49 protein-coding genes and 2 pseudogenes (1 of these 51 only partly in view) are annotated in these 57,671 nt (G+C 59.4%); 37 read left to right on the forward strand and 14 right to left on the reverse strand.

The window, feature by feature from the left end:
- Positions 1-77: 77 nt before the first annotated feature.
- The gene (locus VDP61_RS05390; RefSeq protein ID WP_323005915.1) at positions 78-602 is read right to left on the reverse strand and encodes an invasion associated locus B family protein; all 525 of its coding nucleotides are present in this window, start codon (positions 600-602) and stop codon (positions 78-80) included.
- Positions 603-791: 189 nt separating this feature from the next.
- On the opposite strand from VDP61_RS05390, the gene VDP61_RS05395 reads away from it, so the two are divergent.
- From VDP61_RS05395 to carB, 8 genes are all read left to right on the forward strand, one after another.
- Positions 792-1,781 (forward strand): asparaginase, encoded by a 990-nt coding sequence (locus tag VDP61_RS05395; RefSeq protein ID WP_323005916.1) that lies wholly within the window; start codon positions 792-794, stop codon positions 1,779-1,781.
- A gap of 691 nt (positions 1,782-2,472) precedes the next feature.
- The gene (locus VDP61_RS05400; RefSeq protein ID WP_323005917.1) at positions 2,473-3,399 is read left to right on the forward strand and encodes an AEC family transporter; all 927 of its coding nucleotides are present in this window, start codon (positions 2,473-2,475) and stop codon (positions 3,397-3,399) included.
- An 11-nt stretch (positions 3,400-3,410) separates the two neighbouring features.
- The gene (fghA, locus tag VDP61_RS05405) at positions 3,411-4,241 is read left to right on the forward strand and encodes an S-formylglutathione hydrolase (protein ID WP_323005918.1); all 831 of its coding nucleotides are present in this window, start codon (positions 3,411-3,413) and stop codon (positions 4,239-4,241) included.
- Between the two features lie 6 nt (positions 4,242-4,247).
- Positions 4,248-4,700, forward strand: coding sequence for a YaiI/YqxD family protein (locus VDP61_RS05410; protein ID WP_323005919.1), 453 nt, complete (start codon positions 4,248-4,250; stop codon positions 4,698-4,700).
- A 31-nt stretch (positions 4,701-4,731) separates the two neighbouring features.
- Positions 4,732-5,781 carry a DMT family transporter gene (locus VDP61_RS05415; protein WP_323005920.1) on the forward strand — a complete coding sequence of 350 codons (1,050 nt, stop codon included), beginning with the start codon at positions 4,732-4,734 and terminating at the stop codon, positions 5,779-5,781.
- A 1-nt stretch (position 5,782) separates the two neighbouring features.
- Entirely contained in the window at positions 5,783-6,409 is a 627-nt protein-coding gene (locus VDP61_RS05420) for an HAD family phosphatase (RefSeq protein WP_323005921.1), read from the forward strand.
- Positions 6,406-7,320, forward strand: coding sequence for an ornithine cyclodeaminase (locus VDP61_RS05425; protein ID WP_323005922.1), 915 nt, complete (start codon positions 6,406-6,408; stop codon positions 7,318-7,320). Before VDP61_RS05420 ends, VDP61_RS05425 begins: the two co-directional genes overlap by 4 nt.
- Before the next feature lie 202 nt (positions 7,321-7,522).
- Positions 7,523-10,852 carry a carbamoyl-phosphate synthase large subunit gene (carB, locus tag VDP61_RS05430; protein WP_323005923.1) on the forward strand — a complete coding sequence of 1,110 codons (3,330 nt, stop codon included), beginning with the start codon at positions 7,523-7,525 and terminating at the stop codon, positions 10,850-10,852.
- 98 nt (positions 10,853-10,950) lie between these two features.
- Here the strand turns inward: carB and VDP61_RS05435 are convergent, their stop codons facing one another.
- Positions 10,951-11,727 (reverse strand): IclR family transcriptional regulator, encoded by a 777-nt coding sequence (locus VDP61_RS05435; protein WP_323005924.1) that lies wholly within the window; start codon positions 11,725-11,727, stop codon positions 10,951-10,953.
- Positions 11,728-11,950: 223 nt separating this feature from the next.
- Here VDP61_RS05435 and VDP61_RS05440 point away from each other — a divergent pair, with 223 nt between their 5' ends.
- The 9 genes from VDP61_RS05440 to VDP61_RS05480 all read left to right on the forward strand — a co-directional run bounded on the left by VDP61_RS05440 (position 11,951) and on the right by VDP61_RS05480 (position 21,986).
- Complete coding sequence (locus tag VDP61_RS05440) at positions 11,951-13,435, forward strand: ABC transporter substrate-binding protein (RefSeq protein ID WP_323006040.1); 1,485 nt, start codon at positions 11,951-11,953, stop codon at positions 13,433-13,435.
- Positions 13,436-13,544: 109 nt separating this feature from the next.
- Positions 13,545-14,462 (forward strand): ABC transporter permease, encoded by a 918-nt coding sequence (locus VDP61_RS05445; protein ID WP_323005925.1) that lies wholly within the window; start codon positions 13,545-13,547, stop codon positions 14,460-14,462.
- 1 nt (position 14,463) lies between these two features.
- Complete coding sequence (locus VDP61_RS05450) at positions 14,464-15,366, forward strand: ABC transporter permease (protein ID WP_415234366.1); 903 nt, start codon at positions 14,464-14,466, stop codon at positions 15,364-15,366.
- A 3-nt stretch (positions 15,367-15,369) separates the two neighbouring features.
- Positions 15,370-16,377 (forward strand): ABC transporter ATP-binding protein, encoded by a 1,008-nt coding sequence (locus tag VDP61_RS05455; RefSeq protein ID WP_323005926.1) that lies wholly within the window; start codon positions 15,370-15,372, stop codon positions 16,375-16,377.
- Positions 16,374-17,363, forward strand: coding sequence for an oligopeptide/dipeptide ABC transporter ATP-binding protein (locus VDP61_RS05460; protein ID WP_323005927.1), 990 nt, complete (start codon positions 16,374-16,376; stop codon positions 17,361-17,363). The genes VDP61_RS05455 and VDP61_RS05460 overlap by 4 nt, the downstream gene beginning before the upstream one ends.
- Before the next feature lie 18 nt (positions 17,364-17,381).
- Positions 17,382-18,950: a gamma-glutamyltransferase gene (locus tag VDP61_RS05465; protein ID WP_323005928.1), complete on the forward strand. Its 1,569-nt coding sequence runs from the start codon at positions 17,382-17,384 to the stop codon at positions 18,948-18,950.
- 3 nt (positions 18,951-18,953) lie between these two features.
- On the forward strand, positions 18,954-20,357 hold the full coding sequence (locus VDP61_RS05470; protein ID WP_323005929.1) for a M20 family metallopeptidase: 1,404 nt from the start codon (positions 18,954-18,956) through the stop codon (positions 20,355-20,357).
- 367 nt (positions 20,358-20,724) lie between these two features.
- On the forward strand, positions 20,725-21,426 hold the full coding sequence (locus VDP61_RS05475) for a Crp/Fnr family transcriptional regulator (RefSeq protein ID WP_323005930.1): 702 nt from the start codon (positions 20,725-20,727) through the stop codon (positions 21,424-21,426).
- Positions 21,423-21,986: a DUF4202 domain-containing protein gene (locus tag VDP61_RS05480; RefSeq protein WP_415234369.1), complete on the forward strand. Its 564-nt coding sequence runs from the start codon at positions 21,423-21,425 to the stop codon at positions 21,984-21,986. Before VDP61_RS05475 ends, VDP61_RS05480 begins: the two co-directional genes overlap by 4 nt.
- A 111-nt stretch (positions 21,987-22,097) precedes the next feature.
- Here the strand turns inward: VDP61_RS05480 and VDP61_RS05485 are convergent, their stop codons facing one another.
- The 9 genes from VDP61_RS05485 to VDP61_RS05525 form a co-directional block, all read right to left on the reverse strand.
- Positions 22,098-22,361 (reverse strand): cytochrome C oxidase subunit IV family protein, encoded by a 264-nt coding sequence (locus tag VDP61_RS05485; RefSeq protein ID WP_323005931.1) that lies wholly within the window; start codon positions 22,359-22,361, stop codon positions 22,098-22,100.
- Between the two features lie 9 nt (positions 22,362-22,370).
- Entirely contained in the window at positions 22,371-22,928 is a 558-nt protein-coding gene (locus tag VDP61_RS05490) for a cytochrome c oxidase subunit 3 (RefSeq protein WP_323005932.1), read from the reverse strand.
- Complete coding sequence (locus VDP61_RS05495) at positions 22,925-24,841, reverse strand: nitric oxide reductase activation protein NorD (protein WP_323005933.1); 1,917 nt, start codon at positions 24,839-24,841, stop codon at positions 22,925-22,927. Before VDP61_RS05495 ends, VDP61_RS05490 begins: the two co-directional genes overlap by 4 nt.
- 7 nt (positions 24,842-24,848) lie before the next feature.
- Positions 24,849-25,655 (reverse strand): CbbQ/NirQ/NorQ/GpvN family protein, encoded by an 807-nt coding sequence (locus VDP61_RS05500; protein ID WP_323005934.1) that lies wholly within the window; start codon positions 25,653-25,655, stop codon positions 24,849-24,851.
- 5 nt (positions 25,656-25,660) lie between these two features.
- Positions 25,661-27,058, reverse strand: a complete 1,398-nt coding sequence (locus tag VDP61_RS05505; protein WP_323005935.1) for a cbb3-type cytochrome c oxidase subunit I — start codon at positions 27,056-27,058, stop codon at positions 25,661-25,663.
- 11 nt (positions 27,059-27,069) lie between these two features.
- The gene (locus VDP61_RS05510) at positions 27,070-27,522 is read right to left on the reverse strand and encodes a cytochrome c (RefSeq protein WP_323005936.1); all 453 of its coding nucleotides are present in this window, start codon (positions 27,520-27,522) and stop codon (positions 27,070-27,072) included.
- A gap of 119 nt (positions 27,523-27,641) precedes the next feature.
- Positions 27,642-28,508 (reverse strand): FAD:protein FMN transferase, encoded by an 867-nt coding sequence (locus tag VDP61_RS05515; protein ID WP_323005937.1) that lies wholly within the window; start codon positions 28,506-28,508, stop codon positions 27,642-27,644.
- On the reverse strand, positions 28,505-29,698 hold the full coding sequence (locus VDP61_RS05520; RefSeq protein ID WP_323005938.1) for an NnrS family protein: 1,194 nt from the start codon (positions 29,696-29,698) through the stop codon (positions 28,505-28,507). Before VDP61_RS05520 ends, VDP61_RS05515 begins: the two co-directional genes overlap by 4 nt.
- Positions 29,695-31,722 (reverse strand): 4Fe-4S binding protein, encoded by a 2,028-nt coding sequence (locus VDP61_RS05525; protein WP_323005939.1) that lies wholly within the window; start codon positions 31,720-31,722, stop codon positions 29,695-29,697. The genes VDP61_RS05520 and VDP61_RS05525 overlap by 4 nt, the downstream gene beginning before the upstream one ends.
- A 135-nt stretch (positions 31,723-31,857) precedes the next feature.
- Here VDP61_RS05525 and VDP61_RS05530 point away from each other — a divergent pair, with 135 nt between their 5' ends.
- From VDP61_RS05530 to VDP61_RS05605, 16 genes are all read left to right on the forward strand, one after another.
- Complete coding sequence (locus tag VDP61_RS05530; RefSeq protein ID WP_323005940.1) at positions 31,858-33,618, forward strand: cytochrome D1 domain-containing protein; 1,761 nt, start codon at positions 31,858-31,860, stop codon at positions 33,616-33,618.
- Between the two features lie 66 nt (positions 33,619-33,684).
- The gene (gene cobA, locus VDP61_RS05535) at positions 33,685-34,488 is read left to right on the forward strand and encodes a uroporphyrinogen-III C-methyltransferase (protein WP_323005941.1); all 804 of its coding nucleotides are present in this window, start codon (positions 33,685-33,687) and stop codon (positions 34,486-34,488) included.
- Positions 34,481-34,825 carry a c-type cytochrome gene (locus VDP61_RS05540; RefSeq protein WP_415234385.1) on the forward strand — a complete coding sequence of 115 codons (345 nt, stop codon included), beginning with the start codon at positions 34,481-34,483 and terminating at the stop codon, positions 34,823-34,825. Before cobA ends, VDP61_RS05540 begins: the two co-directional genes overlap by 8 nt.
- Positions 34,822-35,967 carry a cytochrome D1 domain-containing protein gene (locus VDP61_RS05545; protein WP_323005942.1) on the forward strand — a complete coding sequence of 382 codons (1,146 nt, stop codon included), beginning with the start codon at positions 34,822-34,824 and terminating at the stop codon, positions 35,965-35,967. The genes VDP61_RS05540 and VDP61_RS05545 overlap by 4 nt, the downstream gene beginning before the upstream one ends.
- Positions 35,967-36,953 (forward strand): Lrp/AsnC family transcriptional regulator, encoded by a 987-nt coding sequence (locus VDP61_RS05550; RefSeq protein WP_323005943.1) that lies wholly within the window; start codon positions 35,967-35,969, stop codon positions 36,951-36,953. Before VDP61_RS05545 ends, VDP61_RS05550 begins: the two co-directional genes overlap by 1 nt.
- Positions 36,953-37,426, forward strand: a complete 474-nt coding sequence (locus tag VDP61_RS05555) for an Lrp/AsnC family transcriptional regulator (RefSeq protein WP_323005944.1) — start codon at positions 36,953-36,955, stop codon at positions 37,424-37,426. The genes VDP61_RS05550 and VDP61_RS05555 overlap by 1 nt, the downstream gene beginning before the upstream one ends.
- Positions 37,423-37,905 (forward strand): Lrp/AsnC family transcriptional regulator, encoded by a 483-nt coding sequence (locus VDP61_RS05560; protein WP_323005945.1) that lies wholly within the window; start codon positions 37,423-37,425, stop codon positions 37,903-37,905. The genes VDP61_RS05555 and VDP61_RS05560 overlap by 4 nt, the downstream gene beginning before the upstream one ends.
- Before the next feature lie 3 nt (positions 37,906-37,908).
- Positions 37,909-39,123, forward strand: a complete 1,215-nt coding sequence (nirJ, locus tag VDP61_RS05565; protein ID WP_323005946.1) for a heme d1 biosynthesis radical SAM protein NirJ — start codon at positions 37,909-37,911, stop codon at positions 39,121-39,123.
- Positions 39,098-40,648 (forward strand): cytochrome D1 domain-containing protein, encoded by a 1,551-nt coding sequence (locus tag VDP61_RS05570; RefSeq protein WP_323005947.1) that lies wholly within the window; start codon positions 39,098-39,100, stop codon positions 40,646-40,648. The genes nirJ and VDP61_RS05570 overlap by 26 nt, the downstream gene beginning before the upstream one ends.
- Before the next feature lie 264 nt (positions 40,649-40,912).
- Positions 40,913-41,119 (forward strand): hypothetical protein, encoded by a 207-nt coding sequence (locus VDP61_RS05575; protein WP_323005948.1) that lies wholly within the window; start codon positions 40,913-40,915, stop codon positions 41,117-41,119.
- Positions 41,120-41,505: 386 nt separating this feature from the next.
- Positions 41,506-42,582: a Hint domain-containing protein gene (locus tag VDP61_RS05580; RefSeq protein ID WP_323005949.1), complete on the forward strand. Its 1,077-nt coding sequence runs from the start codon at positions 41,506-41,508 to the stop codon at positions 42,580-42,582.
- A gap of 287 nt (positions 42,583-42,869) precedes the next feature.
- Positions 42,870-43,490 carry a 30S ribosomal protein S4 gene (gene rpsD / locus VDP61_RS05585; RefSeq protein WP_323005950.1) on the forward strand — a complete coding sequence of 207 codons (621 nt, stop codon included), beginning with the start codon at positions 42,870-42,872 and terminating at the stop codon, positions 43,488-43,490.
- 130 nt (positions 43,491-43,620) lie between these two features.
- Positions 43,621-45,273: a peptidoglycan-binding domain-containing protein gene (locus VDP61_RS05590; RefSeq protein WP_323005951.1), complete on the forward strand. Its 1,653-nt coding sequence runs from the start codon at positions 43,621-43,623 to the stop codon at positions 45,271-45,273.
- 120 nt (positions 45,274-45,393) lie between these two features.
- The gene (gene hisC / locus VDP61_RS05595; RefSeq protein ID WP_323005952.1) at positions 45,394-46,479 is read left to right on the forward strand and encodes a histidinol-phosphate transaminase; all 1,086 of its coding nucleotides are present in this window, start codon (positions 45,394-45,396) and stop codon (positions 46,477-46,479) included.
- Entirely contained in the window at positions 46,479-47,426 is a 948-nt protein-coding gene (locus VDP61_RS05600; protein ID WP_323005953.1) for a prephenate/arogenate dehydrogenase family protein, read from the forward strand. Before hisC ends, VDP61_RS05600 begins: the two co-directional genes overlap by 1 nt.
- A complete protein-coding gene (locus VDP61_RS05605) occupies positions 47,423-48,241 on the forward strand; it encodes an extensin family protein (protein WP_323005954.1) in 819 nt (272 codons plus the stop codon). The genes VDP61_RS05600 and VDP61_RS05605 overlap by 4 nt, the downstream gene beginning before the upstream one ends.
- A gap of 227 nt (positions 48,242-48,468) precedes the next feature.
- Here the strand turns inward: VDP61_RS05605 and VDP61_RS05610 are convergent, their stop codons facing one another.
- Positions 48,469-49,455 carry a DUF2125 domain-containing protein gene (locus VDP61_RS05610; RefSeq protein WP_323005955.1) on the reverse strand — a complete coding sequence of 329 codons (987 nt, stop codon included), beginning with the start codon at positions 49,453-49,455 and terminating at the stop codon, positions 48,469-48,471.
- Between the two features lie 66 nt (positions 49,456-49,521).
- Between VDP61_RS05610 and VDP61_RS05615 the strand changes: the two genes are divergently transcribed.
- The 3 genes and pseudogenes from VDP61_RS05615 to VDP61_RS17825 all read left to right on the forward strand — a co-directional run bounded on the left by VDP61_RS05615 (position 49,522) and on the right by VDP61_RS17825 (position 53,352).
- On the forward strand, positions 49,522-50,067 hold the full coding sequence (locus VDP61_RS05615; RefSeq protein WP_323005956.1) for a gamma-glutamylcyclotransferase: 546 nt from the start codon (positions 49,522-49,524) through the stop codon (positions 50,065-50,067).
- Positions 50,068-50,134: 67 nt separating this feature from the next.
- A pseudogene (locus VDP61_RS05620) lies at positions 50,135-51,338 on the forward strand (biopolymer transporter ExbB).
- 3 nt (positions 51,339-51,341) lie between these two features.
- Positions 51,342-53,352 (forward strand): annotated as a pseudogene (locus VDP61_RS17825) (peptidoglycan -binding protein).
- Between the two features lie 226 nt (positions 53,353-53,578).
- On the opposite strand, the gene clpA reads toward VDP61_RS17825, so the two are convergent.
- Both clpA and gloB read right to left on the reverse strand, forming a co-directional pair.
- Entirely contained in the window at positions 53,579-55,897 is a 2,319-nt protein-coding gene (clpA, locus tag VDP61_RS05635; RefSeq protein ID WP_323005959.1) for an ATP-dependent Clp protease ATP-binding subunit ClpA, read from the reverse strand.
- 169 nt (positions 55,898-56,066) lie between these two features.
- Positions 56,067-56,840, reverse strand: coding sequence for a hydroxyacylglutathione hydrolase (gloB, locus tag VDP61_RS05640; RefSeq protein WP_323005960.1), 774 nt, complete (start codon positions 56,838-56,840; stop codon positions 56,067-56,069).
- Between the two features lie 61 nt (positions 56,841-56,901).
- Between gloB and VDP61_RS05645 the strand changes: the two genes are divergently transcribed.
- Positions 56,902-57,671, forward strand: partial view of a methyltransferase domain-containing protein gene (locus VDP61_RS05645; protein WP_323005961.1) — the 5' portion only. The gene runs 4 nt beyond the window's last position; 770 of the gene's 774 nt are visible here — the first part of the coding sequence; the start codon lies at positions 56,902-56,904; its stop codon lies off the right edge, out of view.

Raw genomic sequence — 57,671 nt, forward strand, 5'->3', positions numbered from 1 at the left:
GTTATAGCGCAGTTTCAAACAAAAGAAAACGCCCCGGCGCAGGGGCGCGGGGGCGTTTGTCGTCAGGGCAAGGCGGCTTATTTGCAGCGCTGCTCGGCCTCGGCCATCGCGGCGGTAAAGCCGCTGAGCGAGAATGTATCTTTGGTTTGCGTACCACGGCCCGAGCGGGCGCTGACAATCGCAGAGCTGCCGGCCTTCATCGCTGACAAAAGCCCGGCATCATCCGAGGCACTTGCCGGCCAGGCCCATTCGCCATCAGAGAACAGTTCAAATTCCTTGCCGTCAATATTGACATTGACCGTAGAGCCTTTGGCAAACGGGTAGCCGCCGGTAAAGGACACTTCGCCCTTGGCACCCGAACCGGGGCGGAACGTGACGAACATCAAGATGTCGCCGCGCCGCGCCGAGACGACCTTGCCATCGCGGCTGTTGACGGTTTCTTTGGGCTTGGAAACCCCCCAGCACTCTTTGGGTTGTTGCCAAACACAAACGCTCCAATCCGTTTTTGCGGAAACACATTCGGTTTCTGATTGCGCAAAGGCAGCGGAGGCCCCTATTCCAAGCAAGGCGCCGAAGAGCGCCCCAATGATGCGTGATGTCATGTCGTTCACAGCCTCCAGCTGTTTAATGCCTCTGTGCCTGGCCACATTGCCCTTTGAGCAAGCTTTTCCTGTGGCGCGGGTCGTTTCAACTCGATATTTCATGCATAACGCAAAAAGGGCAGTCCGTAAAAGCCCTATGCGCAGAAAATCGCGCATGTTTGAACTGTAACCGTGAAAAGGATGAGGAAAATGGCTGAACCAGTGGCAATGGCAGAGCTTTGGCGGGGCGGGCAGTTGGAAAGCACACATCTGGGCCATGCGGTGATATGCGGCGCGGATGGGTCGATCGAACAGGCATGGGGCGACCCGGCTGCGGTGATTTTTCCAAGGTCCAGTTGCAAGATGGTGCAGGCTTTGCCCTTGATGGAAAGCGGGGCGGGACGAAATTTGACGGCAAAGCAGTTGGGGCTGGTCTGTGCAAGCCATAACGGCGCAGCCATTCACACGCAGGCCGTGGCGGCGTGGCTGGCCGATCTGGGGCTGGCTGAGGCGGATTTGCGCTGCGGCAGCCATGAGCCGAAGGACAGGGCCGAGCGGGACCGTCTGATCAAGACTGATGAAAGCCCGTGTCAGTTGCACAATAACTGTTCGGGCAAACATGCCGGATTCTTGATGCTGAACTCGCATCTGGGCGGGCATGCGGATTATATTGAGGTGGATCATCCCGTGCAGTTGGCGATCAAGGCGGCGCATGAAGAGGTGACGGGCGAGCAAAGTGCGGGCTACGGCATTGATGGCTGTTCTGCGCCGAATTATTCGACAAGCGTGCATGGGCTGGCGCGGGCGATGGCATTTTTTGCGACGGCAAAGGAAGGTGCGGGCGCGCGGCAGGATGCGGCGTATCGTTTGTCTCGCGGGATGATGACGCACCCGGAAATGGTTGCGGGTGAAGGGCGCGCCTGTACCGTATTGATGCGGGCAATGGGTGGCAAGGTTGCAATCAAGACCGGGGCCGAGGCGGTGTTTGTGGGCATTATCCCCGAGTTGCAAAAGGGCATCGCGCTGAAAATAACGGATGGCAGCACGCGGGGCGCGGAACTGGCGATTTGTGCCTTGCTGGTAAAGCTGGGCGTGTTGGACGCAGAGTCCGCCGCCGCACGGCAGTATCTGAACACGACGGAGCGCAACTGGCGTGGATTTGAAACCGGAACGCTGCGGGTTGCCCCCGGTTTTGCCTGAGGCAGCGCGCTGAACGCGCACAAGACGGCTTTTCCCCGGCTGGGATGCAGGCACCGGATGGAGGCGGGGCGTTACCGCCCCGGATGCAGAGTGCCTTGGGCCACCGCCCCGCTGAAATATCACGCGGGGCGGTGGCTCTTTGCGCATGAAAAACGCCGTCAGCCCCTTGTCCGGCGCTGACGGCGAAAGTTCAGGTGTAGCGGATTGGCCCGATGAGCCAGTCTGAGTGGGGGCTTTAAGTCCGAACCACCGGGCTAATCTTGATCGCTACATGTATCTTTGTGACGGGGATTCGCGGCGGTATGGCGGCAAGATAAGGGCAAGACCGGGGCATCAAGCGGCTTTACGGCAGTATTTCCGCTTTCGCACGATGGGCATCGGCCTTGCAGGGCCACGAAGACGTTGCCGCAACGCCAGTCAGCACAAAGGGCCGAAGCGGCGAAACGCGGCCGGCACCGCCTGCGAACCGCGCCATGAGGCCGGGGGCGTGCGGAGCTGTTCGGGGGCTGCGCCACTGTCAAAAGGACATGCCAGCCTTCAAATCCCTGACCGTTTCCGCGTTTGTCGACGAAGGCTGGATATTTGTGCCGAAAAGAAAGCCTGGGCTGCGCGAGGAAAGGGGCTGGCTGGCTTGCATCCGGGGCGGGGGCGTGGAACCTAAGGGCGAGCCCAAGCAGGAAGCCCATGTTCGATGTTGCCGATCCTTTTCAAGACGCTGCCTTTCTTTGCGCTGATTGGCCTTGGCTATTGGGCCGGGCGCGTACGGTTCTTTACGCCTGACGCGACCGCATGGCTGACGAAATTCGTGTTTTACTTTGCCTTGTCGGCGATGCTGTTCCGCTTTGCCTCTAACCTGTCGTTGGCCGAGATCTGGGATAACCGTTTTGTCGCGGCCTATCTGTGCGGCAGTGGCATGGTATATGCGATCGCCATGGCATTCGCGTTCTGGCGCGGGGTTTCGACCGAGGAAGCCGCGATAGAAGCGCAATGCGCGGTGATCGGCAATACAGGGTTTTTGGGCGTGCCGATGCTTGTGGTCTTGATGGGGCCGCAGGCGGCGGGGCCGGTGTTGATGGTGTTGGCGATTGATCTGATTGTGTTTTCTACGCTAGTCACGCTGATCATAACCGGGGTGCGGCAAGGGCGCATGAGCCTTGGGGTTGTCAAGGCGCTTGGCATTGGCCTGCTGAAAAACCCGATGATTGTTTCCATGGCGCTGGGGCTTTTATGGTCTTCAACCGGGGTTGCGGTGCCGCTGCCCATCAATGAATTCATGGCGCTGTTGGGGGGCGCGGCGACGCCGGGCGCGCTGTTTGCCATCGGTGCCTCGCTTGCCGGCAAATCAGCCGAGCGGGTGGCCGTGGCAGGCTGGCTTTCGTTTTGCAAACTGGTCTTGCACCCCGCTGCGGTCGCGTTTGCGGCGATTTATCTGTTCAAGGTTGCGCCCGGCCCGGCAGGGGTAATGATTGCCGCTGCCGCCTTGCCAGTGGCGGGGAATGTGTACATTCTGGCGCAGCATTTCGGGGTGGCACCGCAACGGGTGTCGGCCTCGATCCTGATCTCGACCACGGCAAGCATCCTTACCGTGACACTTGTTATGGCCCTGGTGATGGGCTGAAGGGAAACGACATGAAAACGATATCTGAGAACCGGGCGTTTGGTGGGGTACAGGGCGTTTATAGCCACGCGTCCGAGGTTTGCGGTTGCGATATGACCTTTGGCCTGTTTTTGCCCGAGGAGGCCGAGCATGAGGCGGTGCCGGTGATCTGGTTTCTGTCGGGCCTGACCTGCACGCATGAAAACGCGATGGTCAAAGCGGGCGCACAGGCCTGGGCCGCCGAGCAAGGTGTTGCGCTGGTTTTCCCCGATACCAGCCCGCGCGGGGCTGGTGTGGCCGATGATGACGCCTTTGATCTGGGGCAGGGCGCGGGGTTTTATGTGAACGCGACAGAGGCGCCCTGGGCCAGGCATTTCCAGATGTGGGAGTATCTGACCGAGGAATTGCCGCATCTTTTGTTCAGCGCCTATCCGCTTGATGAGGGGCGGCAGGCGATTACCGGGCATTCCATGGGCGGGCATGGCGCGCTGACGATTGCGATGTCATTTCCCGGTCGTTTTCGTTCCGTTTCGGCCTTTGCACCGATTGCCAACCCGACGGCAAGCGAGTGGGGCCGCAAGCAGTTCACCGCCTATCTTGGCGCGGATGAAAGCAAATGGGCGCCGCATGACGCCACTTTGTTGATGAAGAAACGCGGTTTTGACGGGCCGGTTTTGATTGATCAGGGCGGGTCTGACCAATTCCTGGACAAGCTTATGCCCGAGGCGCTGGCCGAAGCCGCGATGGCGGGGCGGCAGAATGTGATTTTCCGGATGCAAAAGGGCTATGACCACAGCTATTTCTTTGTGTCCAGCTTTATGGAAGATCATATAAGCTTTCACGCCGAGGCGCTTTATGCGTAAGCGCGCATGACGGTGATCTATATTGATGCGGATGCCTGCCCGGTAAAGGCCGAGGCGGAAAAAGTGGCAACCCGGCATGGGGTTCGGATGGTGCTGGTTTCAAACGGCGGCATCCGGCCCTCGGCCAATCCGTTGGTTGAAAGCGTCTTTGTGTCGGATGGGCCGGATGTGGCGGATATGTGGATAGCCGAACGGGCCACTGTGGGGGATGTGGTGATTACAGGCGATATTCCGCTGGCCGCGAAATGTGTAGAGGCGGGCGCCTTGGTGCTAAAGCACAATGGCGAGGAATTGCATCTGCGCAATATCGGCCAGGTTCTTGCGACCCGCGACTTGATGCAAGATTTGCGCAGCGCCGATCCGTTTCGGCAAGGCGGAGGCAAGCCGTTTTCCAAAGCGGATCGTTCGCGATTTCTGGACAGCCTGGAGCGCGTCTTGCAGGCGGCAAAGCGGTTGTGATGCTGCCTGTGATGTCGCGTGTGGAACAGACATGGCGGGTTTGGCGGGGGCAACTGGCGTCATGACGCAAACCCTTGCCCCCGATCGCCGCATTCTTTTGCTTGGCATTGCCAGTGCCATGGGGGCGTCATGCTTCTTTTCGATCAATGACAGCTCGATCAAATTTCTGAGCGGCGGCTATGCATTGCATCAGATCGTTTTGATCCGGTCGCTGATCGGGATGGCGGTGATGCTGGCGATTGTGCTGCCCTCACGCGGTGGGCTGGGGGCATTTCGCACCCGACGCTTTGGCATGCATATGGTGCGGGGGGGCTTTGTTGTCACTTCCAATTTTTGCTTCTTTCTGGGCCTTGCTGCGATGCCGATGGCCGATGCGGTTGCGCTGTTTTTCGTGGCCCCCTTGCTGATCACCGCCCTGTCGGTGCCGATGCTGGGCGAAACGGTGGGGCCACGGCGCTGGGCGGCGGTCGGCGTGGGCCTGATTGGGGTGATTGTGATGCTGCGGCCCGGCGCGGGCCTTTTTGACCCTGCGATGCTGTTGCCGCTGTTCGCGGCGTTTTGCTATGCGATGCTGCATATGCTGACCCGGCGCATGGGCGCCACCGAAAGCGCCATGACCCTGACGCTTTATGTGCAGATGACGTTTATTGCCGTGTGCCTTCTTAGCGGTTTGGTGCTGGGGCATGGCGGTTTTGCCAATGAGGCCAACGCCTCGCTTGCCTTTCTGACGCGGGCGTGGGAATGGCCTGCGCTGGGTGATTGGCCTATTCTTGCGCTGGTCGGTTGCGCCTCGGCTTTGGGGGCATTGCTGATTACCCACGCTTACCGGTCGTGTGAGGCGGCGTTGGTCGCGCCGTTCGAATATGTCTCGATGCCGCTGGCGATTTTCTTTGGCTTGGCGATTTTTGGCGAATGGCCGGACCCGACAGCCTGGGTGGGGATTGCGCTTATTTGTGGGGCGGGGCTCTATACCGTGTGGCGCGAAACCCGTGCCAACCCGGCAGAACCGCCGCTTGCATCGGTGCCGGGAAACCTGCGATCCTCGGCGCTGGGCGGCTTGGATGGCGGGACGGAGGATTGATATGCAAACACCGGAAGCGGTGATCTTTGACATCGGAAATGTGCTGATCGAATGGCAACCCGAACGCTATTATGACAGCCGGATCGGTGCCGCGCGGCGCCGCGACCTGTTTGCAGCCGTGGATCTGCACGCAATGAATGAGCGCATAGATGCGGGCGGTCTGTTTCGCGACACGGTTTATGATGCGGCGGCGGAAAACCCAGACTGGGCGACAGAAATTCGCTGGTGGTATGATCATTGGATCGGCCTTGCCTCGCCCCGGATCGAACATTCCATCACCCTGTTGCGGCGCTTGCGGGGCAAGGGTATCCCGGTGTTTGCGCTGACGAATTTCGGCGATGACGCCTTTGCCTATGCGCAAACGCAGTATGAATTTCTGAATGAATTTGACCGCGCCTATGTTTCGGGTCGCATGAAGCTGACCAAACCCGCCCCGGCGATCTATGCGGAGGTTGAGGCCGATTGCGGCATCTTGCCGGCGGCGTTGCTGTTTACCGATGACCGCGCCGATAACATCGAAACAGCAGCCACGCGCGGCTGGCAAACCCATCTTTTTACCGGCCCGCAGGGCTGGGCCACCCGGCTGGTTGCAGCCGGATTACTGACGCCACAGGAGGCCATGCCATGACCATCGAAACCGTCCCGTTCGAGGCCGAAACCGTATTGAACTGGCAGACGCTGACCGAAGCGTTGGAGGCCGGGCACCGCCTGCCGCGTGCCGAGGTGGCCGACAGCTTTTTGTATCGGGGCGCTGACACGCTGCTGAACCGGGCCGCGTGGATTGATGGGCTGGGGCAATTGGTCAAATCTGCGAACATCTTTCCGGGCAATGGTGCGCATGGCCTGCCCTCTATCAACGGGGCGGTGACGCTTTACGCCGATCAGACCGGGGTGCTGGAAGCGCTGGTTGATTTCCATCTGGTGACCAAGTGGAAAACCGCCGGGGACAGCCTGCTATCCGCCAAAAAGCTGGCCCGCAAAGATAGCCGCAAGATTTTGCTGGTGGGGGCCGGGACGGTGGCGGGCACGATGATTGGCGCCTATTCCAGCATCTTTGCCGGTGCCGAATTTTCCGTCTGGGGGCGCAATCCGGTATCGACACGGGCTTTTGCGCAATCGCATGGTATTACCGCCGTGACGGATCTTGAGGCGGCGGTGCAGGGGGCCGATATCATCTGCACTGCCACGATGTCAAAAGAGCCGCTGATCAAGGGCAAGTGGTTGCAACCGGGCCAACATCTTGACCTGATCGGCGCGTATCGCCCCGATATGCGCGAGGTGGATGATGCGGCGATGGCCCGCGCCCGGTTGTTTGTCGATTCTCGGGCGACCACTGTGCACCATATCGGTGAGTTGATGATGCCCATCGCCAGCGGTGCCATCACCGAAGGCCATATTGCCGCCGATTTTTATGATCTGTCGAAGGGCATTTTCACCCGGCGTTCCGATGATGAGATTACAATCGCCAAGAATGGCGGCGGCGCGCATCTGGATTTGATGACCGCCAGCTATATTTTGCAGGCGTGGCGGGCGCGTTAAGGAATTCCGGCCCAAGGGGGGGCGTTTGACCTGACTGGCAAAGGGTTGGTCGTCGTGTGGCGCGGGTAGTGTGGCATTGCCTTCTGCCGATTCAGGGCCTGGCCTGCGGCTAACCCCATTTCCGCCCTTGCACCCCGGCACATGCTGGCTATAACCCCGGAAGTTTTGCGCAGTTGCGGGTGCGAATAGCAGGAGAATGGCCATGCCTAAAAGAACCGACATCCAATCTATCATGATTATCGGTGCGGGGCCCATCGTCATAGGACAGGCCTGCGAGTTTGACTATTCCGGTGCACAGGCCTGCAAGGCGCTGCGCGAGGAAGGCTACCGCGTCATTCTCGTCAACTCCAACCCGGCGACGATCATGACCGATCCGGGGCTGGCGGATGCAACCTATATTGAGCCGATCACCCCCGAAGTTGTCGCCAAGATCATTGAAAAAGAGCGTCCCGACGCGCTGCTGCCGACGATGGGCGGGCAGACGGGTTTGAACACCGCCTTGGCGCTGGCCGATATGGGTGTGTTGGAAAAGTACAATGTTGAACTGATCGGCGCCAAGCGCGAGGCCATTGAAATGGCAGAAGACCGCAAATTGTTCCGCGAGGCGATGGAGCGTATCGGGTTGGAAAACCCCAAAGCGACGATCATCGCCGCCCCCAGACTGCCCAGCGGCAAGTATGACATCAAGGCCGGTGTGGCCGAGGCGATGGGCGCGATTGAATATGTGGGCCTGCCTGCCATTATCCGCCCCGCCTTTACCCTTGGCGGCACCGGCGGCGGCGTGGCCTATAACCGCGACGACTATGAAGCGATTTGCCGCAGCGGGCTTGAAGCCAGCCCCATGGCGCAGATTTTGATCGACGAGTTGCTGCTGGGTTGGAAAGAGTTTGAAATGGAGGTGGTGCGCGATACCGCCGACAACGCCATCATCATCTGCGCCATTGAAAACGTCGATCCGATGGGCGTGCATACCGGCGATTCGATTACTGTCGCCCCGGCCCTGACCCTGACCGATAAAGAATACCAGATGATGCGTTCGGCCTCGATTGCCGTGCTGCGCGAGATCGGGGTGGAAACCGGCGGGTCCAACGTGCAATGGGCAGTGAACCCAGCCGATGGCCGCATGGTGGTGATTGAAATGAACCCCCGCGTCAGCCGGTCCTCGGCGTTGGCCTCAAAGGCCACCGGTTTTCCGATTGCCAAGGTCGCGGCGAAATTGGCTGTCGGCTATACGCTGGACGAATTGGACAACGATATCACAAAAGTGACACCCGCGTCGTTCGAGCCGTCAATAGATTATGTGGTTACCAAGATCCCAAGGTTCGCTTTTGAAAAGTTTCCGGGGTCTGAACCCAACCTGACCACCGCGATGAAATCGGTGGGTGAGGTGATGGCGATCGGTCGCACCATCCACGAGTTGATGCAAAAAGCGCTGGCCAGTCTGGAAACCGGGCTGTCGGGGTTTGACGAAATCAGCATTCCCGGCGCACCTGATCGCGCTGCGGTTTTCAAGGCCCTGGGCCAGCAAACCCCCGACCGTCTGCGCGTGATTGCCCAGGCAATGCGGCTGGGCCTGACCAATGAGGATATTCAGGGCGCGACCTCTTTCGACCCGTGGTTCCTGTCGCGGATCCGCGAAATCATTGATATTGAGGCTGAAATTCGCAAGGATGGCCTGCCTGCCACCCCCGAGGCAATGCGCCGCCTGAAAATGTACGGCTTTACCGATGCCCGGCTGGCCATGCTGACAGGGCGTGAAGAAACCGAGATTCGCCGCAGCCGCCGTATCCTTGGGGTCAACGCGGTCTTCAAGCGTATTGACACCTGTGCCGCTGAATTTGAGGCGCAAACCCCCTATATGTATTCGACTTACGAAACCCCCGTTATGGGCGATGCGGAATGTGAGGCCCGCCCCTCGAACGCCAAGAAAGTCGTCATCCTTGGCGGTGGCCCAAACCGAATTGGCCAGGGGATCGAGTTTGATTATTGCTGCTGCCATGCCTGCTATGCCCTGACGGCGGCGGGGTATGAAACGATCATGATCAACTGCAACCCGGAAACCGTGTCGACCGATTATGACACCTCGGACCGGCTGTATTTTGAGCCGCTGACACTGGAACATGTGCTGGAAATTCTGCGGGTTGAACAGGAAAACGGCACCTTGCACGGCGTCATCGTGCAATTTGGCGGCCAGACACCGTTGAAGCTGGCGAATGCCCTGTATGAGGAAGGCATCCCGATTTTGGGCACCACGCCCGATGCGATCGACCTGGCCGAAGACCGTGAACGTTTCCAGCAGCTTCTTCACAAGCTGAACCTGAAACAGCCCCATAACGGCACCGCCCGTTCCCGCGATGAGGCCTTTGCCGTCGCCGCCGATGTTGGCTATCCGCTGGTGATCCGCCCCTCTTTTGTTCTGGGCGGGCGTGCGATGGAAATCATCCGTGATGACGCACAGCTTGAACGCTATATCCGTGAGGCGGTGCAGGTTTCGGGCAAAAACCCCGTGCTGCTTGACAGCTATTTGTCTGGCGCGATCGAGGTGGATGTTGACGCGCTGTCGGACGGCCAGAACGTCCATGTGGCAGGCATCATGGAGCATATCGAGGAGGCTGGCGTTCACTCTGGCGATAGCGCCTGTTCGCTGCCGCCCCATTCCCTGTCACCCGCGATGATTGAGGAATTGAAGCTTCAAACCGTCGCCATGGCCCGCGCGTTGAACGTGGTGGGGTTGATGAACGTGCAATTCGCGCTGAAAGGCGATGACATCTATGTGTTGGAGGTGAACCCCCGCGCCAGCCGGACCGTGCCTTTTGTTGCCAAGGCCACCGATTCCGCGATTGCCAGTATCGCTGCGCGCCTGATGGCCGGTGAGCCGCTGTCAAACTTTCCGATGCGCGCGCCCTATGCTGCTGGTGTTGGCCCCGACACCGACTTGCCGTTGGCCGATCCGATGACGCTGGCCGACCCGATAACCCCGTGGTTCAGCGTGAAAGAGGCGGTTCTGCCCTTTGCCCGTTTCCCCGGCGTTGACCCCTTGCTGGGGCCGGAGATGCGCTCTACCGGCGAAGTCATGGGCTGGGATCGCACCTTCCCGCTGGCGTTTCTAAAGGCGCAAATGGGGGCGGGGAATGACCTGCCACTTGAGGGCCGCGTGTTTTTGTCGATCAAGGATATGGACAAAACCGACGCCATGGCCGCCGCTGCCCGTGACTTGATCGCCATGGGGTTTGAAATTGTCGCAACCAAGGGCACCGCAACTTGGCTGGCCTCGGTTGGGGCCGCGTCGACGCTGGTGAACAAGGTCTATGAAGGGCGCCCGAACATTGTCGATCGGTTGAAGAACAATGATATTGCCTTGGTAATGAACACCACCGAAGGCACTCAGGCCATCAGCGACAGCCGTGAAATTCGCCGTGTGGCCCTGATGGACAAGATCCCGTATTTCACCACTGCGGCCGGGTCGATTGCAGCCGTGTCAGCGATGAAGGCACGGGGTGAGGGGATCGGCGTGCGGACGCTGCAAGGCTGACGCATTTGGCAGCCTCTGGCCGGTGGCATCAGCCGACCGGCCAGGGGCCAAGCCTTTCGGCCCCGCATCTGCAACCGCTATTGCGCAACCCAGGGTGTTTACGAGCGGGCAAGCGGCGAGATTGCATTTGCGGCGTCCGAAAGCCACGGCAGGATTTCCGCACGAACACGCGCCTCATCCCAATGATGCGCCGACACCGAGCAATGCAACGCGGCCCAGGCCCTGCCGTCTGCGCTCCGAATGGCGCAGGCAATGCCGATTTCATGCAAGATCATCTGGTCGTGGGTGATCGCATGGCCACTTTGGGCCGCACCCTCTATCTGGCGGGCAATTTCGCTGCGATCCATCGTGGTCCGGGGCGTTTGTGCACGCAAGGGCCAGTCGCGAATGGCGCTGTCACGTTCCGCCTGTGGGAAGGTTGCAAGAATCACCTGCCCCGCCGAGGTACAAAGCGCGGGCACGGTGCGACCGGGAATGGACGCCGCGAAAACCGTGCGCGTGCAGGGCAAACGGGCCGCATAGATGATTTCATTCCCCGATAGCTGCGCCAAATTCAATGTCTCCCCCAATCGTTGGGACAGATCAATCAGCTTGGGCATCGCCTGCGCGATCAGCGGATCGGACCAGTAATAGGCATAGGCCAGCCGCAGCCATGCGTGCGAGGGCCGATATCGCCGCGTCACAGTATCCTTGTCCAGCATCCCTTCAAGGTGCAGGGTATTGGCCAGACGCTGCACCGCGCTTTTTTCCAGCCCGGTTATCCGCGCCATCTCGGACAGCGATAAATCGGTATGGGTTTCATCAAAGGCCCGCAGCACTTGCAGCCCCTTTGCCAAGGTCGCGACGAATAGGGTGTTTTGCTTTGGGGGCGTCATGGGGCTTTCGCTGGCTGTGGATCAACGATCCATTTTTGTAAAATTGGTGCTTGCTTTTTGGCGCCCCGGCGGGTTCTTATAATCATATGGTAACCTCGTGTATCACTATATGATATGCTTCGATACGTAAACAGATTTTTGGCAGAGGTCGCCGCAGAACTGCGGCAAGGAGGGAGATCACATGAAAACCAAGTTCGTCAGAACGGCAGCTTTGACGCTGGCAATGTCGCTGATCGCAAGCGGCGGCGCCTATGCCGACAAAGCGGCTGATACGCTGCGCATTGCCTTTACCAAAGAGCTGGAGAACGTCGACAGCTACTTCAACTCCTCGCGCGAGGGGGTTGTGATGCAGCGCGCGGTTTGGGATGGTTTGATCTATCTTGATCCCATCACCAACGAATACAAAGGCAACCTTGCGACCAGTTGGGCATGGGTTGATGACAAGACGCTGGAACTGAAACTGCGCGAGGGGGTTACGTTTCACAATGGCGATGCGTTCACCGCCGATGACGTGGTGGCAACGGTCAATTTTGTGGCCAAGGAAGAAAACGGCGCCAAGACCCAGCGCAACGTGAACTGGATGGAATCGGCCGAAAAGGTCGATGATTTTACGGTTCGCATCCGCACAAAAGACGTGTTTCCGGCGGCAATCGAATTTCTGGCCGGCCCGGTATCTATCTATCCGGCAAAATATTATGCCGAGGTTGGGCCGTCTGGGATGGGTCTGAAGCCCGTTGGCACCGGCCCCTATAAGGTGGTTGAGGTGGTTCCGGGTCAGCATTTTGTGCTGGAGCGGAATGAAAACTACCATGACAGCCCCAAAGGCCAACCCGCCATCGCCAAGGTTGATATTCGCACCATTCCCGATGTGAACACCCAATTGGCCGAGCTGTTTTCGGGTACGCTGGATATGATCTGGCAGGTGCCGGCTGATCAGGCGGAAAAGATGGCCGCTATGGCCGACCGCTTTACCGTCACCAACGAGTTGACAATGCGGGTGGGCTATCTGGATATGGATGCCGCGGGCCGGTCCAAGATGGACCCCAACCCCTTTACCGATGTCAAAGTGCGTCAGGCCATCAACCATGCGATTGACCGCAAGGCACTGGTGGACAACTTGCTGAAGGGCAAATCCAAGGTTGTCAGCACCGCCTGCTATCCCAGCCAGTTCGGCTGCGTGCAGGATGTGACATCCTATGATTATGACCCGGAAAAAGCCAAGGCGCTGCTGGCCGAGGCGGGCTATCCTGATGGGTTTTCTACTGAGTTCTATGCCTATCGTGATCGCGATTATGCCGAGGCAATCGCCAGCTATCTTAACGCGGTCGGCATCAAGACCGACTTTCGGATGCTGGAATATTCGGCGCTGCGCGAGTTGAACATGAAGGGCGAAGCGCCGCTTTCGTTCCAGACATGGGGCAGCTATTCGATCAACGACGCGTCGGCGATGGTCAGCCAGTTCTTCAAGCACGGCTCGCTGGACAGCGCGCAAGATGATCAGGTGCTGGAATGGCTGAATGTGGCCGACAGCTCTACCGATCCTGACAAGCGGGTTGAGTATTATGGCAAGGCGTTGAAGCGCATCGCAGACGAAGCGTTCTGGGCGCCGATGTTCAGCTATAACACCAATTACGTCTCGACCAAGGAAGTGGAATACACGCCCACGGCCGATGAGGTGTTGCGCTTTACCACGATGACCTGGAACTGAAGCCGATAAAACGGCCCGGAGAGCCCGCGCGGCTTTCCGGGCCTTTTTGCCTGCGATCCCCGCATGTTGACCCCCGCATACTGACCCCCCGACCAGGAGAGCGCAGACCATGCTGCCATTCATTCTGAAACGACTGGGCCTTGCCGTTCTGGTGGCCTTTACCGTCAGTTTCATCAGCTTTTCATTGATGTTCCTGTCGGGTGATCCGGCGGCGGCGCTGGCAGGTGAAACCGCCAGCGGTGAGGATATTGAGGCGGCCCGACGGCTTTACGGCTTTGACCGGCCCATGCTGGTGCAATATGGCGAATGGCTGTTCAAGGCGCTGCGCGGCGATTTTGGCGAAAGCTATTATTTCAAACTGCCTGTGGCCAGTCTGATCGCGGATCGGCTGTCGGTCACCATGACGCTGGGCCTGTGCGGCATTACCTTTGCGCTGTTGACGGCGGTGCCTTTGGGCGTGCTTGCGGCCATCCGCCCCAATTCGCTGATTGACCGCTTTGCGCTGTTCTTGTCGGTGGCGGGGCAGGCGATGCCCAGCTTTTGGTTCGGGCTGATCTTGATCGTGCTGTTCGGTATCAAGCTGGGCTGGTTGCCGGTTTCCGGGGCTGCCTCATGGCGGCATTTCATCATGCCGACCATTGTTCTGGGCTATTACGCAATGCCTGCAATCATGCGGCTGACGCGGGCGGGGATGTTGGAGGTGCTGAACTCTGACTATATCCGCACCGCGCGGGCCAAGGGCGCGGGGGAAATGCGGGTGATGTTCAAGCACGCGCTGCGCAACGCGATCATTCCGGTGGTCAGCCTTGCTGCGGTGCAGATGGGCTTCATGCTGGGCGGGTCGATTGTGGTGGAATCGGTGTTTGCCTTGCATGGTGCCGGCTATCTGGCGTGGGAAAGCATCGCGCGCAATGACTTGCCAACCGTGCAGGCGCTGATCCTGATTTTCTCGATGTTCTACATCACCTTCACCTTTCTGGCGGACGTGCTGAACGCCTGGCTTGACCCCCGCATGAGGAGCTCGTGACATGGCGCTGCAACACAGTATCGACCCGCTGCTAGAGGAAATTACCGGCCCCTCGCCGCGCCAGATCTTGCGCAAACGGGTGATGGGGCACAAGGGGCTGCTTTTTGGCCTTGCTGTGGTCTGGCTGCTGGTGCTGGTCGCGATTTTGGCGCCGCTGCTGGCCCCGCATGACCCTTATGTGCAAAACTTGGCCAATCGCATGGTGCATCCGGTGTTCATGGGCGGCACATGGGAACACCCGCTGGGCACCGATCATCTGGGTCGTGATTACCTGTCGCGGCTGATCTATGGCGCGCGGGTGTCCTTGCTGATCGGGACGGTGGCGGCGCTGATTTCGGGGGTGATCGGCACGGCGATGGGCGTGGCTGCGGGCTATTTTGGCGGCAAGGTGGATGCGGTTGTGACCTTCCTGATCAACGTGCGGCTGGCGATGCCGGTGGTTCTGGTCGCCTTGGCGGTGGTTGCCATTCTGGGGGGCTCGCTGACGGTGGTGATCGGGTTGCTTGGCTTGTTGCTGTGGGACCGTTTTGCCGTGGTCATGCGCGCCTCGACGCTTCAGGTGCGCAGGCGCGAATATGTGTCGGCGGCGCAGGCCATCGGTGCCTCGACCCCGCGGGTGATCCTGTCGGAAATCATGCCCAATATCGTCAATAATCTGATCGTGATCGTCACGCTGGAAATGGCCCACGCGATCTTGCTGGAGGCAACACTGTCCTTTCTTGGGCTGGGCGTGCAACCGCCGACCCCCAGCTGGGGGTTGATGGTATCTGAAGGCAAGAACATGATGCTGTTCGAACCGTGGCTGGTGCTGATCCCCGGTATGGTTTTGTTCGTGTTGGTGCTTGCGATCAATCTGATGGGTGACGGCTTGCGTGACGTGACCGCCCCCGAAAATCGGAGCTGAACCATGACCCAAGACAAAAGCAAACCACTGCTGAGCGTGCGCGGGCTGACGCTGGATATTCCGCTGGCAAGCGGCGTGCTCCATGCCGTGCGCGGCATTGATTTTGACCTGCACAGCGGCAAGACGCTGTGTATCGTGGGGGAAAGCGGGTCGGGAAAATCCCTGACCTCGCTGGCGATCATGGGGCTGCTGGACAAGAACATCAAACGCAGCGCCGACCGGCTGGAATTTGGCGGGATTGAGCTGACAAAGGCCAGCAACCGGCAGATGCGCAGCCTGCGCGGCAACCGCATCGCGATGATTTTCCAAGAACCGATGACCTCGCTCAACCCTGCCTATACCATTGGGGATCAGTTGATCGAGGCGCTGAAACTGCACCGCAACGTCAGCCGAGAGGTTGCCCGCGCCCGCGCGGTGGAGCTGTTGGAAAAGGTTGGCATCACCGCCGCCGCCAGCCGTTTGGGGCAATATCCGCATCAACTGTCTGGCGGTTTGCGGCAGCGGGTGGTCATCGCCATGGCCCTGATGTGCGAACCCGAACTGATCATCGCGGATGAGCCGACAACCGCGCTGGATGTCACCATTCAGGCGCAAATCCTCAGCCTGTTGGTGGATTTGACCAAACAGATGAATGTGGCAATGATCCTGATCACCCATGATCTTGGCGTTGTCGCGCGGGTGGCCGATGATGTTGGCGTGATGTATGCGGGTGCGCTGGTTGAAACCGGGCCTGCGGCACATGTGTTCGGCAAGCCGATGCACCCCTATACCCGCGGGTTGCTGCGCTGTATTCCGCAGCCGGGTAAAACCGCGCGCGGGGCCGAACTGGGCACCATTCCCGGCATCGTTCCCTCTTTGGTCGGCGATGTGCAGGGCTGCGCCTTTCGCACCCGCTGCCCGCATGCGGTCGAAGCCTGCCGCAACGCGATTCCCAGCCATGGCGCGCCGCCGCATCAATTTGCCTGCGTCCATCCCGATGGGGCCCGCGCCGCCGAAGGAGAGCTTGCATGACCGCCCCCGCACTGGAACTGAAAAACGTCGCCAAGACCTATCGCGTCAGGCAGGGTCTGTTCGGCAAGCCCAAACCGCTGAAGGCCGTGAATGATGTGTCATTGACCCTGCGCAAGGGCGAGGTGCTGGGGCTGGTTGGCGAATCCGGCTGTGGCAAATCCACGCTTGCCAAGATTTTGCTGGGGCTGGAGCCGCCGACAGCGGGCGAAGTGCTGGTTGATGGGCAGGCGATCATCGGGCAGGACCGTCTGGCACTGGCACGGCGTATTCAGCCGATTTTCCAAGACCCCTATTCCTCATTGAACCCGCGCAAGACCATTGCCGATATCGTCTCGCTGCCGTTGCGGGTGCACAGCATTGGCGATGCCAAAAGCCGTGACAAAGCAGTGCGCGAAACGCTGGAACTGGTCGGCTTGCCCGCGCGGGTGCTGAACACCTATCCCAGTCAGATGTCGGGCGGCCAGCGCCAGCGCGTCGCCATCGCCCGCGCCCTGATCATGCGGCCCGAGATCATCATCTGTGATGAGCCGACCTCGGCGCTGGATGTGTCGGTGCAAAGCCAGATTTTGAACCTGTTGAACGCGTTGCGGGCGGAATTCGGGTTGGCCTATCTGTTCATCAGCCATGATCTGGCGGTGGTCGAACATCTGGCGACCCGCGTGGCCGTCATGTATCTGGGCCGCATCGTTGAGGAAGCGGATGTTGCCGACCTGTTCGACGCGCCCCGCCACCCCTATACCCGCGCGCTGCTCAATTCCGTGCTGACGCCGGAACCGGGCCTGGGCATCCCTGATACGCAATTGGGCGCGGCCTATCCCAACCCCATCAACCCGCCTTCGGGCTGCCATTTCCATCCGCGCTGCCCCTTTGCAACCGACCATTGCAAGGCGCAGGCCCCCCGTGCCGTGCCGCGCGCGGGCGGCCATGTGGAATGCCATTTGCACGACTCCCAAAGCCCGATGTACCGCGCTGATTTTACTGTCTGACGCGAAAGGATAACTGCCATGGCCTCCTCTCTTTCCCGCACGATGCAGACCCGCAAGGTTGTTATTGAAACCAGGGGCGGGGTGGTCGCCGCCCAGCACCGCCTTGCCGCCGAGGCGGGGGCCGAGGTGCTGCGCGCCGGGGGCGACGCGGTGGATGCCGCCGTGGCCACATCCTTTGCCATTGGCGTGCTGGAACCGTGGATGAGCGGCCCGGCGGGGGGCGGTGCCATGATGCTGTGGCGCGCCGATAAGGGCGAGGCGGTTGCGATCAACCACGGTATGCGCTCGCCTGCAGGTCTGCGGGTGGCGGATTTTCCGCTGTCGGGGGCCGGTATCGCCAGTGATCTGTTCCCGTGGGAGCAGGTCGTGGGGGATGTGAATATCCAAGGCCCAAAGGCGATTGCGGTGCCGGGTGTGGTTGACGGTTTGGGGCAGGCCCACGCCCGCTATGGCCGGACGCCTTGGGCCGATTTGCTGGCCCCGGCGATTGCCCATGCACGCCAAGGCATGCTGGTGGATTGGTACGCGGCGCTGATCATCGCCTCCTCAACCCGCGCGCTGGCCGCCGACCCCGATGCCGCCGCCCTGTTTTTGGAGGATGGGCAGTGGCCGACCATTTCAGGCTGGACCGCGCTGGCCGAAAAGCGGTTGAACCAATCCCGCATGGCCGACAGCCTTGACGCATTGGCGCAAGGCGGCGCGCGCGCGCTTTATGATGGTGATCTGGGCGCGGCACTGGCCCGCGATGTGCAGGAAAAGGGCGGGTATCTGGCCCGCGAAGACCTTGCCGCCTATCGCGCCAGTATCGAGGCCCCTCTGGCCGTCGCCTACCGCGATGCGCGCTTTCATGTCATGGATGGGCTGACCGCAGGCCCCACCTTTGCCCATGCCATGGCCGAGGTGGAAAAGCATGATTTGACCACCCCGGCCAATGCCTTTGCCGCCTATGCCGACGCGCTCAAAACCGCCTATGCTGCCCGGCTTGCGGGCATGGGCGACAGCGGCGAAAGCGCCAAGGCCCCCGGCTGCACCACGCATTTTTCGGTCGTGGACCGCGCGGGCAACATGGTGTCGCAAACGCAAACCCTGTTGTCGATCTTTGGCAGCCGCGTGGTCTCGCCCTCAACCGGGTTTCTGATGAACAACGGCATCATGTGGTTTGACCCGGTTCAGGGCCGCTCCAATTCGCTGGCACCGGGCAAGCGTTGCCTGATGAATGTTTGCCCGATCATTGGTAAGGCAGGCAACCGCCGCTTTGCCTTTGGCGCGTCGGGCGGGCGCAAGATTGTATCGGCGATGACGCAGATGGCCTCATTGGCGGTGGATTTCGGCTTGGATATCGAACAGGTGTTTCACCACCCCCGCATTGACGTTTCCGGCGGCCCCAAACTGGTCGCGGATGAGGCGCATAGCCCCGAAGTGCTGGCACGGTTGCGCAAGGATCATGCGGTCGTGACCGCCCCGCGCACGGTGTTCCCCTATGCCTTTGCCTGCCCCGCCGGGGTGATGCGTGACGGTGATATCAACACCGGCTGCACCGAAATCATGTCGCCCTGGGGTGACGCCGTATTGGAAGAAAAGGACTAGGCCATGAGCCGCGAAACCGCCATCAACACCGTTGCCGCCTATTTCGACAAGGGCGATTTTCAAAGCGAACTTGCCGATCTGGTCGCCTATCCCAGCGAAAGCCAGAACCCGGAGGCCCGCGCTGAACTGCACCGCTACCTTGCCGATGCAATGCTGCCCCGGCTGCAAAAGCTGGGCTTTGCCTGCGAAATCATCGCCAACCCCGACCCGCGCGGCGGCCCTTTGCTGATCGGCGAGCGGCATGAGGGCGACACTCTGCCCACCATCCTGACCTATGGCCATGGCGACGTAATCCGCGCGCAAGAGGGCATGTGGCGTGAAGGGCTGGCCCCGTTCACGCTGGTTGAACAGGGTGATCGGCTTTACGGGCGCGGCACTGCCGATAACAAGGGCCAGCACCTGATCAATATCGCAGCGCTAGAGGCGGTTCTGGCCGTGCGCGGTCGCCTTGGCTTCAACACCCGCATCGTGCTGGAGATGAGCGAGGAAGTCGGTTCCAGCGGGCTGGCCGAGGTGTTTCATAGCCACAAGGACCGATTGACCGCCGATGTGCTGATCGCCTCGGACGGGCCGCGCCTGCAACCCGAGGTGCCGACGATTTTCATGGGCTCGCGCGGTGGTGTGACCTTTGATCTGGAACTGAACCTGCGCGAAGGGGCGCATCATTCGGGCAACTGGGGCGGGCTTTTGGCCGACCCGGCGATGATTTTGGCGCATGCGCTGGCCTGTATTACCGACCGTCGCGGGCAAATCCAGATTGCAGAATGGCGACCCGACAGCCTGACTGATGATGTCCGCGCGGCCCTTGATGGCCTGCCTGTCACGGGCGGCGAAGGCCCAACGGTTGATACCGACTGGGGCGAGGAAAGCCTGACCCCGGCGGAACGGGTCTATGGTTGGAACAGCTTTGCCGTGCTGGCCATGACCAGCGGCGTGCCCGAGGCCCCGGTGAATGCAATCTCGGCCTCGGCCCGCGCCACCTGCCAGCTGCGCTATGTCGTGGGCACCGACCCGCAAGATATTCTGCCAGCCCTGCGCCGCCATCTGGACAAGAACGGCTTTGACGCCATCACCATCCGCCCGCATGACCGCGGCTTTTTCGCCGCGACCCGGCTTGACCCAAAACACCCCTGGGTCGGTTTTGTGGCCCGGTCGATAGAGCGCACAGCGGGGCGGGCGCCGCATGTGTTGCCCAATCTGGCGGGGTCACTGCCCAATGACAGCTTTACCGATATCCTTGGCCTGCCGACCGTCTGGGTGCCACATTCCTATCGCGGTTGTTCGCAGCATGCGCCGAATGAACATATCCTCAAATCGCTTAGCCGCGATGCGCTTTGTGTGATGGCGGGGCTGTTTTGGGATATTGGTGCTGACAAGACCCCGGCAGGCCAGGATATTGGCGACTGACCGCTTTTGCGACATTGGCGGCAAGTGATGTGCTAGGCTGATATGCAGCCTGAGGCGATTCGGCATCGCCCCAAACCATCACCTGCCGCATAACGCCCTGAAACTTTTGATTTCAGGTGGTGATTTCTGGGTAAATTCAGGCCGAACGCGGCCTGCGCCTTGCGCTTGGCCAAGGGGGGCAGGCCCGTCGCGCGCTATCGTCAGATCGGCTGGCGTGACCGCGGCCCAGATGAAGGCAAGGTTTTCCTTGAACATGTGTATACCGCGACACTTTTGAAAACCTGTCTGCGATCCTAACTTTACGTCGCATTGGCTTTCTGGCCAAAACATGCAACACAGCGGTAACGTGAATGTGAAGGGGCGATACATGACGCCAGAGCAAAAAGCCATCGCAACAGGGTCGATATTACTATCGGGCGCGTCGCCAGAAGGCGTGGATATGTTGCTGAAAGCCGCACGGTTGCGCGTGTTTGACCGCGGTGCCACGATTTTCTTGCAAGGAGAGCGCGCCTCGGCGATTTATATCGTCGCGGAAGGCTGGGTAAAGCTGTACCGCATTGCGCCCAATGGGGCCGAGGCTGTGGTTGGGGTTTTCACCAAAGGGCGCAGTTTTGGCGAGGCTGTGGCCTTTCGCAGCGATGTGTACCCGGTTGCGGCCGAAGCGGTCACCGATTGCAAAGTGATCCGGATTGAGGCCGACGCCTATTTGCGCCAGATCCGTGAGAATCCAGAGTTTGCCGTGTCGGTCCTGTCAGCCACCTTCATGCATTTGCAATCGCTGGTCGGGCAGATAGAGGCGTTGAAGGCGCAAACCGGGGCGCAACGCGTGGCCGAGTTTTTGCTGGAGCTTTCGTCCTGTGTCACCGGGGAATGTGTGGTTGTGATGCCCTATGACAAGGTGCTGATCGCGGGCCGTCTGGGGATGAAGCCGGAAAGCCTGAGCAGGGCCTTTGGCAAATTGCGCGAATTCGGGGTGACGATCCGCCAGAACCACGCCGCTATTGCCGATATTGAAACGCTGCGCGAATTTGCGTTGGAGGATCCTGCAAACTCCTGGAGCAAGTTATGATGTCTCGGCTTGAAATCGCGTTTATGATGATTGATGCCGCAAATGCCGCAGACCCAAATCAGGTCGAAGGGCAGCCCGAAGCGCTGTTATATGGAGAGCGGATGACGGCAGAGGCCGCGCGGCTTTTCCCCGAGGCGTCAGACATTTTGCGCATTGCCGCGCGCGGGCAGCATGTAGAACGCTGGCTGTTGAAACGCGCCGAATTTCCCGAGGGTAAGGAAGGCTATCACGCGTGGCGGCGAGAGCAGGGGCGGCGGCATGGGGCGCGGGTGGCTGGAATCATGGCCGAGGCTGGCTATGATACGCAAGATCAGGCGCGCGCCGCCGTGTTACTGCGCAAAGAGGGCATCAAGCGCGACCCAGAGGTGCAAGCGCTGGAGGATATCATCTGTTTTGTCTTTATCCGCTGGTATTTCGCCGGGTTTGCAGCACAGCGCAGCGCCGAGGAGCTACCGGGGATCATCGCCAAGACCGCCCGCAAAATGTCGGCAGGCGCGCGCGCACGGGTGCTGGCCGAATTTGATTTACCGCCCGATCTTGCCGCAGCCTTTGCCGATTGAGGGGGGGGGGTAGCGTTTCGCCTTTGACTTGAAACAGGGCTTGTCACATAACGCGTTGAAATCTTTGATTTAAGACAGGGATATGTGAGGAAGGCTTCAAGGTGAAACGCTTTAGGCGGCGAGATAAAGGCCCAATAGCGCCGCCATGAACAGCGCGAGAACAAGGCTGAACCCGCGCAGATAGCCGGGGGCCTGTGCCAGTTCCAGATAATGTGCTGCGATGATGCGGGCCTTGGCCCAGGCCAGCAGCAAAATGATAACGCCGCCCAGAAACGGAATGGCCGCCGGAAGCTGCGTTGTGACATTGAAGGACACGAAGGTAGAGGCGGCTGAAAGTGCCAGAAGGATCAGCCATGCGCGGGTTATGGTTAGCAATGTGACCCCCTATCGCAGCAGATAAATGACGGGAAACAGCAGCACCCAGACCAGATCGACCATGTGCCAGAATGCCGCCCCAACCTGTAGGTTGCGGGGCGTGGGGCGCAGGGCCAACATGGCAAAGATAACCAGCCCCGCAATGACATGGGCTGCATGAAACCCGGTCAGCAGGTAGTAGAATGTATAGAACGGATGGGTTTCCGGGCGGATGCCAAGCGCGGCTTTATCGGCGAATTCGGCGAATTTGATCACCAGAAAAACCACCCCGAGCGCGCTTGCGGCCAAAAGCGCCCAGCGGGTTGCGGCAATCTTGCCGGCCGTCGCATAGCCAACCGCACGGGCGGCAAGATAGCCCGAGGTGACCAGAACAACGGTATTAACGCCAGCGGCAGTGCGGTGCAGGCTGTCTTGCGCCAGGGCAAAGCCTGCGGGGTCGGTGATGCGGACGGCCAGAAACGCCAAAAGCCCACCGCCGAACACCAGCAGCTCTGAGATAATCAGCACCCACATCATCAGATCGCCGGGCAGTTGATCCAACGGGCTTTCGCCCTGCGTCTCTGTCATGCGCCCACCAATTGCCGGTAGATCTCGGGCAGGGCCTGGGTCAGCTTGTCAGGGTCCGAAATCACGGTAAACCCGCCGGGGCCGAACATCCGCGGAAACCACGCCTTGCCGTCACGGTCAACGGTGATGCCATAGACGGCATGGCCGGCGCGGCGCGCTTCGCGGATGGCCATGCGGCTGTCCTCAATCCCGTGGCGCCCCTCATAATGGTCAAGGTCATTGGGCTTGCCATCGGTAATGACCAGCAACAGCCGCCGCTTGCGGGCCTGGTCCGACAGACCTTTGGAGACGTGACGAATTGCAGCCCCCAACCGGGTATAATGGCCGGGCACCAAGGATGCGATGCGGCGAATGATGGTATCATTCATCGGTTCGGCAAAGTCTTTGCATTCTTGCACGAATACGCGATTACGTTTCAGCGACGAAAACGCATGGATCGCGAAACTGTCACCGCAGGCATTCAGACCCCAGGCAAGGGCGGCCAGCGCCTCGCGTTCCACGCCGATCACAGTGCGGCCATCATGGCCATGCCCCGGCACCGCACTTTCGGTCGAGCGCGAGACATCAAGCAAGATCGACACCGCCAGATCACGCGCTTGCGGGCGGGTTTGCCGCCAAACGCGGTCATCGCCCTGCCCAGTTGCATAAAAATCGACCCGTGCGCGCACGGCACGGTCCGTATCCAGCTCATCGCCGTCAAGATGGCCAGAGGTCGAAATTCGGCTGGGACGCAGAGCCTCGAACTGACGTTTGACGGCGCGGATACGGGCCAGCGCGCGGGGATCGTCCTGAAACGGGGATTGGTCAATGGGTTCGGCCTGCGACGACAAAATGCGTGTATGCGCGGGCAGGTAAACACCAGTGCGACAATCCCATTCAGGATAGGTGGAAATGCCGGAAAGCTGCTCGCGGTCGACGTCTTCGGGCGACAGATCAAGATGCAGTTTCAGGCGGGTGGCCGGGGCTTTGGAGATTTGCCCCAGGCCGATTTCTTCGGTGTCATCGGCGGCTTTTTTTGCGCTGTCATCATCGTCATCCTCGACCCGGCGGTTGAGGTTGATAAACTCTGCCCAAGACAGGATCGCCTCGAACTTGTGCAAGATAAAGCTGTCGTTGCGATCGGCCTGATCGGCACGCTTACGCTTGGCGCGGTGGGTTTTGGCACCTTCGCCCTCTTCGGCGATACCGTCGGTGGCGCGGGCCTCTACCTGGGTTTCGGCGGAAAAACTGACATGGCGCAGGTCGGGCCACAGCGGGACCGGGCGGAAAGGCCGGTAACGGCGCGGGGTTTTGGTTGGCAGATCGGGCAGGGGGGCCGGATCGCCCAAGGCGTGGCGAATATGGGCCTCGATTGCGGCCTCGGCGCTTGGCAGGGCCGGGCGCGGGCGCGTTGCCAAGGTGGCGGCGCAAAGATCACGGTAGAGCGCGGCAAAACCGGGGGCATGCACCAAGGTATTGTGCATCATCTGTTCGGCGGCGGCAATGGCGGCAATATCGGCCTGCATCGGGTCATCGGTTGCGGGCATCAGCGCAGGATCGGCATGGGCGGCGCAGGCCGTCAGCCACAGGTAAAGGGCCGCGTTCGCCTCACGCGCGGGAAATATCGCAAGGCTTTCGGGCAGGCGCAGGCTTTCGCCATCAAATGAGGCGCGCGGGGTGCGTTCTGCGGCGGTGCCGAGTTTGCGCAGGAAGGACAGGCGGTGGCGGGATATCTCCTCGCCGACCGCTTTGATCTCGGTGGCCGGATTGCCACCAAGGCCACGGAAAAGCACTGCCAACCGTCCGCCAACCTCTGTCAGGTTGACACGGGCTTCGTCGTGGCTGCTTGGCGCATCCAGACGGCTGGCGAGTTCGTGCCACAGTTTCCCCATCGTTTCTTCGGGTTCCCATGGCTCGATTTCAATCTTGGTCATGCTGGCCTCACCCGAAAACAGCGGTTACAAGATCGAGAAGCCCGCGTTTGGTGTCGCGGTCATCCGTCAACGGCTCGATCATCGCGGCCAGAATGGCGCGCTCGACCGGCATGCCCTGACGGATCAGGGTCGCGGCATAGACTACGAGACGGGTTGATACGCCTTCCTCAAGGTCCTGACCTTTAAGGTCGCGTAGCTTGTTGGCAAGGCGTACCAGCGGTTTCACCCGCGCCTCATCCAGCCCCAACTCTTGCACCACAACAGGAATTTCATGTTCTGGTGCCGGGAAAGTGAACTCCAGCGAGATAAAGCGTTGCCGCGTCGATGGTTTCAGGGTTTTCAGAATGTTCTGATAGCCGGGGTTGTAGGATGCGACCAGCATAAAGCCGGGGGTAGCCTCCAGTTCTTCGCCTGTGCGGTCAATCGGCAGGATGCGCCGATCATCGGTAAGCGGGTGCAAGACGACCGTAACGTCTTTGCGGGCCTCGACCACCTCATCAAGATAGCAGATCGCACCCTCGCGCACGGCGCGGGTCAGAGGGCCGTCAACCCATTGGGTTTCGCCGCCCTTCAGCAGATAGCGCCCGATCAGATCGGCCGCAGAAAGATCATCATGGCAGGCCACGGTATACAGCGGGCGGCCAAGCCTTGCGGCCATATGGGTCACAAAACGGGTCTTGCCGCAGCCCGTAGGGCCTTTCAGCAAAACCGGCAGTTGATTGTCATAAGCTGCCTGAAACACCGAGACTTCATCGGCTTGGGGCAGGTAGAAGGGGGCAACTGCCGCCCCCTTCAGGTTCTGGGTTCCATCCATCTGCATCACTTTGCAGCCACATGGTCTGGGTCACGTTCCAGACGGTCCCGCTCTAGCGGGCCGGGTGCCACGACTTCGCCGCGTGGGACCAGGATCGAGTAGATGAACAAAAGCGCACCAAGGACCACAGCGACACCAGAGCCAAAGCGCATGGCGTAGAAAATCCAAAGTTCGTCTTGTACTTCCATAAAGCCCATGCCCATCACGCGCTGCAGGTGGGTTTGCACCGTACCGGCAAAGGTAAGCGTAAAGGTCATGAACACCATGCCGCTCGACATCAGCCAGAACGAGGCCATGTTGAGTACCTGGTTGTAGGGGTCACGCCCCAGCAGCACCGGCATTGCATAGCTGATGATGGCAAGGTTGATACAGACATAGGCACCGTAGAAAGCAAGGTGACCATGCGCTGCGGTGATCTGTGTGCCGTGGGTATAGTAGTTTACCCCGTGCAGCGTGTGCAAGAAGCCCCAGACACCAGCCCCAAAGAACGCCAGTACCGCACAGCCCAAGGCCCATAGCAAGGCGGCCTTGTTCGGGTGGTCACGACGGCCCTTCCAGACCATGATGAAGGCGAAAGCCATCATCGCAAAGAACGGAACGATCTCAAGCGTAGAAAAGATCGACCCGATCCACTGCCAGTAGCCCGGTGTACCGATCCACAAGAAGTGGTGGCCAGTGCCCAGGATGCCCGAGAACAGCGCCGTGGCCACGATCACATAAAGCCACTTTTCGACGACCTCACGGTCGACCCCTGTCAGTTTAAGCATCAGGAAGGCCAGAATAGAGGCCATAACCAATTCCCAGACACCCTCAACCCACAGGTGGATCACGAACCACCAGTACATCTTGTCAAGCGCAAGGTTGCCTGGGTTGATGAAGGCAAACAAGAACAGCAGTGCAAGCAGCCAAAGCCCAAGCAAAAGGATATTGGAGATTGCGGTCTTTTTGCCTGCCAGCACAGTCATGCTGATGTTGTACAGGAAAATCAGTGCCGCAACAACGATACCGACCTTGACCCAGCGGGGTTGTTCCAGAAACTCGCGCCCTTCCTTGCCAAGGAAGAAGTTACCTTCAAACAGATTGAAGGAATAGGTGACAACCACGCCCGCCGTACCCAGAACCAGAATGGCAAGCTGAATATAGGCAAGCTTGGTCGAATAAATGTCACGCTCGGATTCTTCCGGGATCAGATAATAGGCGGCCCCGAAAAAGCCCAGCAGCAACCAGACGACAAGGCTGTTGGTGTGCAGCATCCGCAAGATGTTGAACGGCATGATGTCCACAAGGAAATTGCCGTCCACATAGACATAGCCCATAAGCAAGCCGATCGAGACCTGCACGGCAAACAAAGCCATGGCTACGACAAAATAGACCAACGCGATCTTTTGAGTTTGATATTTCATGTCAGATCTCCTTAACCCGCATCATTGGGCGGCCAGCCCTGGGTGTTGATCGTATTGGTCCACAACAAGAAGTCGGCCAATTCGCGGTATTCTTCATCCGTCAGGTTGAAGTTCGGCATTTGACGGCGGCCTTCAACGCCGGTGGGCATGGCATCCATCCAGCCCTTCAGCATATCAAACCCGCCTTCGGCATCATCATTGACGCCCCAGCGGGTCATCACGTTGCCCAGCTCGGGCGCAAAATAGGCGCCCTCACCCAGAATTGTGTGGCAGTTTACGCAGCCGTGCTTTTCCCACAGGTGTTTACCCGCCACCACCGAAGGTGTCAGCGTTTCTGCGTTGGTAGATGTATTGACGATATATCGGTGGCTGTCCCACGACAGGCCGATAAAGATTAGAATAAAGAACAGTGAGCCGCCATAAAAGATATTGCGGGCCATGCTCTTGGTCATGACTTCGCGCATTGCGCATTCCCCTTCCCGGAGCTTTGCCCGAGTCATGCTCGGGGCCGTTGATGGTAACCGATCTGTGAACGTCGGTCTTGTCCCACGCCTTAACGAAAGTCAAACGCTAAGAGCTTTAGTCAGGAAATGTGCTCTATTCGCGTGTTCGGGAAATGGCTGACAGCGTCTTCGATTGCTGCACGATCCATCAGGCAAAACGCTGTGGACAAGGCATCGGCAACCGCCGCTGAAGGGCTAGAGACGGAAACAGTCGACCATAGCGGCGCGCTGCCGTCCGGGTGCAGGATATGCGGCGCATCGGCCCCAATCAGCGTGCCGCGTGGCGAGGATGTCGCCAGCGCCCGATTTTGCAAAGCCGATTCGCCAAGCTGTGTGCCATCTGGCCCCGCAATGCCAACGCGCCAGGGGGCGGTGCCATTCAGGCCAAGCGCCATTACCTCGCCCATATCGACCATCACGTTGAAAAAGCGTTTGCCGAAAAGGTATTCGGCAATAACATCGGCGGCAAAGCCTTGCGCAACACCGTTCAACGTCAGCGCCATGTCAGGTTCAAGCCTGATTTCGGCCTCGGACCATTTCACCCGCGACCAGCCGATATTCTTGCGCGCGGCAGCCAAATCCCCGGCCTGTGCGGTGGCCAGCCAAAGCGGCTGGATCGAGGGGTCAAACACGCCGCCAGTCGCCTTGTGGGCGCGGTCGCTGACAGCCAGAATGTTTTGCAAGGCGCGGGTTGGGTTGGCGATGACCCCCGTCTCATTCAACCGCGTCAGCGTCGAGGCGCGGTGCAGGGAGAAATCGGCTTCAATCTGTTCGATCAGCGCCTCGATCTTGGGCCACAGCAAGGCCGCGCGGTGATCTGGCAGGCCTGCAATGGCGATCTGTGCCTCGGCGCCAAAGGCGCGGCCTTGCCACCTGGCGGGATTGGCGGCAGCCGGGGCAGCACACAGGGCGGCAGCGGTGATGGTTAAAAAGCGACGGCGCTTCATGGCTTGGCCTCCTTGGCCAGACGCGGCCCGGTCAAGGCGGACCACAGGCTGATGATAAACAACAAGAAAGCGGTGACCCAAAGCGCCCCGGCCGTCCAATTCGCAAGATTGCCAAGCGCAGGCAGGCTACTGCCCACCCAACGCAGCAAGGCGGCCAAGGCCACAAGCCCGTAGGCGATGGTCATGGCGCGCGAGGCAACAAGAGGGCGCCCTGAATGGCCCAATGTGGCGCGGCTCATCACCGCAATCGTCATGCCGCCCACGGCACCGATCCCCAGCAAATGCACCGCAGCGATTTCAGAGCCGATGCCAAAGTCAGACAGACCAAGTAACACAAGGCCAAGGCCCAACCAGAAATAACCCAGATGCAGCGCCCAGAGAATCGGTTTGCGCAATGTCCAATCCGTGCGCCAAAGCGCGAGACGGGCCAAAGCGCTGATACCTGCGATGATGGCAATACCGCCCTGCACCGGCGCTGGAGCCGAGAGCAGATAACCCATCGGCAGGGCCAAGGCTGCGGCAATCGTCACGCCGGTAAGCGGGGTCGGGTTGCGGGGCAGGCCGGTTTGCGTGCCCGATTGGACCATCGCGTTTTTGGTAAAGGCCGGGGTAACGCGCCCCCCAAGAATCGCGATCATCGCGATCAGCGACAACAGCCCGGCACGCAGCCCCGCCCAGGCCGTATCCGCGGCCAGCCCGGCCCATTCCAGATGCACAAACAGGTTGCCCAGCCACAGCACGGCCAAAACCGCCAGAAACAGCATGTTCTGCGGCTTGGGGCGTTTCAGCAACTGGGTCAGGATCTTGGCGGCCAGCACCGGCACAAAGGCCAGATCAAGCCCCATGACCAGCAAGGGCGACAGGCTGCCCGAGAACCAAAGCCCGACCCGACCCAGCAACCACAAACCTGCTACCACTGCCACAAATACATGCGGCGCGGCGCGTGCCCCTGTCCAATTCGGAACAGCGGTCAGGAAAAATCCGGCCAGCGCCGCAGTGCCATAGCCGAAAATCATCTCATGCGCGTGCCAAAGATGGGGGGCGGGGGCAAAGGGCATGTCAGGCGCGCCGAAACGGTCAGCCCAGATCAGCCAGACATCCCAAACCCCGATGGCAAAGATGGCATAGAGCGCCGCTGCGGTAAAAAAGACCCGAAAGCCGTCGTTGAAAAAGCGATGAAGTGCGGTCATGCGGGGTCTCCTGTGCGGGCCCTGCGTTTCAGAACGGGGCAACTATGGGGATCATTCATAATGATCTGGCAGCGCAAGCACAAAACACATTCATTTGGGTTGATGCGTCCCAGGGGGTCAATCGCGCCAACGGTGCATTTCGTCTCGCATAACCGGCATTCGCGGCCACATTGCGCGCGGCGCTTCAGCCAGTCAAAGATTTTCAACTTGGCCGGAATAGCAAGTCCTGCACCCAAAGGACAGAGGTAGCGGCAATAGAATCGCTCGATAAACAGCCCGGCAACCAAGATCACCCCAACGAACAAAAGGAATGGCCAGGCGCGCAACATCCGCATGGAAATCGCGGTTTTGAACGGCTCGAATTCAGCGGCGATCAGCGCGTGATGCAAGGAATAGAATGACAAGGCGACAATCCCGACAAACGCTGTGTATTTGATGACCCAAAGCCGTTCATGCAGCGCCTGAGGCACTGCGACTTGCCGCAGCCCAAGCGCCTGGGCGGCGGTATTTGTCAGCTCTTGCAGCGCGCCAAACGGGCATAGCCAGCCGCAATACACGCCGCGCCCCCAAAACAGCAGGCCAAGTGCGGTAAACCCCCAAAGCAAAAAGATCACCGGCTCGATCAAAAAGGTTTCCCAGCGAAAGCCGTTCAAAAGCGAATGCAGAAAGGCCACGACCTGCACCACCGAAAGCTGCCCGTTCAATCCCCACCCCAGCACAAACAAGGTGGTTGTCAAAAAACCAATGCGCCCAAAGCGCCAAAGCCGTGGCCTGCGGGTGATCCATTCCTGTGCAAACAAGATCAGCGTCAGCACCGACAGCATCAGAACGACGATGCCGGTTTGCAGGTGTTTTGCGGCCCAGACCGTCTGCCAAAGCGGTACGTCAGGGGCCGCAGGGGGCAGGCGATAGGCATCGGGCAGGCGGTATTCTATGGGAATGGTCAATGTGGCCGGGGTGCCAGCGCCAAGGCGGGTGGCGCTAACGGTCACGCGAAAAGGGGCCAGTGGGTTGATGGATTTTGGCAGGTGGAACAGACTGATCTCTTTAACCTCTGGCGCGTGGTCGATGCGCAGGCGCTTGATCATCTGATAGCTGTCTGCGCCGGGTTGAAAGCTGGTGCCATTCTGGCTGATTGTCAGCCGGTCAAACAACCCGGATTTGCGCCAATCGGTGCCACGATGCGACCAAAGCCCGGATGAGATCACGATCAAAGCCGAGTCGCCGGGGCCAAGATTTCCCACCGCGGCTGTGTAGCCCGCCTGACCAAGCAAAGACTGGCCAATGCTGGGCGCATCAGCCAAGCCAACCCAAAGCCGCAAGAAATCACCGTCGCCCGGTTGAAGCGGGGGCGTTGTACCTGCAAGGGCGGCTGCCGCCTCGGTCATCGAGACGCGGGTTTCAACCAATGCGCCTGCCGCCAAAAGGCCGGGCCAGTCGGTTGCTGTAAAACCAAGGCGATCAATGCCCCCCGCCGCCTCTATCAGCCCGCGCCCGATGGCCAGAGTGCGGGCGGTGCGCAGGATACCATCACGAATAACCCCGGTTGAAACGGTTGCACGAGAAATCACATCCGGCAGGTCTTGGCGTGCGTCCACAGGCGCGCGCAGGTTTTGGCCAGCAAAGCCGCCGACATAGGCCACAATATCGGCATCCGAAATGCCAAGTGTCAGCACGGGCTCATTGTGCTGCATCAGTCGTGCGCCACTGATTACCGCGTTTGGCGTAATGGCCACCAGCACATCCAGGGGGCGGCCAGAATATCCGACCGAGCCCGCAATTTCCCAGGTAGAGCCGATGAACCCGACAACACGCCCCTCGGCGCGAACGGTCCAGCCGGGGATGCCGTCATCTTGCCGTGCCACCTGAACCGGGGCGCTTTGCCTCAAAAGCTGTGCCGCCAGGCCTGGGTCGGGTGTGCTGGGGTGCAGGGCGTCGTTGCCCGGTCCACCTGCCGCCACGCCTTGCGCGAAAACACCGCATAAAAGGGCAAGGGCGAGGATGCCGCCATTCAGAAATCTCATCGAGGGGCCTTTGCGCCATGACTTGGCCACCGTGCCAAAAGGCTGATCATGCCGCCTTGACGTAAGTCAAAGAACGGGCTTGCACCGCAAGCTATAGACATCCCAGCACCCCACTAGCAAAAGCAGGAAAGATTGATGGTGAAAAATAGGCACGTTTATACCAAGCATATGCTGCTCAGCAGCGCAGCGCTGGCGCTGGCCATGTTTGCAGGCCCCACAGCTGCGCAAGACAAGCCCAAGGATCATATGGATGATCCCGCCGCCGCCTATGAGCCGTCGATGACCACGCTTGGTCAAATTCAGGTGGAAATTCCGGGCCGCAAAGACGGTGACCCCGTGATGACCCAAGAGGAATTCCAACGTGCCACCAAGATTTACTTTGAACGCTGCGCGGGGTGCCATGGCGTTTTGCGCAAAGGTGCGACAGGCAAACCGTTGACGCCCGATATCACCCGCGAACATGGGTATGACTATCTGCAAAGCTTTATTACCTATGGATCACCCGCCGGGATGCCGAACTGGGGAACCTCGGGGGATATGACCGAAGAAGACGTGGATCTGATGGCCCGCTATCTGCTGTTGGAGCCGCCAACGCCGCCAGAATTCGGCATGCCGGAAATGCTGGCAACGTGGAAAGTGTTCGTCAAACCCGAAGACCGCCCAACCGAGAAAATGAACGATATCAATATCGACAACCTGTTCTCGACCACGCTGCGCGACTCGGGTGAAATTGCCCTGATTGACGGCGCCACCTATGAGATCAAGACGATTATCAAAACCGGTTACGCCGTGCATATCAGCCGGATTTCTGCGTCGGGCCGTTATCTGTACGTGATTGGCCGTGACGCCAAGGTCGTGATGATCGACCTGTGGATGGAAAACCCCGGCCCGGTTGCCGAGATCAAGATGGGCGCCGAAGCCCGCTCTATCGAGACCTCAAAATTTGAGGGCTATGAAGATAAATACGCCGTTGCCGGTGCATATTGGCCGCCGCAATTCGTGATCATGGATGGCGATACGCTGGAGCCGAAAAAGATCGTATCGACCCGTGGCAATACCTATGACGAACAGGTCTATCACCCTGAACCCCGCGTTGCCGCGATTTTGGCCAGCCACTACAAGCCGGAATTCATCGTCAACGTGAAAGAGACCGGCAAGATCATGATGGTCGACTATACCGACCTGACGAATCTGAAAGTAACCGAGGTTGATGCCGAACGCTTCTTGCATGACGGCGGTCTGGACGGATCAAAGCGCTATTTCATCACGGCGGCGAACGCGCGAAACAAGTTGGTTGTGATCGACACCAAGGAATCCAAGCTGGTGGCGATTACCGACACCGGGGGGGCAACACCGCATCCGGGCCGGGGCGCGAACTTTGTGCATCCCGAATTCGGGCCGGTTTGGGCGACTTCGCACCTTGGCGACGACTCTGTCGCCTTGCTTGGCACCGACCCCGAAGGCCACCCCGATCAGGCATGGCAGATCGTCGACAGCTTTAGTGCCCTTGGCGGCGGCTCTTTGTTCATCAAGACGCATCCGAACTCGGATCACCTTTATGTGGACGCGACGCTGAACCCGGATTCCGAAACCTCGGCTTCGGTTGCCGTATTCAAGATCAGCGAAATGACCGGCGAAACCGACCCGGAATTCGTGACGCTGCCTATTGGTGAATGGGCCGGGATCACAGATGGGCAGCCGCGCGTGGTGCAGCCCGAGTTCAACAATGAAGGCACAGAGGTGTGGTTCTCGGTCTGGAACGCCAAAGACAAGGAAAGCGCGATTGTTGTCGTTGATGACAAAACGCTGGAATTGAAGAAGGTCATCAAAGACCCGAGGTTGATCACGCCAACCGGCAAGTTCAACGTCTACAACACCCGAAACGACGTTTACTAAGCCAACCCTCGGGGCGGCGGCCAGCCTGCCGCCCCCCCCTTTAAACAACCAGTATTGAGAGACGCCATGAAAGATACCTCGCGTGCAGCACTTCCCGGCAAGGTCTTTTTGATTGGCTCTGGGCCGGGTGACCCCGACCTGTTGACGGTCAAGGCGCTGCGGCTGATCCAGACGGCTGATGTGGTGGTGTTTGATCGCCTTGTCAGCCCCGAAATCATGGCGCTGATCCCAGAGACAACACGCTGTATTGATGTGGGCAAGCTGCCCAAATGCCACAAGCTGACGCAAGAAGAAATCAACGCGTTGCTGGTCGATCTGGCCGGACAGGGCCTGCAGGTTGCCCGTCTGAAAGGCGGCGACCCGCTGATTTTCGGCCGCGGCTCGGAAGAGGCGGCAGAGCTGCGCGATGCCGGCATCAGCGTTGAATATGTGCCGGGCATTACAGCGGCGCAGGGGGCGGCTTCAAGCACCGGCATTGCGTTGACCCACCGCGGTTTGGCGACCGGCGTGCGCTATGTGACCGGCCACCGCGCCCGCGATGCAGACCTTGAATTGGATTGGAAAAGCCTTGCGAACGCGCAAACCACCTTGGTGGTCTACATGGGCGTCGCCAATATAGCCGAGATTTCCAGCCAGTTGATCGGCCACGGCATGCCTGCCGACCTGCCTGTTCTGGCGATTGCCAGCGCCACCACCCCGCGAGAGTTGCGCGTGATCGGCCAGTTGGACGATATCGTGCAAAAAGTCGCGGGTCTGCCGGAAAGCGTGCCGGTGCTGTTTGTCATCGGGCATGTGGTGTCGCTTTATCCGGCAGCCGTGCTGCAAGCCGCGCTGACCTGCCAAGGCGCGGGGATGGATGCATATGCTTAGGCGCAAGATCACGGCTGCGGCCCTTGTGTCGAGGCTTGGCGCAGCAGCGGGGCTGGCGATGGTTGCCTTGCCTGCCGTCGCCGAAATAACCGCGCCGCGCGCCCAAGCCTTGGAACACATGGTGATTCAAGATTGTGGCTCATGCCACGGCCTGACGATGAAAGGCGGATTGGGCAACCCGCTGACCGCTGCCGCCCTTGACGGGGCCGCACCCGAAGCGCTGGCCAGCATCATACTTGATGGTGTTCCCGGCACTGCAATGCCACCCTGGCGCCCGCTTCTGACTGAAGAAGAGGCCGATTGGATTGCGAACTATCTTTTGAAGGACAAGAAATGAAAACCCTGGCTGTGTGTTTCTCTTTGCTGGCCGCGCCCGTGATGGCGCAAACCCCGTGCTGTGCGACCGGTGATCTGGGGGTCGTGATCGAGCGGGCGACCGGCTCGCTTTTGGTCGTTGATCGGTCTGAGCGCGCGGCGATTGGCCGGATTGAAGGCTTGGGCGATCTGTCGCACGCCTCGGTCACCTTTAGCCCGGATGAGCGGTTTGCCTATATCTTTGGCCGCGACGGTGGGCTGAGCAAGGTGGATTTGCTGAGCCAAAGCATCGCGGCCCGGACGATTCAGGCGGGCAATTCCATCGGTGGCGCGATCTCGGATGATGGCAAGCTGATTGCGGTTTCCAATTATGAACCCGGTGGGGTGAAGGTGTTTGACGCGGATACGCTGGAACTGGTTGGCGATATTCCCGGCACGTCCAAAACCATCGGTCTGGTCGATGTGCCCGGTCGCCGCTTTGTCTGGTCTACATGGGATAGCGGTGAGGCGTTCATGGCCGATTTTTCCGCGCCCGAAATGAAAGTCACCAAGCTGGGCGATGTGGGCAAAAACCCGTTTGACGCGGTGTTGACCGATGATGCCCATACCTATCTGATCGGGCTGTTCGGCGAAAAAGGCGTGACGGCGATAGATTTGTGGGAAGAAGCCGCCGAGCCGGTGCGGTTCTTGCAAGATTACGGCAAAACCGAAGACGATCTGCCGGTCTATAAAATGCCGCATCTGCAAGGTTGGGCCTTTACCGAAGGCCAGTTTGTTTTGCCCGCCGTCGGCCAGCATGAACTGCTTTGGGTCAATCGCGAAACGCTGGAGGAGGTAGACCGTACACCCACCCACGGCCAGCCGGTGTTTATCATTGCCCAGCCCGCCTCGCCGTTTGTCTGGGTCAATTTCGCGACGCCTTTGAACGATACCGTGCAGGTCGTCGACAGCCGCAACCACGAAGTTGTTGCCACGCTGACCCCCGGCAAGGCCATTTTGCACATGGAATTCGCGCCGCGCGGGGCCGAGGTCTGGCTTTCGTCGCGTGATGATGGAAAAATCCTGATCTATGATACACATAGCCGCGAACTGGTTGGGGAAATCCCCGCGCAAAGCCCCTCTGGCATTTTCTTTACCGCCCGCGCACATCGGACGGGGTTGTAATGACACAGCGCCTCGATCAGATCGACCGCCGTTTGCTGGATGATTACCAGCGCGATTTTCCGCTGGTGGCACGGCCTTTTGCCTGCCTTGGCCAAGACCTTGGCTTGGCCGAGGCCGAGGTGATCGCGCGATTGGCGGGGATGCAAAGCCGGGGCCAGATTTCGCGGGTTGGGGCCACGGTGCGGCCCAATACCGCCGGCGCCTCGACACTTGCCGCGATGTCGGTGCCCGAAGACCGGATCGAGGAGGTCGCGGAACTGGTGAACGCCGAAAACGGCGTCAACCATTCCTACCTGCGCGAAAACCAGTGGAACCTGTGGTTTGTGGCCACCGCTGCCGATGGTGCCGCCCTGGCCGCGCAACTGGCCCGGCTAGAGGCGGCGACCGGCCTGCAGGTGCTTGATCTGCGTTTGGTGCAGGCATTCAACATTGATCTTGGGTTTGCCTTGCAAGGCCCGCGCGCCCAAATGGTGCGGCGCCCCCCACCGGATATGGCCGCCCTCTGCGCAAGTGACAGGCCGATCTTGCAAGCCCTGTCACAAGGTTTGCCCTTGGTGCAGCAGCCCTTTGCACAGCTTGCTGAAAGTCTGGGTCAGACCGAAGACCATATCCTTGCGCGCATCAAGGCGCTGAGCGAGGCAGAAATCCTGACCCGCGTTGGTGTCATTGTTCGGCACCGCGCTATTGGCTGGACATCGAATGCGATGGTGGTGTGGGATATTGCCACCGCTGGCGTGGCTGCGGCTGGCAATGCGCTGTCTGCGCTTCCAGGAATCAGTCTGTGTTATCAACGTGTCACGGTGCCGGGGGTCTGGCCCTATGCGCTCTATTCGATGATTCACGCCCGCAGTCGCGCCGAGGCGATGGCCGTTCTGGATGCCGCCAAGGCGCTGCCGGAACTGGCTGGGGTGGACCATTCTGTCTTATTCTCGACGCGCTGCTTTAAACAGACTGGCGCGCAACTCATGCAAGAAAGGGCCGCCTGATGCGCCGCAGCAGTCTTCCCCCCGATGCGCTGGATACCACGGACCGCGCAATCTTGAATGCGCTGCAAGATGGTTTTCCCATCGCCCCGCGTCCGTTTGCCGAGGCGGGTGCAGCGCTTGGCATTCCCGAAGATGAGTTGATTGAGCGGATCAGGAACCTGCGTGAAATCGGGGCCATCACCCGTTTCGGGCCTTTTTTCGACGCGGCGGCCATGGGCGGGGCGTTTTGCCTGTGCGCGATGGAGGTGCCCGAGGCCGATTTCGAAACAGTCGTGACTTTGGTCAATGCGCACCGCGAGGTTGCGCATAATTATGAACGGACGCATCGACTGAACATGTGGTTCGTTCTGGCCTGCGAAACCGAAGAAGGAATTGGGCGCGTGGCTGACAGCATAGAGGAAGAAACCGGGCTTGCCGTTCTGCGCTTTCCCAAGTTACGAGAGTTTTTCGTGGGATTTCGGGTGAAGGCATGACCGTTGACGCCATTGATCGCCGCATCATCGCGGCCACGCAAAGCGGGCTGCCGCTGGCCCGTGCCCCCTATGCCATCGTCGCCGCGCAATTGGCCCTGTCCGAGGAAGAGGTGATCGCGCGGATCGCCGATATGCAGGCGCGTGGCATCATCCGCCGCATCGCTCTTGCGCCCAATCACTACGCGCTTGGCATGGTTGCCAACGGGATGAGCGTTTGGGACGTTGATGACACCAAGGCCGAGGCGCTGGGCGAGATTATTGGCGCTTTGCCCTTTGTGTCGCATAGTTATTTGCGACCGCGCGGGCCCGGTTGGCCCTATTGCCTGTTTGCCATGGTCCATGGCAACACCCGCGACGAGGTCGAAGAAAAACGCCAGATAATCGCCGATATTCTGGGCGACGCTTGCCGCGCCCATGACATTTTATATTCCACGCGCATCCTGAAAAAGACCGGTATGCGGATTAGCGGAGGAAGCTGACTGATGTTTCGATTGACCCAATACATGCGCGAATTGGTGGCACCGACCCCGGTGCGCAAACGCATAAGTCCGGGCGGGGTGAAGCCCGTCGTGATCTGGAACCTGACGCGCACCTGTAACCTCAAATGCCGCCATTGCTATACCACTTCGGCCGATGTGCCGTTTCCGGGGGAACTGACCACCGAGCAAGCCTTGGGCGTGCTGGATGATCTGAAGGCCTTTGGCATTCCGGCGCTGATCCTTTCGGGGGGCGAACCGCTCAGCCGGTTTGACTTTTTTACCTTGGCCGAACGCGCCAAGGCGCTGAAGTTTCGGCACTTGTCGCTGTCGACCAACGGCACGCGGATTGCAGAAAACATCGACCGGATTGTCGATCTTGGCTTTGATTATGTCGGGATTTCGATTGACGGTATCGGGGCCACGAATGATTGGTTTCGCGGCGTTGAAGGTGCCTATGATGAGGCGATGGCCGGGGTGCGGGCCTGCAAGGCGCGCGGCGTAAAGGTTGGCTTGCGCTATACCATCACCGAGCAAAACGGCCATCACCTGGGCGAAATGCTGGATCTGTGCGAGGCCGAGGGCGTCGACAAATTCTATCTGTCGCATCTGGTCTATGCCGGGCGGGGCGACAAGAATCGCGGTGAAGATACTGTGCATGACCACACCCGCCGCGCGATGGATGTGCTGATCGCGCGGGCGTGGGAGGCGATCCAAGAGGGCAAGGACCTTGAGGTGGTGACCGGCAATAACGACGCCGATGCGGTTTATTTCCTGCAATGGGTTGCGGCGAATTTCAGCGCGGAGCAAACCGCCCATGTCCGTGCGCATCTGGAGGCGTGGGGCGGCAATTCTTCGGGGCTTGGTGTGGGCAATATCGACCCGCAAGGCAAAGTGCACCCCGATACCTATTGGTCGGATTACACGGTCGGATCGGTGAAAACAGATACGTTTTCATCGCTTTGGACAGGGGCGGATGCCATGTTGGAAACTCTGCGCCAGCGCCCGCGCCCGCTGAAAGGGCGCTGTGGGGCCTGCGCCTTCAAGATGGTATGTGGCGGCAATACCCGTATTCGCGCCTTGCAGGTCACGGGTGATCCATGGGCCGAAGACCCCGCCTGCTATCTGTCGAATGCCGAGATTGGCGTTGATGACGCTGATCGCCTGACCGTTACCCCTTTCCGAGGCAAAAGCCATGATCCGGCCCATCGTTTTCTTTAGTCTGCTTGCAACAAGCACCCTTGCTACAACGGCAATTGCCGGGCCTGACGGTGCGATGATCTATGCCGATCAATGCGCGTCTTGCCATGCCGAAACCCGGCTGGGCGGCACCGGCCCCGCACTGATCCCCGAAAGCCTTGGCCGATTGCGCGGCGAGGGGCTGGAGGCGATCATTGCGGGCGGGCGGGTGGCAACGCAAATGCCCGCGTTCAAAGCGACGTTGAACGCCGCCGAGATCAACGCCGTTGCGGCGTATATCGCAACGCCCTTGGCCGAGGCGCCAAGCTGGAGCGTTGCGGATATCGCCTCTACCCGCAGTCTGGACGCGGATTATATCGCGGCCACAGCCCCGGTTTTCAGCGCCGACCCGATGAATATAACCCTGGTCGTTGAAACCGGCGATCACCATGTTTCGGTACTGGATGGCGACACGTTTGAGGTGCTGGACCGGTTTGAAACCCCCTTTGCCGTGCATGGCGGGCCGAAATACAGCCCCGATGGGCGCTATGTGTTCATCATGTCGCGCGATGGCTGGGTGCAGAAATATGACATCTGGTCGCTGCAACAGGTGGGCCGGGTGCGTGCCGGCCTGAATTCCCGCAATATCGCGATGAGCAATGATGGCAAATGGCTGGCCGTTGCCAATTATTTGCCGCGCACGCTGACGGTTCTGTCAACCGAAGATCTGAGCGTGGCGCGCACAATAGACATTGCTGGCGATGATGGCACGCCAAGCCGGGTTTCGGCGGTCTATCAAGCCCCGCAGCGCAGCAGTTTTGTGCTGGCGCTAAAGGATGTGCCGGAAATCTGGGAGGTGGCCACAAGCGCGGATGGCACAGCGTTTCACGCGGGCTTTGTGCCGGTGGCCGCTGCGCAAAGTGCATCTGAGGAGGAGGGCCTGTTTGCCCGTCGTCGCATCAAGATCAGCGCGCCTTTGGATGATTTCTTTTTCACCCCGGATTACAGCAACCTGATCGGCACCAACCGCGAGGGCGACAAAGGCGTGGTGGTGAACCTTGATCAGGGCCGTGAGATTGCCGAACTGCCGCTGCCGGGCATGCCGCATCTGGGCTCTGGCATCACATGGACCAGCCAGGGCCGCAAAGTCATGGCGACACCGCATCTGCAAGAAGGCGTGTTGTCGGTGATTGATCTTGAAACATTCAAGCTGGTCAAGACTATTCAGATGGAAGGGCCGGGGTTTTTCCTGCGCAGTCATGAAAATTCGGCCTATGTCTGGGCAGATGTGTTCTTTGGCCCCAACAAGGGCAAGATGCATATCATTGACAAGGAAAGCCTTGAGATTATCCGCACCCTTGACCCGGCACCGGGCAGCACTGTAGCCCATACCGAGTTCACCAAGGATGGTCGCCATGCGCTTGTGTCGATTTGGGAAGACGATGGCGCGGTTATCGTCTATGATTCCGCTAGCTTGGAAGAGGTGAAGCGCCTGCCGATGCGCAAACCTTCGGGGAAATACAATGTCTGGAACAAAATCTCATTCAGCGACGGCACCAGCCACTAAAAGCCTATGGTTTCTGGGGGTGCTTTTATGGCCCTTTGCCACCTCGGCAGTCGCAATCAACCTCTTTATGCTTGGCCTTTTGGGCCAAGCTATTGGTTTGCCTGCAATGTCGCCCGTTACGGCGCTTTGGTGGTGCCTGCCCTTGGGGCTGCCCGCCACCTATGCATCGGCAAGATGGGTGCGGCATTTGATTGCGCAGGCCTCCTAAGCCAAGGGCTGGCGTGGCCTTTGCGCCGCAACATGTCTGACAGCGAAAGCGGAACGATGAAATTCTTTGACCTGCGCCACCCGTTTTTTCTGCCGCTGTGGCGCAGAATCGCTGCCGTGGGCATCGCAATTGGCTGGTTGGTGCTTGAGCTGGTCGCTGGCAGTCCGGGCTGGGCTGCGCTTTGTGCCATTGTTGCGGTCTATTTTGCATATGCGTTTTTTATCGCCTTTGACCCTGCAGAGTACAAGGATCGCCGCCCCTGACCGGCCTTTTGCACCGGCCCTTTGGCCTGCATGGCAAAGCGCATGACATTATGGCCTGAAGCGTTTCGCCTCAAAGTCGCCCTTACATACCGCCGCCTGAAATCACAGATTTCAACGCTTATGTGACAGGGTTTGTTTCAAGTTAAAGGCGAAACGCCATAGCCGTGGCCCAGCGACGATTTGGGCAATGCGTGGCAGCAATACTGCAGCCTGTTACGCCGCCAGAAAAGATCGTGGAGCCCGACCGTTGGTGAAGCGCAGTTGTTGCATTTCAGCCCCAAGATATGCGGTTCTTTGCGATTTGCGCGCCCTTGGCATGGTCAGGCGGCGTCTTGCCTGCTACGATTTTAGCGATAATAAATAATAAATGAGCAGGCAAACAAGCAATGGGAACGGGCATTCGTGGCACGTTCGTTATCTCTTGGTCACAGACGGAAACAGACGGCCTGAAGGCCGCACCTTTGGGCGATCTTGCTGTTGGCGCATCGTGGCGCTGGGCAGGTGACGCGCTACGCGTTGATGGTGCGCAGGATGTCTTGATTCTTGACGGGGCGCTGGGGGCAGCGGATATCAGAAAACGGGCGGCGCGCATGGTGCGGCGTCTTATCGGGGCAAGCACAACGGCAGACGAGGGCAGGCCCGACCTATCCGAGGATACGCAGGGGCATGATGCCCCCGAACGTGGGTTTGTCGTGACCGATGGCACCCAAAGCTATAGTGTGACGCTTATCGAGGGGCAGGAGGCCGGCGGGCGGCTGTTGATGTTTGTGGATGAAATGCCGCCTGCAAATCTGGATTTGTGGGTGGTTCGCATGTCGATTGACCGGACGGCGCAAGTGGTCGGTGCGCGCGCAGCGGGTGGGGTGATTTGCTTTACCCCCGGAACGGCCATCCGCACCGCAAACGGTACCAGCCGGATCGAAGATTTGCGCCCCGGCGACGAGATTGCAACCAAAGACAACGGTATCCAGAAAATCCTGTGGGTCGGGATGCGACGCATGACGGGCGCGCGTTTGCACGCCATGCCGCATCTGCGCCCTATTCGTTTCATGTCTGGCGCATTTGGCTTTGGCCGCCCGGATGCTGATCTTCTGGTCTCGCCACAGCACCGGATGCTGGTGCAAGGCCCTGCTGCCCTGGCGCTGTTCAACACGCCCGAGGTGTTGGTTTCAGCCGAAGATCTGATAAACAACGCCTCTATTTGCGTTGATCAAACCCTGTGCGAGGTAACGTATATTCACATCTTGCTGGAACGGCATCAGGTGATCTGGGCCAATGGATTGGAAACCGAAAGCTTTCACCCCGCCAATACCGCGCTTGATACAGTCGCGCCCCAGCAGCGTGCCAACCTGATGCAGCTTTTGCCTGGCCTGGCGGAAAACCCGCATGATTACGGCGATTATGCCCGGCGCAACCTGTCTGGGTCTGAGGCGGCCATCTTGCGGCATGATCTGGCCGCTTGAAGGGCTTCGCCTTCAAGCCTTCCTCATATATCGCTGCCTGACATCACAGATTTCAATGCGGTATGTGAGAGGGCCTGTTTCAAGTTGAAGGCGAAACACCATGGGCGGTTGACACGGCGCCGCCCGCCTGTATAAGCCACGCCTGTCCCCGGATTCACGTCCGGGGGTTTTCATTGGTGTTGGTGGACCCCGCAAGGGGAAACCTGTCACCCGCGATTGCCCTGGTTTCGGGATCAGTCAACGGGGAAGGACAACGCCCTTCATGTCTATAACGAAGGAGATCAGAGATGACCAAACGCACCTCTGCCAAACATAAAATTGACCGCCGTATGGGCGAAAACATCTGGGGCCGTCCGAAATCCCCGGTGAACAAGCGCGAATATGGCCCGGGCCAGCACGGCCAGCGCCGCAAGAACAAGCTTTCCGACTTTGGCACGCAGTTGCGCGCCAAGCAAAAACTGAAGGGCTATTACGGCGATCTGACCGAAAAGCAATTCCGCAAGATCTATGGTGAGGCCGAGCGCGTCAAAGGCGACACGGGTGAAAACCTCATTGGTTTGCTGGAGCGCCGTCTGGATGCTATCGTTTACCGCGCGAAATTCGTGCCAACCGTGTTTGCGGCGCGCCAGTTCGTGAACCACGGGCATGTCACCGTGAACGGAAACCGCGTAAACATTGCCTCTTATCGCTGCAAGGAAGGCGACCTGATCGCTGTGCGTGACCGGTCCAAGCAACTGGCCATCGTGCTGGAAGCCGTGGTTCTGGCAGAGCGCGACGTGCCTGACTATATCGAAGTTGATCACTCCAAAATGACCGCGACTTTCGTGCGCACCCCAACCTTGGGCGATGTACCGTATCCGGTTCAGATGGAACCAAACCTCGTGGTCGAATACTACGCCAAGAACTAAGCCAAGAACCGGCTTATCCAGTTTGCAAGACAAAGGAAAACGCCGCCCAACCGGGTGGCGTTTTTTTATGTTGCTTCAGGGCCGAACCCGGCTATCCTTGTCTCATTCATTTTCAAGTGTGAGATTTATTATGGCAACGTCAATTTCCGCCCCTGTGGGCGACAAAAACCGTATCACCAAACCCGATCCCCAAAAAAAGAATGAGAAATTCAAGACCGTTTCCAACAAGCCTGCGGATGTGGAATTGGTTCAGCTTATGCTGATTGCCAATGGTCATGGCGTCAAGGTGGATGGCAAGTGCAGCGGCGGCCTGATCTCGGCGATACGATCCTTTCAAAAATCGGCCCTTGGTTTCAGCAAGCCTGACGGTATCGTCGACCCGGGCGGTAAAACCTGGGCCAAAGGTGTTGGCGCGCTGGATGCCAAAATCAAGGCCGATGCGGATGCGCTGGCCAAACGGATTGAAATTGTTGAAAATGGTAAGCGAAAAGCCGTTGAACAGGCCGAATTTGATCGCAAGGAAGAGCAATACCGCAAGGATTGCCTTAACGAGTTTACGGCAATGTATAATCGCGCCGATATTTGGCGCAGCATACTCTATGACGCGGAAAAGGTCATGTCTGGTGCCGATAGCCTGGCCATGGCCTTTGCTGAATTCACGGTGCGTTCGCTCAATTCCGCCGCTAAACCGCCGTTCAATGAGATCAACGCGGCCTGTGATGCGGCACATGATCTGATATGCCTTGTGCAGCGGCCAAAGCCTGATTGGGCCAAGGTCAATGCCCGGTTGCCGCGTGCTATCAAATTGATAAACGCGGGCTATAAGGCCTATGATAAATGGTGCAACGCGCGCGACAGCACCGCTGGTCTTATCGTTGGACGGCTTGAAATAGTGCGCGAAAGTGCCTTTTTTGCCGTTGAAATGTATATGACGGCGCGGATGTTGCCAAAATTCAAAAACCCGGCTGCCGCCCATGCCGCCGCCGCTGCGGCGACCGAGGCGATGAAAACCTCTGCCGGGGAATTGGGCGAGCATCTGGCCGGGTCAAACGTAAGCGTGCCGGGGTCGGCGTGGAAGGTTCTGTCAAATTCCATTGTGGCGGGGATCGCGGGCGCAGTTGGTGGCAAGTTAAGCGCAGGTTTTGCGGGGCGGGCGCATAAGGCCTTTGCGGCAAAGCTGGGCCCAATGATGAAAACGCCAGCCGGGAAAAAGGCGGTTGATGCATTTTTGACCAAGTTTCTGGATACCAAAGCCGCGCAAGAACTGGTGACGAACGCGGCCAAGGAAGTGGTTGGGCTGTTCAAGCCGGTGCTTGAAAAAGGTCAGGCCCCGTCGATGCAAGAGGTAGAGCAGGCGGTGCTGAAATCGCTGATGGCCCCGGTTTTTGCCTGTGCGCCCTTCAAAAGCCTGATAAAGTTTGAAGGCCTGGCCGACAGCAAGGTCGCCGCGCATGTCACGGAAAAGCTGACGCCATCCATCCGGGCCAAGGTGGTCAAGGATCTGAGCAAGATCTATGATGCCAAAACGGTTGAGTTTGTCGTAAAGCAGATGCGCGATATTGACGGCGTTTTTGTCAAGGAAATGTCTCAGGGGATGCGTGACAAGGCGATCGAAACCTATGTCGTCTCGGCGGTGACCGCCAGCGACGGGACGAGCAATGAAAAGCAACTGGATCGTTTGGGCGAGGCCGCGCTGCGACGTGACCGGGAATTGTCGGCGGGAATCGAAAGCATGTTGCGGGAAAAAATCGAACGCGAGGTGAAGGCGCAGTCAAAGAAGTAGGGCTTTCGTCTGCGATGGATAGGATGTTTTCGCTCTGTGACCGGTTTTGGGGCCATTCGGGCTCTGGTCAGGCTGCCCACAAGGCGCTAACACTGCCCGGCACCTTGGGGGAGCATGGTTATGACGTCTGAAATTCGGCCGCAGCCGGGAATCATGGATATTACTTTGTACGAAGGTGGTGCCGCCACAGTCGCGGGCAAGTCCAACACCATCAAACTCTCATCCAACGAAAACCCGGCGGGGCCATCCGACAAGGCCAAAGAGGCGTTTTCGCGCTCGGTCCATCAGCTGCACCGATACCCATCCACCGACCATGCCGCATTGCGCGAAGCGATTGCGGAAATGCAGCATCTTGATGCGGATCGGGTGATTTGCGGCGTTGGCAGCGATGAGATCATTCATTTCCTGTGCCAAGCCTATGCAGGGCCGGGGGATGAGGTGCTTTTTACCGAGCACGGCTTTTTGATGTACCGCATTTCGGCCATGGCCGCAGGGGCGACCCCGGTTGAGGTGGCCGAACGTGAACGGACCACCGACATCGGTGCCTTGCTTGCCGCCTGCACGAAACGCACGAAGCTGGTGTTCATTGCCAACCCCAACAACCCCACAGGTACGATGATTTCCGCCGCCGAGGTTGCCGAGCTTGCCGATGGTTTGCCGCCACAGGCAATCTTGGTGCTGGACGGCGCCTATGCCGAATATGTCGATGGCTATGATGGCGGATTGGCATTGATCGAGGCGCGTGAGAACGTGGTGATGACGCGGACCTTTTCAAAAATCTATGGGCTTGGGGGGTTGCGGATTGGTTGGGGCTATGGGCCCAAAGCGATCATTGAGGTGCTGAACCGTATTCGGGGGCCCTTCAACCTGTCCAACACGCAGCTTGATACCGCCGAGGCCGCGATGCGCGACCAGGATTATGTGGCCCGCTGCCGATCAGACAACGCCCGTCTGCGGGTCTGGCTGGCCGAGGCGCTGGCAGAGCTTGGCGTGCCGTCTGATACCTCGCTGGGCAATTTTGTGCTTGCCCGGTTTTCTGATGCCGCCGAGGCCGAATCCTGTGACGCTTATTTGCGTGACCAAGGGCTGATCGTGCGCCGGGTTGCAGGCTATAAGCTGCCGCATTGCCTGCGAATTACCGTGGGCGATGAAAGCGCGTGCCGCCGGGTTGCCCATGCCGTTGCCCAGTTCAAGGGCAAACGCTGATGACGATGATCTATCAGAAAGTTGCCCTGATCGGGCTGGGCCTGATTGCATCGTCCATGGCGTATGCGATGCGCCAACGTGGGCTTGCTGGCACCGTTGTCGGCCATGCCAAATCGTCTGAAACCCGAGATGCGGCGATGGAGCTTGGCTTTTGTGACGCGGTTTATGACACTGCGGCCGAGGCGGTGCAGGGCGCTGATCTGGTGGTATTGGCAGTGCCGATCGGGGCAATGGAAAGCATTGCAGCCCAGATTGGCCCGCATCTGAAACCCGGCGCCACTGTCACCGATGTTGGTTCGGTTAAACAGGCCGTGATTGATGCCGTTGCCCCGCATATGCCGCAAGGGGTGCAGTTCATTCCCGGCCATCCGCTTGCCGGGACCGAACATTCGGGGCCGCGGTCCGGCTTTGCCACCTTGTTTGAAAACCGCTGGTGGCTGCTGACCCCCGCCGAAGGCGTGGACCCGGATGCATTGGCCCGCTTGCGCCGTCTGTGTGAGGCGATGGGGGCCAATGTTGATGAAATGGACGCCCCGCACCATGATCTTGTATTGGCCGTAACCAGCCACACGCCGCATCTTATCGCCTATACAATGGTTGGTGTGGCCGATGATCTGCGCCGTGTTACCGATAGTGAGGTCATCAAATACTCTGCCGCAGGCTTTCGCGATTTCACCCGTATCGCGGCCTCTGACCCGACGATGTGGCGCGATGTCTTCTTGACCAACAAGGACGCCACGCTGGAAATTCTGGGCCGCTTTACCGAAGAGCTGTTCGCCCTGCAACGCGCGATCCGCAAGGGGGATGGCGCGCATCTGCATGCCTATTTCACCCGCACGCGCGCCATTCGGCGCAGCATCATCCAGGCGGGCCAAGATACTGACGCCCCTGATTTTGGGCGTGGCGCAAACTTGTCGGCGCCAGCAAAGCCTGCGGGCGAGCCATGAGGGCGCTTGCCCCGTTCCTGATTGTCCTATGCTGTGCTGCGGCCCCGGTCCTGGCCGAGATGTCTTCTATCCGGCCAATGCCGCGCCCAACGCTTGCCGCACCCGTTACGGCCGAGCTTGTCGGGGAAAGCAGTGCACTGCGCATCAGTTCCATCCGGCCATTGCCCCGACCAGCCAGCCTGAGCAGCCTGAGTACCCCGATGCCCCCGCCCAAGAAACGGGGCGGGCTGGCCACGCTTTTCAGGCCAGGAAAAGAGCAGCCAAAGCGTTCCGACCCGCAAGCCCCCAAGACATATGCCAGCGGGGCAGTCTGCAAAGACAGCGCTATTCAGGGTACCGCTATCCCCGAGGTCAACGGCGCGCAGGATGGCTGCGGCATAGAAAACCCCGTGCGCATTACCGAGGTGGATGGGGTTGCCCTTAGTATGCCCGCCACGCTGGATTGCGATACGGCGCGGGCGCTGCGCAAATGGGTGACGACCAAAGTGAAACCCGCGTTTGGCCGTAATGAAGTCGTCAGCCTGCAGGTCGCCGCACATTACGCCTGCCGGGGGCGAAACAACAAAAAAGGCGCACGGATAAGCGAACATGGGCGCGGCAAAGCCATTGATATTGCAGGGTTCAAGTTGGCGAGTGGTGTCGAGGTAACGGTTTTACAGGATTTCAAGACCAATCGTGGCAAGGCTATCCGTGCCGCGCACAAGGGGGCCTGTGGCATTTTTGGCACTACGCTTGGCCCCGGATCGGATGGCTATCATGCCGATCATCTCCACTTGGATACCGCCAAGCACCGCAGCGGCGCCTATTGCAAATAGCGGGCGTTTCCACGCGGCAGGTTACAGCGCTTTGGCAAAAAACCTGACTCGTCAACACTCTGTCGCGCTAAACGCTCGGGGGCAGTGGCGATTACAGCGTTTCATCTTTGATTTGGCACAGGGCCTCTCACATAAGGCGTTGAAATCCTTGATTTCAGGCAGCGATATGTGAGGAAGGCGTCAAGGCGAGCCGCTTTGACACTGTATCTTGTATTTCCTGAAACGCTTTAACGCAGGCGTGGCGCGGTGCCGACAGAGAAAGGTCCGAGGCGCGTCAGGCCGTTCTTGAATTGCAGCGGCAGCTCTATGGTTTCCACCCCATCCGACTGTGTTGCCAGAAATTGTGCCGCCTGCTCCCAAGGCTTGCGCTGATCCGGGGGTAAAAGCCCGATTGCCTCGGCGACATCCAGCACGGCGCGCCAGTTTTCCAGGCGCAGCACAAGATCACCTTCGGCAAACCCGGCCGCATCTGCAATCATGCGGCCCTTGGCCGTCACATGCATTGTGCCCCAATCAACACGCAAATCATCCAATTCCAGCGCGGCTATCTGCGGCTGTGTGGCCAACGCCATGCGATCAATCGGGGCGGTAAAGCCCAGATGGGCATCCACCCGGATCATTTCCACCTGCGCAGGCAAAACACCGTCAAACAGCGCCATCAAGCGGGCATCGGGTATCAGATTGCTCAGGTTCAGCCCGAGTTCATGCCAATCCGTCCGGCTTTCATCCAGTCGGGTCGCGAATTGCACGGCCTCGGCCTTTACGGTCCAACCGCTGTCCCCCATGATTTCCAATGCCTCGCCCACCAAGGTCAGACGGTCCAGCGGCAACAAGGATTGTGGCTTTGAAATCACACTGGCCTGCAATTTGGCTGCCCGTATCACCATCGACTCGGGCGGTAGGGCCAGGCGTTGCTCGGTCGGGAAAGCGGCGATCAGATGCCAGGGTTTATAGCTCAGGCTCAGGATCTGAAGGAACGGCGCTTGCCAGGCAAATCCGGTGGCCGGATCGGCAAAGCGCGGCTCTGTCACCGTAAGATCAAAGCGGTTGGGAAAGCCGTGCACTTCCAGCCCGCTATTTGTGGCAAGTTTGCCACTGGCGCGCAGCGTTTCAAACCCGCCCCGTGCCGCCGCTTCAAAGCCGCGCTTGCCGACAAACCAATACCCACCCCAAAGGCAGCCCAAAACCACAATCAGCCCCGTCAACCACCGCATGTCGCCGCCCTCTTTTCATTCCGCCGCATTTGCTGTCTACAAGGGCAAGCAGCGGAGGGCCAGCAGATGCAAAAGCCACTTTGGGTTTTCGGATATGGATCGCTGGTATGGAACCCCGGCTTTCCGGTGGCGGAACAGCGCGTCGCCCGGCTGAATGGCTGGCATCGCAGCTTTTGCATGCGCTCAATCCATCATCGCGGCACGGTCGGTGATCCCGGCCTTGTCCTTGCGCTTGACCGCGCTGCCTCGGCATTTTGTGCAGGTGTGGCCTTTCGTGTGGCGGATGGGGCCGAAGGGGAAACCCTCGGCATCCTGCGTGAGCGTGAGCTGGTTTCATCGGCTTATCTGGAAGATTGGCTGCCCTTGCAGTTTGACGATTGCGCCGAAGTGACGGCGCTGTGCTATGTCATCGACCCCGCGCATGACCAATATTGCACCCTTGCGCTGGAAGAACAGGCGCGGATCATCGCACAGGCGATTGGCGGGCGCGGGCCGAATTACGAGTATCTGTTCAACACCGCGTCCCATCTTGCCAAATTGGGCATCGGGGATAAAGATTTGGAATGGCTCTGTGCCCGTGTGCATCAGTTGCGCGGGCAAGACGCGAAATGATGGTTGGCACCGGGGCTTTACGGCCCTAAGTTAACCCAAAGCAAACCAGAAGGGTCGCACGCGCCGAATGGACAGGACCACCACCGAGGCTGAGTTGTCGTTTACCCACCCGATCCGTCAGATTGTTCTGATGCTGGTCGTGGTCGTGCTTGTTGCCCTTGGCGCTTTCGTGGCGTGGGGGCAATTGTCGGGCGTGTTTTTGGCCAATATCTGGCTGAATGGCTTTATCGCCATGGTGTTCATTTTCGGGATATTGGCTTGTTTTTGGCAGGTGCTGCAGTTGATGCAATCGGTGCGCTGGATTCTTTGGGTTTACCCGCCCGGATCCGCAGGTTCAGCAGGTTCACGCGCCGCGCCTTTTGGCCCCGCTTGCGGCCTTGTTGCGCAGCCGGGGCGCGCGGATGCAGATTTCGGCATCGTCGTCGCGGTCCATCCTCGATTCCGTCGCAACCCGCATTGATGAGGCCCGCGACATTACGCGCTACCTTGTAAATCTGCTGATTTTCTTGGGGCTTTTGGGCACGTTTTACGGCCTGGCCACCACCGTTCCTGCCGTGGTTGAAACCATTCGCAACCTTGCCCCACAAGAGGGCGAAACGGGGATGCAGGTATTTGACAAGCTGATGGGCGGGCTTGAGGCGCAGCTTGGCGGAATGGGAACGGCGTTTTCCTCATCGCTGTTGGGGCTTGCGGGATCCTTGGTCGTGGGCCTGTTGGAACTGTTTGCCAGCCATGGCCAAAACCGCTTCTACCGCGAGTTGGAAGAATGGCTGTCGTCAATCACCCGGCTTGGCTTTTCTGCCGGCGATAGTGAAAGTGGCGATATCGCGGGTCTTGGCGGCGTCATGGACCAGGTGGCGCGCCAGTTGGAAACCCTGCAAAACCTGTTTGTACAGGCCGATCAGTCGCGCAGCCTGGCCGATGACCGGCTGGCAAGCCTGGCCGAAGCGGTCCGGGATCTGTCTGAAAAGGTCCAAAGCGGCAGCCATATCCAGGACCAACTGGCGCAGATTGCGACCACGCAAACCGGGCTTTTGACGCGGATTGCCGAAGTTCAGGAAAGCTATGCACCGATCATCGCCAAATCGGGCGAAGAGGGGCCAGATGCAGAAAACCGGCTGCGTCTACGCTCCATCGACGTGCAATTGCTGCGGATATTGGAAGAGATTTCGGCAGGCCGCCAAGAAAGCGTGGCCGATCTGCGCGCCGATATTGGCGGGCTGACCAACGCCGTTCGGCAACTTTCGCGCAGCGCATCGGGGCGGGGCTAGGCGATGGCACTGAGCCGGCGGTCGGGGCAAAAGATGAACGGCTCTATCTGGCCGGGGTTCGTTGATGCCATGACCGCGCTGTTGCTGGTGTTGATGTTCGTGCTGTCAATTTTCATGATCGTGCAATCGGTGTTGCGCGAAACCATCGACAGCCAGGGGCATGAGCTTGATAGCCTGGCGGCACAGGTCGCGGGGCTTGCGGATGCCTTGGGGCTGGAACGGACCCGCGCCGATGGTCTGGCTGCCGAAGTGGGCCGCTTGGGCGAGGACCTGACAGTGGCGCGGGCCGAAGGCGCTGCACAATCGGCGCTTGTCGCCGCACTTTCGGGGCAATTGACCGAGCGTCAGGCCGAGCTTGACGCAGCCAGCGCCCGCATCAGCAGCTTTGAATTGCAGGTCGCCAGCTTATTGGCCGAACGAGATGCCGCGCGGGGGCAGGCAGCAACCCTGACCGCCGCCGTGTCTGATTTGGAGGCCGCCCAAACCCGGCTGATCACCGAGCAAGAGGCGCTGAACCTTGCGCTTGCCCGCGCCCGCGATGAGATTGACGCGCAATCTGAGGCCGCCCGGCTGGCCGCCGCCCGGCGCGAGGCGCTGGATGCCATGATCGCCGATCTGAAAACCAGGTTGAAGGATGGCGAGGCCAGCCTTGCCGATACGCTTGCGCGACTGGCCGAAGCCGAAGGCACGGCCGAGACTTCGCAGGGCGGAATTGGTGGTCCTCGCCGCACAGCTTGGGGCTGCAACAACGGCGCAGGTTGAAACCACGGCCAAGGCCGAAGCGCTGGCAGCCGAGGTTGCGCAGCTCCAAAAAAAACTCATATTGGCCGAGGCAGCGAGCCAGAATATGGACGAGCTGCGGGGAAGACTGGCCGAAATGGAAGCCGCCCTGACCGATGCCGAGAAAACCAGACTGGCAGAGCTTGCTGCGGCCGAGGTATTGCGACGGCGTTTGGACGGGGTTGAAACCGCGCTGACCCAAGAGCAGGCCGCACTGCTGGCCGAACGTGCCGCGGCCGAGGCGTTGCGCAGCCGGCTGGACGGGGTGCAAGCAGAGCTTGGCGAGGAAGAAAAGGCGCGGCTTGCGGATCTGGCTGCGGCCGAAGCGTTGCGGGCCAAGCTTGCCGCATCTGAGACCGAGCTTACTGCAATGACTTTGGCGCTGGAGGAACAGCGCAAACGTGCCGAAGAAACGCTGACCCTTTTGGCGGCAGCGCAGGCAGCGGCAAACCAATCGGATGCCGAACTGACGGGCAAAGATGCTTTGTTGGCGACGGCCCGCGCGGCTTTGGTGGATGAAGAGGCAAAATCAGCTGAGAATGCCCGGCGCGTCGCCGTTTTGAACGAACAAATCGCAGCGCTTCGCGGCCAGCTTGGCCAGCTTCAGGGGCTTTTGGATGCAGCATCGGCCAAGGACCTGGCGGCAGGGGTTCGGCTTGATACTTTGGGAAGCCAGTTGAACACGGCTTTGGCGCAAGTCGCGGCCGAGCAGAAAAAGCGCGCGGAGCTGGAGGAGGCCGAGCGCAAGCGTTTGCAGGCCGAAACCAAAAAGCTGGAGAACTTTCGATCTGAATTTTTTGGCCAACTGCGAGAGGTTTTGGCCGGACGTGACGGCGTTCGGATTGTGGGTGACCGATTTGTCTTTTCATCCGAGGTGCTGTTTCAGGCCGGTTCGGCCAATCTTGCACCGGAAGGCCAGCGCCAAATTGCAGGAGTCGTTGCTACGCTGCGAGAGGTTTCTGGGCAGATACCGGAGGGGATCGACTGGATTATCCGAGTGGATGGCCATACCGATAATGTACCGCTTTCGGGGCAGGGCGCATTTGCCGACAATTGGGAGTTGAGCCAGGCCCGCGCGCTTTCAGTGGTTCGCTTCATGCAAAACGATCTGGGGTTTCCGCCCGAAAGAATGGCCGCGACAGGGTTTGGCGAGTGGCAGCCCGTTATGTCAGGAGAGTCCGAAGCAGCGCGGGCGCAAAACCGCCGGATTGAATTGAAGCTGACCGAGCGCTGAGGGCAGGGCGGCAGATATGCCTGATTGTGCAATATATTCAGGTAAAAACCCTGGGGCCCGTGTGCCTTGGGCGTTTTCTGTTTTTTGGTTGGCCCCCGCGTGTCCGGGGGCCAATACGGGGGCCATAGCGTTTTGCCTTTGATTTGAACTAAGGCCTGTCACATAACGCATTGAAATCTTTGATTTCAGGCAGCAATAGGTAAGGAAGGCCTCAAGGCAAGGATAGTCACTCTGCCGTCAAGAGCGGGGTTTTTCGCCCTGTTATGCGCGGCTTGCTTGGTTCTTCAAAGCTAAGATCAACCATGCCGTCCTTCATCCCGACCTTGACCACACCACCTTTCATCAGCTTTCCAAAGAGAAGCTCTTCGGCGAGTGGTTTTTTGATGTGCTCCTGGATCACACGGCCCAGTGGACGCGCGCCCATTTTGTCATCATAGCCCTTTTCGCCAAGCCAATTCGCGGCCTCCTCGGACATCTCGATATGGACGTTGCGGTCCAGAAGCTGGGCTTCGAGTTGCAGAACGAATTTTTCAACAACCTGCCGAATAACCTCGCGGCCCAAGGGGGCGAAGCTGATGACCGCGTCAAGTCGGTTGCGGAATTCTGGCGTGAACGTGCGTTCAATGGCAGCGGTATCTTCGCCGGTCCGACGGTCACGGCCAAAACCAATGGCGGATTTGGACATTTCCTGCGCGCCAGCGTTCGAGGTCATGATCAAGATCACATTGCGGAAATCGACGGACCGGCCGTTATGGTCGGTCAGCTTTCCGTGGTCCATGACTTGCAGCAAGATGTTATAGACATCCGGATGCGCCTTTTCCATCTCATCAAGCAGCAAGACGCAATGCGGGTGCTGGTCAACGCCATCGGTCAGCATGCCGCCCTGATCAAAACCGACATAGCCCGGCGGTGCCCCGATCAGGCGGGAAACGGCGTGTTTCTCCATATATTCCGACATATCGAAGCGTAGCAGTTCCACCCCCAAAGTGTTGGCGAGTTGCTTGGCCACTTCGGTTTTACCAACGCCGGTTGGGCCCGCAAACAGGTAGTTTCCGATTGGCTTTTCCGGCTCACGCAGGCCAGCACGCGCCAGTTTGATTGCCGAGGCCAGCGCGACGATTGCCTTGTCTTGGCCAAACACCACACGCTTGAGCGACTTTTCCAGATCACGAAGCACCTCTGCATCATCTTTCGATACGTTTTTGGCAGGGATGCGCGCGATTTTGGCAACCACGGCTTCGATCTCTTTTGTGCCGATGGTTTTGCGACGTTTGGATTCGGTGACAAGGTGCTGTGCGGCACCAGCCTCATCTATCACGTCGATCGCAGAATCAGGAAGCTTGCGGTCATTGATGTAACGCGCGGCCAATTCCACCGCCGATTTGATCGCGTCGGCAGTGTAGCGCAGGTCGTGATGTTCCTCAAAATGCGGTTTTAGCCCCATAAGGATCTTGATTGCATCTGGAACCGAGGGTTCATTCACGTCGATTTTCTGGAAACGGCGCGCAAGCGCGCGGTCTTTTTCAAAATGTTGGCGGAACTCTTTATAGGTGGTGGAGCCCATGGTGCGCAGCTTTCCACCCTGAAGGGCTGGTTTCAGCAGGTTCGAGGCATCCATAGCCCCGCCAGAGGTCGCACCCGCGCCGATGATGGTGTGGATTTCGTCGATAAAGAGAACCGCGTCGGGATGATCTTCGGTCTCTTTGATAACGGCCTTCAGGCGTTCTTCAAAGTCGCCGCGATAGCGCGTTCCGGCAAGCAGGGCCCCCATGTCGAGACTGTAGATAGTGGTTTTCGACAGGATTTCGGGCGTTTCACCCCGCACGATTTTCCAGGCCAGACCTTCCGCTATTGCGGTTTTGCCAACGCCGGGGTCACCCACCAGAAGCGGGTTGTTTTTGCGGCGGCGGCACAGCACCTGAATGCAGCGCTCTACCTCTGCCTCGCGGCCGATCAGCGGGTCAACATCACCCTTTATGGCTTTGACATTAAGATCAACGCAGTATTTTGACAACGCCGATTCCTTGGCTTCCCCCGCCTCACCTTTCGGGGTTTCCATATGGTCTTCGGCACCCGTGATCGGGCGTGCCTCGCCGTAAGCGGGGTCTTTGGCGACGCCATGCGCGATGAAGTTTACGGCGTCATAGCGGGTCATATCCTGCTCTTGCAAGAAATAGGCGGCGTTGGATTCGCGTTCGGCAAAAATCGCGACCAGCACGTTTGCGCCGGTAACCTCATTGCGACCAGATGATTGCACATGGATCGCGGCGCGCTGGATGACGCGCTGGAACGCGGCTGTCGGTACGGCCTCGGACCCGTCCACATCTGTGGTCAGGGTCGACAGATCATCATCAATGAAATCGACCAGGGTTTTGCGTAATTCTTTCAGATCAACCGAGCAGGCCTGCATCACGCGGGCCGCATCGGGTTCATCAAGCAGCGCCAGAAGCAAATGTTCCAGCGTGGCGAGTTCGTGGCGACGTGCATTGGCCAGTGCCAAAGCGCCGTGGATTGCCTGTTCTAGCGTCGTGGAAAATGATGGCACGGTTTTGTGCTCCTCGTGTTCTGCTGGCTTTCGGGCGCGTTACCCGTTGACCATGGCCCCATACTGTTAAGGTTCGGTTTTATTTCGGCGGCTTCAAGTCTTATTTCCGATTATTTACGCTTTCTGTCGCTTCCGTTGGAAAAAGTGATCGGTTGCGCAGACGGGGCGATCAGAATTTGTCTTTTCGTGCCCGGATTTCGGTGAATACGTCGACAGGTGCAGCGTGGGCCATGCCCAAGGCAGCCTTCATGTCGGGGTTGGGGGCGCGGAGGAACGGATTGGTTTTACGTTCTTGTGCCAGTTCGGTCGGGAGCGTGGGCTTGCCTGCTTTGCGCAAATCCGCCGCCCGCTCTGCCAGTAAGATAAGCTGCGGATTTTCCGGTTCAAGGGACAAAGCGAAACGGATATTGCTTGCGGTATATTCATGGCCGGAAAAAAGCAGGGTCGCATCGGGCAGGGGGGCAAGCTTTTGCAGGCTGGCCCACATTTGCGCCGGCGTTCCCTCGAACAAGCGTCCACAGCCCATGACCATCAGGCTATCACCCGAAAACAGCGCCTGTGTGGTGGGAAAGTGAAAGGCGATATGGCCAAGGGTGTGGCCGGACACGTCAAAAATCTGCACCTCTTCGCCGCAGATTGTCACGGTTTGCCCATCGGCCAGGGCGTGATCAAGGGGCGGCAGACGGTGCGCATCGGCACCCGCGCCCCAGATCCGTGGCCTGTCGGTCAGGCCCGCCAGAAGATCGGGCAAACCGTCGACGTGGTCCCAGTGATGATGGGTCAGCAACACGTCGGTCAGGCACCAACCCCGCGTTGACAGCGCTGCAAGAATGGGGGCCGCCTCGGGTACATCGACCAAAGCGGTGTCGCCGGTGGCGGGGTTGTGAATCAGAAAGGCGTAGTTATCTGACAAGCAAGGAATGGTAATCAGGTCAAGTGCCATGGTCTTTTGCCTTTCTTTAGGTATGGTCAGGTAACTTCGCCCGAAAAAGGCCCCGGCTGCAATGCATCTTGACGTACTCGACCTTCGCGATTTTTACTACCGGACCAAATTGGGCCGGGTGGCGCAGCGTGCAATCCGCGATACGGTGGTGCGGATGTGGCCAAGCGCGGGCGGGCAAACCATGGCGGGGTTCGGTTTTGCCGCGCCTTTGATGCGGCCTTATCTGGCCGATGCGCGCCGGGTGGTGGCCTTGATGCCTGCGCAGCAAGGGGTGATGCCTTGGCCTGCGGGCATGATGAATGTGTCGGTGCTGTGCGAGGAAACCGCCTGGCCCCTGACGACGGGCATCGTGGATCGGTTGATCTTGATGCATGGGCTGGAAACATCCGAGCATCCCTCGGCGGTGCTGGACGAAGCTGCGCGGGTTTTGGGGCCGGGGGGCAAGGCGTTGTTTGTTGTGCCGTCCCGGTCGGGGCTGTGGGCGCGGCGCGATGGCACCCCCTTTGGCTTTGGCCGTCCGTTTTCAATGGGGCAGTTGGAGGCCCAGTTGCAGCGTCATAATTTTGTGGTCGAGCGCAGCGCTTCGGCACTGTATGCGCCGCCCTCGGCGCATCCGTTCTGGCTGCGCACATCGGATTTCTTTGAACGTAACGGCCGGCGGTTTGCACCGTTTTTGGCCGGTGGCGTGCTGATGGTTGAAGTCTCCAAGCAGCACAGGGCAGCAAGGCCCGGTGGGCTGGGTGCTGTGGTACGCCGCCCGCTGCGGGTGCTGGAGGGCATGGGGCAAGGCGCGCCAGAGCCCGCGTTGCGCGATGGCGGCGATCAGACCGG

Source organism: Pseudorhodobacter sp. (assembly GCF_034675685.1).
Lineage (GTDB): Bacteria > Pseudomonadota > Alphaproteobacteria > Rhodobacterales > Rhodobacteraceae > Pseudorhodobacter.

Coding starts and splice junctions, on each gene's coding strand:
- VDP61_RS05390 (WP_323005915.1), bottom strand. CDS start 602: ATGACATCACGCATCATTGGGGCGCTCTTCGGCGCCTTGCTTGGAATA.
- VDP61_RS05395 (WP_323005916.1), top strand. CDS start 792: ATGGCTGAACCAGTGGCAATGGCAGAGCTTTGGCGGGGCGGGCAGTTG.
- VDP61_RS05400 (WP_323005917.1), top strand. CDS start 2,473: ATGTTGCCGATCCTTTTCAAGACGCTGCCTTTCTTTGCGCTGATTGGC.
- fghA (WP_323005918.1), top strand. CDS start 3,411: ATGAAAACGATATCTGAGAACCGGGCGTTTGGTGGGGTACAGGGCGTT.
- VDP61_RS05410 (WP_323005919.1), top strand. CDS start 4,248: ATGACGGTGATCTATATTGATGCGGATGCCTGCCCGGTAAAGGCCGAG.
- VDP61_RS05415 (WP_323005920.1), top strand. CDS start 4,732: ATGGCGGGTTTGGCGGGGGCAACTGGCGTCATGACGCAAACCCTTGCC.
- VDP61_RS05420 (WP_323005921.1), top strand. CDS start 5,783: ATGCAAACACCGGAAGCGGTGATCTTTGACATCGGAAATGTGCTGATC.
- VDP61_RS05425 (WP_323005922.1), top strand. CDS start 6,406: ATGACCATCGAAACCGTCCCGTTCGAGGCCGAAACCGTATTGAACTGG.
- carB (WP_323005923.1), top strand. CDS start 7,523: ATGCCTAAAAGAACCGACATCCAATCTATCATGATTATCGGTGCGGGG.
- VDP61_RS05435 (WP_323005924.1), bottom strand. CDS start 11,727: ATGACGCCCCCAAAGCAAAACACCCTATTCGTCGCGACCTTGGCAAAG.
- VDP61_RS05440 (WP_323006040.1), top strand. CDS start 11,951: ATGTCGCTGATCGCAAGCGGCGGCGCCTATGCCGACAAAGCGGCTGAT.
- VDP61_RS05445 (WP_323005925.1), top strand. CDS start 13,545: ATGCTGCCATTCATTCTGAAACGACTGGGCCTTGCCGTTCTGGTGGCC.
- VDP61_RS05450 (WP_415234366.1), top strand. CDS start 14,464: ATGGCGCTGCAACACAGTATCGACCCGCTGCTAGAGGAAATTACCGGC.
- VDP61_RS05455 (WP_323005926.1), top strand. CDS start 15,370: ATGACCCAAGACAAAAGCAAACCACTGCTGAGCGTGCGCGGGCTGACG.
- VDP61_RS05460 (WP_323005927.1), top strand. CDS start 16,374: ATGACCGCCCCCGCACTGGAACTGAAAAACGTCGCCAAGACCTATCGC.
- VDP61_RS05465 (WP_323005928.1), top strand. CDS start 17,382: ATGGCCTCCTCTCTTTCCCGCACGATGCAGACCCGCAAGGTTGTTATT.
- VDP61_RS05470 (WP_323005929.1), top strand. CDS start 18,954: ATGAGCCGCGAAACCGCCATCAACACCGTTGCCGCCTATTTCGACAAG.
- VDP61_RS05475 (WP_323005930.1), top strand. CDS start 20,725: ATGACGCCAGAGCAAAAAGCCATCGCAACAGGGTCGATATTACTATCG.
- VDP61_RS05480 (WP_415234369.1), top strand. CDS start 21,423: ATGATGTCTCGGCTTGAAATCGCGTTTATGATGATTGATGCCGCAAAT.
- VDP61_RS05490 (WP_323005932.1), bottom strand. CDS start 22,928: ATGACAGAGACGCAGGGCGAAAGCCCGTTGGATCAACTGCCCGGCGAT.
- VDP61_RS05495 (WP_323005933.1), bottom strand. CDS start 24,841: ATGACCAAGATTGAAATCGAGCCATGGGAACCCGAAGAAACGATGGGG.
- VDP61_RS05500 (WP_323005934.1), bottom strand. CDS start 25,655: ATGGATGGAACCCAGAACCTGAAGGGGGCGGCAGTTGCCCCCTTCTAC.
- VDP61_RS05505 (WP_323005935.1), bottom strand. CDS start 27,058: ATGAAATATCAAACTCAAAAGATCGCGTTGGTCTATTTTGTCGTAGCC.
- VDP61_RS05510 (WP_323005936.1), bottom strand. CDS start 27,522: ATGCGCGAAGTCATGACCAAGAGCATGGCCCGCAATATCTTTTATGGC.
- VDP61_RS05515 (WP_323005937.1), bottom strand. CDS start 28,508: ATGAAGCGCCGTCGCTTTTTAACCATCACCGCTGCCGCCCTGTGTGCT.
- VDP61_RS05520 (WP_323005938.1), bottom strand. CDS start 29,698: ATGACCGCACTTCATCGCTTTTTCAACGACGGCTTTCGGGTCTTTTTT.
- VDP61_RS05525 (WP_323005939.1), bottom strand. CDS start 31,722: ATGAGATTTCTGAATGGCGGCATCCTCGCCCTTGCCCTTTTATGCGGT.
- VDP61_RS05530 (WP_323005940.1), top strand. CDS start 31,858: ATGGTGAAAAATAGGCACGTTTATACCAAGCATATGCTGCTCAGCAGC.
- cobA (WP_323005941.1), top strand. CDS start 33,685: ATGAAAGATACCTCGCGTGCAGCACTTCCCGGCAAGGTCTTTTTGATT.
- VDP61_RS05540 (WP_415234385.1), top strand. CDS start 34,481: ATGCTTAGGCGCAAGATCACGGCTGCGGCCCTTGTGTCGAGGCTTGGC.
- VDP61_RS05545 (WP_323005942.1), top strand. CDS start 34,822: ATGAAAACCCTGGCTGTGTGTTTCTCTTTGCTGGCCGCGCCCGTGATG.
- VDP61_RS05550 (WP_323005943.1), top strand. CDS start 35,967: ATGACACAGCGCCTCGATCAGATCGACCGCCGTTTGCTGGATGATTAC.
- VDP61_RS05555 (WP_323005944.1), top strand. CDS start 36,953: ATGCGCCGCAGCAGTCTTCCCCCCGATGCGCTGGATACCACGGACCGC.
- VDP61_RS05560 (WP_323005945.1), top strand. CDS start 37,423: ATGACCGTTGACGCCATTGATCGCCGCATCATCGCGGCCACGCAAAGC.
- nirJ (WP_323005946.1), top strand. CDS start 37,909: ATGTTTCGATTGACCCAATACATGCGCGAATTGGTGGCACCGACCCCG.
- VDP61_RS05570 (WP_323005947.1), top strand. CDS start 39,098: ATGATCCGGCCCATCGTTTTCTTTAGTCTGCTTGCAACAAGCACCCTT.
- VDP61_RS05575 (WP_323005948.1), top strand. CDS start 40,913: ATGAAATTCTTTGACCTGCGCCACCCGTTTTTTCTGCCGCTGTGGCGC.
- VDP61_RS05580 (WP_323005949.1), top strand. CDS start 41,506: ATGGGAACGGGCATTCGTGGCACGTTCGTTATCTCTTGGTCACAGACG.
- rpsD (WP_323005950.1), top strand. CDS start 42,870: ATGACCAAACGCACCTCTGCCAAACATAAAATTGACCGCCGTATGGGC.
- VDP61_RS05590 (WP_323005951.1), top strand. CDS start 43,621: ATGGCAACGTCAATTTCCGCCCCTGTGGGCGACAAAAACCGTATCACC.
- hisC (WP_323005952.1), top strand. CDS start 45,394: ATGACGTCTGAAATTCGGCCGCAGCCGGGAATCATGGATATTACTTTG.
- VDP61_RS05600 (WP_323005953.1), top strand. CDS start 46,479: ATGACGATGATCTATCAGAAAGTTGCCCTGATCGGGCTGGGCCTGATT.
- VDP61_RS05605 (WP_323005954.1), top strand. CDS start 47,423: ATGAGGGCGCTTGCCCCGTTCCTGATTGTCCTATGCTGTGCTGCGGCC.
- VDP61_RS05610 (WP_323005955.1), bottom strand. CDS start 49,455: ATGCGGTGGTTGACGGGGCTGATTGTGGTTTTGGGCTGCCTTTGGGGT.
- VDP61_RS05615 (WP_323005956.1), top strand. CDS start 49,522: ATGCAAAAGCCACTTTGGGTTTTCGGATATGGATCGCTGGTATGGAAC.
- gloB (WP_323005960.1), bottom strand. CDS start 56,840: ATGGCACTTGACCTGATTACCATTCCTTGCTTGTCAGATAACTACGCC.